The organism is Streptomyces sp. NPDC089424 (assembly GCF_044749345.1).
In the GTDB taxonomy this organism is placed as follows: domain Bacteria; phylum Actinomycetota; class Actinomycetes; order Streptomycetales; family Streptomycetaceae; genus Streptomyces.
Map to the genome: position 1 here is coordinate 56,765 of NZ_JBIVHU010000006.1, position 54,949 is coordinate 111,713.

Annotated in this window: 56 protein-coding genes, 1 other RNA gene and 1 pseudogene (2 of these 58 cut by a window edge); 27 read left to right on the top strand and 31 right to left on the bottom strand. The window is 73.8% G+C overall.

Annotation, left to right across the window (positions count from 1 at the left end; all coding sequences use genetic code 11):
• Positions 1–51, top strand: partial view of a heme oxygenase (biliverdin-producing) gene (locus tag ACIP2X_RS25090; RefSeq protein WP_401676618.1) — the end only. The gene continues 597 nt to the left of window position 1, outside the view; only the last 51 of its 648 coding nucleotides appear in the window; the start codon falls outside the window, past its left edge; its stop codon occupies positions 49–51.
• Positions 52–139: 88 nt separating this feature from the next.
• Here the strand turns inward: ACIP2X_RS25090 and ACIP2X_RS25095 are convergent, their stop codons facing one another.
• From ACIP2X_RS25095 to ACIP2X_RS25110, 4 genes are all read right to left on the bottom strand, one after another.
• Positions 140–343 carry a hypothetical protein gene (locus tag ACIP2X_RS25095; protein ID WP_401676619.1) on the bottom strand — a complete coding sequence of 68 codons (204 nt, stop codon included), beginning with the start codon at positions 341–343 and terminating at the stop codon, positions 140–142.
• Positions 344–441: 98 nt separating this feature from the next.
• On the bottom strand, positions 442–1,086 hold the full coding sequence (locus ACIP2X_RS25100) for a PhzF family phenazine biosynthesis protein (RefSeq protein WP_401676620.1): 645 nt from the start codon (positions 1,084–1,086) through the stop codon (positions 442–444).
• Positions 1,087–1,144: 58 nt separating this feature from the next.
• Positions 1,145–2,620 (bottom strand): HtaA domain-containing protein, encoded by a 1,476-nt coding sequence (locus ACIP2X_RS25105; RefSeq protein ID WP_401676621.1) that lies wholly within the window; start codon positions 2,618–2,620, stop codon positions 1,145–1,147.
• 77 nt (positions 2,621–2,697) lie between these two features.
• Positions 2,698–4,119, bottom strand: a complete 1,422-nt coding sequence (locus tag ACIP2X_RS25110) for an HtaA domain-containing protein (RefSeq protein WP_401676622.1) — start codon at positions 4,117–4,119, stop codon at positions 2,698–2,700.
• A gap of 132 nt (positions 4,120–4,251) precedes the next feature.
• Between ACIP2X_RS25110 and ACIP2X_RS25115 the strand changes: the two genes are divergently transcribed.
• The 4 genes from ACIP2X_RS25115 (at position 4,252) to ACIP2X_RS25130 (ending at position 8,276) form a co-directional block, all read left to right on the top strand.
• Positions 4,252–5,247, top strand: coding sequence for a hemin ABC transporter substrate-binding protein (locus ACIP2X_RS25115; RefSeq protein ID WP_401676623.1), 996 nt, complete (start codon positions 4,252–4,254; stop codon positions 5,245–5,247).
• Positions 5,244–6,335 (top strand): FecCD family ABC transporter permease, encoded by a 1,092-nt coding sequence (locus ACIP2X_RS25120; protein ID WP_401676624.1) that lies wholly within the window; start codon positions 5,244–5,246, stop codon positions 6,333–6,335. Before ACIP2X_RS25115 ends, ACIP2X_RS25120 begins: the two co-directional genes overlap by 4 nt.
• Entirely contained in the window at positions 6,332–7,171 is an 840-nt protein-coding gene (locus ACIP2X_RS25125; RefSeq protein ID WP_401676625.1) for a heme ABC transporter ATP-binding protein, read from the top strand. The genes ACIP2X_RS25120 and ACIP2X_RS25125 overlap by 4 nt, the downstream gene beginning before the upstream one ends.
• Positions 7,172–7,274: 103 nt before the next feature.
• Entirely contained in the window at positions 7,275–8,276 is a 1,002-nt protein-coding gene (locus ACIP2X_RS25130; protein WP_401676626.1) for a hypothetical protein, read from the top strand.
• A gap of 58 nt (positions 8,277–8,334) precedes the next feature.
• Here the strand turns inward: ACIP2X_RS25130 and ACIP2X_RS25135 are convergent, their stop codons facing one another.
• On the bottom strand, positions 8,335–9,072 hold the full coding sequence (locus ACIP2X_RS25135; RefSeq protein WP_401676627.1) for a bifunctional DNA primase/polymerase: 738 nt from the start codon (positions 9,070–9,072) through the stop codon (positions 8,335–8,337).
• Positions 9,073–9,223: 151 nt separating this feature from the next.
• Positions 9,224–9,868: a TetR/AcrR family transcriptional regulator gene (locus tag ACIP2X_RS25140; RefSeq protein WP_401676628.1), complete on the bottom strand. Its 645-nt coding sequence runs from the start codon at positions 9,866–9,868 to the stop codon at positions 9,224–9,226.
• Between the two features lie 151 nt (positions 9,869–10,019).
• Here ACIP2X_RS25140 and ACIP2X_RS25145 point away from each other — a divergent pair, with 151 nt between their 5' ends.
• Positions 10,020–10,166: a DUF6243 family protein gene (locus ACIP2X_RS25145; RefSeq protein ID WP_401676629.1), complete on the top strand. Its 147-nt coding sequence runs from the start codon at positions 10,020–10,022 to the stop codon at positions 10,164–10,166.
• Positions 10,167–10,204: 38 nt separating this feature from the next.
• Here ACIP2X_RS25145 and ACIP2X_RS25150 read toward each other — a convergent pair whose 3' ends face one another.
• The 3 genes from ACIP2X_RS25150 to ACIP2X_RS25160 form a co-directional block, all read right to left on the bottom strand.
• Positions 10,205–11,212, bottom strand: a complete 1,008-nt coding sequence (locus ACIP2X_RS25150) for a small ribosomal subunit Rsm22 family protein (protein ID WP_401676630.1) — start codon at positions 11,210–11,212, stop codon at positions 10,205–10,207.
• Positions 11,213–11,379: 167 nt separating this feature from the next.
• Positions 11,380–12,603, bottom strand: a complete 1,224-nt coding sequence (locus tag ACIP2X_RS25155) for a serine hydrolase domain-containing protein (protein WP_401676631.1) — start codon at positions 12,601–12,603, stop codon at positions 11,380–11,382.
• On the bottom strand, positions 12,507–13,847 hold the full coding sequence (locus ACIP2X_RS25160; protein ID WP_401676632.1) for a multidrug effflux MFS transporter: 1,341 nt from the start codon (positions 13,845–13,847) through the stop codon (positions 12,507–12,509). The genes ACIP2X_RS25155 and ACIP2X_RS25160 overlap by 97 nt, the downstream gene beginning before the upstream one ends.
• Positions 13,848–13,970: 123 nt before the next feature.
• On the opposite strand from ACIP2X_RS25160, the gene ACIP2X_RS25165 reads away from it, so the two are divergent.
• Positions 13,971–15,008, top strand: a complete 1,038-nt coding sequence (locus ACIP2X_RS25165; protein WP_401676633.1) for a Gfo/Idh/MocA family protein — start codon at positions 13,971–13,973, stop codon at positions 15,006–15,008.
• Here the strand turns inward: ACIP2X_RS25165 and ACIP2X_RS25170 are convergent.
• The gene (locus ACIP2X_RS25170; RefSeq protein WP_401676634.1) at positions 14,995–16,635 is read right to left on the bottom strand and encodes an alkaline phosphatase D family protein; all 1,641 of its coding nucleotides are present in this window, start codon (positions 16,633–16,635) and stop codon (positions 14,995–14,997) included. The genes ACIP2X_RS25165 and ACIP2X_RS25170 overlap by 14 nt on opposite strands.
• 142 nt (positions 16,636–16,777) lie before the next feature.
• On the opposite strand from ACIP2X_RS25170, the gene ACIP2X_RS25175 reads away from it, so the two are divergent.
• Complete coding sequence (locus ACIP2X_RS25175; protein ID WP_401676635.1) at positions 16,778–17,551, top strand: SDR family oxidoreductase; 774 nt, start codon at positions 16,778–16,780, stop codon at positions 17,549–17,551.
• Between the two features lie 258 nt (positions 17,552–17,809).
• Here ACIP2X_RS25175 and ACIP2X_RS25180 read toward each other — a convergent pair whose 3' ends face one another.
• Together ACIP2X_RS25180 and ACIP2X_RS25185 are read right to left on the bottom strand one after the other, a co-directional pair.
• A complete protein-coding gene (locus ACIP2X_RS25180) occupies positions 17,810–18,796 on the bottom strand; it encodes an aldo/keto reductase (protein ID WP_401676636.1) in 987 nt (328 codons plus the stop codon).
• A gap of 95 nt (positions 18,797–18,891) precedes the next feature.
• Positions 18,892–19,218 (bottom strand): nuclear transport factor 2 family protein, encoded by a 327-nt coding sequence (locus ACIP2X_RS25185; RefSeq protein ID WP_401676637.1) that lies wholly within the window; start codon positions 19,216–19,218, stop codon positions 18,892–18,894.
• A gap of 117 nt (positions 19,219–19,335) precedes the next feature.
• Here ACIP2X_RS25185 and ACIP2X_RS25190 point away from each other — a divergent pair, with 117 nt between their 5' ends.
• A complete protein-coding gene (locus ACIP2X_RS25190; RefSeq protein ID WP_401676638.1) occupies positions 19,336–19,884 on the top strand; it encodes a DoxX family protein in 549 nt (182 codons plus the stop codon).
• A gap of 33 nt (positions 19,885–19,917) precedes the next feature.
• Here the strand turns inward: ACIP2X_RS25190 and ACIP2X_RS25195 are convergent, their stop codons facing one another.
• Together ACIP2X_RS25195 and ACIP2X_RS25200 are read right to left on the bottom strand one after the other, a co-directional pair.
• The gene (locus ACIP2X_RS25195; protein WP_401677234.1) at positions 19,918–20,568 is read right to left on the bottom strand and encodes a response regulator; all 651 of its coding nucleotides are present in this window, start codon (positions 20,566–20,568) and stop codon (positions 19,918–19,920) included.
• A 29-nt stretch (positions 20,569–20,597) separates the two neighbouring features.
• On the bottom strand, positions 20,598–21,821 hold the full coding sequence (locus ACIP2X_RS25200) for a sensor histidine kinase (protein ID WP_401676639.1): 1,224 nt from the start codon (positions 21,819–21,821) through the stop codon (positions 20,598–20,600).
• Positions 21,822–21,967: 146 nt separating this feature from the next.
• Here ACIP2X_RS25200 and ACIP2X_RS25205 point away from each other — a divergent pair, with 146 nt between their 5' ends.
• Positions 21,968–22,534, top strand: a complete 567-nt coding sequence (locus ACIP2X_RS25205) for a YceI family protein (protein WP_401676640.1) — start codon at positions 21,968–21,970, stop codon at positions 22,532–22,534.
• 159 nt (positions 22,535–22,693) lie between these two features.
• The gene (locus ACIP2X_RS25210; RefSeq protein WP_401676641.1) at positions 22,694–23,161 is read left to right on the top strand and encodes an Asp23/Gls24 family envelope stress response protein; all 468 of its coding nucleotides are present in this window, start codon (positions 22,694–22,696) and stop codon (positions 23,159–23,161) included.
• Positions 23,162–23,181: 20 nt separating this feature from the next.
• On the opposite strand, the gene ACIP2X_RS25215 is transcribed toward ACIP2X_RS25210, so the two are convergent.
• Positions 23,182–23,532, bottom strand: coding sequence for a hypothetical protein (locus ACIP2X_RS25215; RefSeq protein ID WP_401676642.1), 351 nt, complete (start codon positions 23,530–23,532; stop codon positions 23,182–23,184).
• Between the two features lie 184 nt (positions 23,533–23,716).
• Positions 23,717–24,130 (bottom strand): SRPBCC family protein, encoded by a 414-nt coding sequence (locus tag ACIP2X_RS25220; protein WP_401676643.1) that lies wholly within the window; start codon positions 24,128–24,130, stop codon positions 23,717–23,719.
• A 196-nt stretch (positions 24,131–24,326) separates the two neighbouring features.
• On the opposite strand from ACIP2X_RS25220, the gene ACIP2X_RS25225 reads away from it, so the two are divergent.
• Complete coding sequence (locus ACIP2X_RS25225) at positions 24,327–24,818, top strand: NUDIX hydrolase (protein WP_401676644.1); 492 nt, start codon at positions 24,327–24,329, stop codon at positions 24,816–24,818.
• A 70-nt stretch (positions 24,819–24,888) separates the two neighbouring features.
• On the opposite strand, the gene rnpB is transcribed toward ACIP2X_RS25225, so the two are convergent.
• Both rnpB and ACIP2X_RS25235 read right to left on the bottom strand, forming a co-directional pair.
• Positions 24,889–25,288, bottom strand: an RNA gene (gene rnpB, locus ACIP2X_RS25230) — RNase P RNA component class A.
• Between the two features lie 33 nt (positions 25,289–25,321).
• The gene (locus tag ACIP2X_RS25235) at positions 25,322–25,888 is read right to left on the bottom strand and encodes a Uma2 family endonuclease (RefSeq protein ID WP_401676645.1); all 567 of its coding nucleotides are present in this window, start codon (positions 25,886–25,888) and stop codon (positions 25,322–25,324) included.
• A gap of 132 nt (positions 25,889–26,020) precedes the next feature.
• Between ACIP2X_RS25235 and ACIP2X_RS25240 the strand changes: the two genes are divergently transcribed.
• The 4 genes from ACIP2X_RS25240 to eda all read left to right on the top strand — a co-directional run bounded on the left by ACIP2X_RS25240 (position 26,021) and on the right by eda (position 28,887).
• Entirely contained in the window at positions 26,021–26,770 is a 750-nt protein-coding gene (locus tag ACIP2X_RS25240) for a MerR family transcriptional regulator (RefSeq protein WP_401676646.1), read from the top strand.
• Between the two features lie 38 nt (positions 26,771–26,808).
• Positions 26,809–27,384 carry a hypothetical protein gene (locus tag ACIP2X_RS25245; protein WP_401676647.1) on the top strand — a complete coding sequence of 192 codons (576 nt, stop codon included), beginning with the start codon at positions 26,809–26,811 and terminating at the stop codon, positions 27,382–27,384.
• Positions 27,385–27,397: 13 nt separating this feature from the next.
• A complete protein-coding gene (gene yaaA / locus ACIP2X_RS25250) occupies positions 27,398–28,180 on the top strand; it encodes a peroxide stress protein YaaA (RefSeq protein WP_401676648.1) in 783 nt (260 codons plus the stop codon).
• Positions 28,181–28,251: 71 nt separating this feature from the next.
• The gene (gene eda, locus ACIP2X_RS25255; RefSeq protein ID WP_401676649.1) at positions 28,252–28,887 is read left to right on the top strand and encodes a bifunctional 4-hydroxy-2-oxoglutarate aldolase/2-dehydro-3-deoxy-phosphogluconate aldolase; all 636 of its coding nucleotides are present in this window, start codon (positions 28,252–28,254) and stop codon (positions 28,885–28,887) included.
• Here the strand turns inward: eda and ACIP2X_RS25260 are convergent.
• Genes ACIP2X_RS25260 through ACIP2X_RS25270 form a run of 3 tightly spaced genes read right to left on the bottom strand, consistent with a single transcriptional unit; the run spans position 28,862 to position 32,217 of the window.
• Entirely contained in the window at positions 28,862–30,601 is a 1,740-nt protein-coding gene (locus ACIP2X_RS25260) for a bifunctional RNase H/acid phosphatase (RefSeq protein ID WP_401676650.1), read from the bottom strand. The genes eda and ACIP2X_RS25260 overlap by 26 nt on opposite strands.
• A gap of 12 nt (positions 30,602–30,613) precedes the next feature.
• Positions 30,614–31,357 carry a zinc ribbon domain-containing protein gene (locus ACIP2X_RS25265; protein WP_401677236.1) on the bottom strand — a complete coding sequence of 248 codons (744 nt, stop codon included), beginning with the start codon at positions 31,355–31,357 and terminating at the stop codon, positions 30,614–30,616.
• Positions 31,354–32,217, bottom strand: a complete 864-nt coding sequence (locus ACIP2X_RS25270; protein WP_401676651.1) for a Nif3-like dinuclear metal center hexameric protein — start codon at positions 32,215–32,217, stop codon at positions 31,354–31,356. The genes ACIP2X_RS25265 and ACIP2X_RS25270 overlap by 4 nt, the downstream gene beginning before the upstream one ends.
• Before the next feature lie 187 nt (positions 32,218–32,404).
• On the opposite strand from ACIP2X_RS25270, the gene ACIP2X_RS25275 reads away from it, so the two are divergent.
• A complete protein-coding gene (locus ACIP2X_RS25275; protein WP_401676652.1) occupies positions 32,405–33,646 on the top strand; it encodes a hypothetical protein in 1,242 nt (413 codons plus the stop codon).
• A gap of 106 nt (positions 33,647–33,752) precedes the next feature.
• Positions 33,753–33,908, top strand: a complete 156-nt coding sequence (locus tag ACIP2X_RS25280) for a hypothetical protein (RefSeq protein ID WP_401676653.1) — start codon at positions 33,753–33,755, stop codon at positions 33,906–33,908.
• 70 nt (positions 33,909–33,978) lie between these two features.
• Here the strand turns inward: ACIP2X_RS25280 and ACIP2X_RS25285 are convergent, their stop codons facing one another.
• The 3 genes from ACIP2X_RS25285 to ACIP2X_RS25295 are packed head-to-tail and all read right to left on the bottom strand — an operon-like array spanning position 33,979 to position 36,911.
• Positions 33,979–34,911, bottom strand: a complete 933-nt coding sequence (locus tag ACIP2X_RS25285) for a 3-oxoacyl-ACP reductase (RefSeq protein WP_401676654.1) — start codon at positions 34,909–34,911, stop codon at positions 33,979–33,981.
• 41 nt (positions 34,912–34,952) lie between these two features.
• Positions 34,953–36,029: a Zn-dependent alcohol dehydrogenase gene (locus ACIP2X_RS25290; RefSeq protein WP_401676655.1), complete on the bottom strand. Its 1,077-nt coding sequence runs from the start codon at positions 36,027–36,029 to the stop codon at positions 34,953–34,955.
• Positions 36,030–36,053: 24 nt separating this feature from the next.
• Positions 36,054–36,911 carry a MaoC/PaaZ C-terminal domain-containing protein gene (locus tag ACIP2X_RS25295; protein ID WP_401676656.1) on the bottom strand — a complete coding sequence of 286 codons (858 nt, stop codon included), beginning with the start codon at positions 36,909–36,911 and terminating at the stop codon, positions 36,054–36,056.
• A gap of 244 nt (positions 36,912–37,155) precedes the next feature.
• Between ACIP2X_RS25295 and ACIP2X_RS25300 the strand changes: the two are divergent.
• A pseudogene (locus ACIP2X_RS25300) lies at positions 37,156–37,602 on the top strand (response regulator); the annotation flags it as partial.
• A 428-nt stretch (positions 37,603–38,030) separates the two neighbouring features.
• Here the strand turns inward: ACIP2X_RS25300 and ACIP2X_RS25305 are convergent.
• The gene (locus tag ACIP2X_RS25305; RefSeq protein ID WP_401676657.1) at positions 38,031–39,470 is read right to left on the bottom strand and encodes an MFS transporter; all 1,440 of its coding nucleotides are present in this window, start codon (positions 39,468–39,470) and stop codon (positions 38,031–38,033) included.
• Between the two features lie 183 nt (positions 39,471–39,653).
• Here ACIP2X_RS25305 and ACIP2X_RS25310 point away from each other — a divergent pair, with 183 nt between their 5' ends.
• The 7 genes from ACIP2X_RS25310 (at position 39,654) to ACIP2X_RS25340 (ending at position 47,475) form a co-directional block, all read left to right on the top strand.
• Complete coding sequence (locus ACIP2X_RS25310) at positions 39,654–40,223, top strand: TetR/AcrR family transcriptional regulator (protein WP_401676658.1); 570 nt, start codon at positions 39,654–39,656, stop codon at positions 40,221–40,223.
• Between the two features lie 357 nt (positions 40,224–40,580).
• A complete protein-coding gene (locus ACIP2X_RS25315; protein WP_401676659.1) occupies positions 40,581–41,744 on the top strand; it encodes a GDSL-type esterase/lipase family protein in 1,164 nt (387 codons plus the stop codon).
• A 159-nt stretch (positions 41,745–41,903) separates the two neighbouring features.
• Positions 41,904–43,643: an MFS transporter gene (locus tag ACIP2X_RS25320; RefSeq protein ID WP_401676660.1), complete on the top strand. Its 1,740-nt coding sequence runs from the start codon at positions 41,904–41,906 to the stop codon at positions 43,641–43,643.
• A 102-nt stretch (positions 43,644–43,745) separates the two neighbouring features.
• On the top strand, positions 43,746–44,396 hold the full coding sequence (locus tag ACIP2X_RS25325) for a class I SAM-dependent methyltransferase (RefSeq protein ID WP_401676661.1): 651 nt from the start codon (positions 43,746–43,748) through the stop codon (positions 44,394–44,396).
• A gap of 67 nt (positions 44,397–44,463) precedes the next feature.
• Entirely contained in the window at positions 44,464–45,420 is a 957-nt protein-coding gene (locus ACIP2X_RS25330; protein WP_401676662.1) for an N-acetylmuramoyl-L-alanine amidase, read from the top strand.
• Between the two features lie 159 nt (positions 45,421–45,579).
• Positions 45,580–46,365, top strand: coding sequence for a DUF5336 domain-containing protein (locus ACIP2X_RS25335; RefSeq protein ID WP_401676663.1), 786 nt, complete (start codon positions 45,580–45,582; stop codon positions 46,363–46,365).
• A gap of 99 nt (positions 46,366–46,464) precedes the next feature.
• Complete coding sequence (locus tag ACIP2X_RS25340; protein ID WP_401676664.1) at positions 46,465–47,475, top strand: LLM class F420-dependent oxidoreductase; 1,011 nt, start codon at positions 46,465–46,467, stop codon at positions 47,473–47,475.
• Positions 47,476–47,479: 4 nt separating this feature from the next.
• Here ACIP2X_RS25340 and ACIP2X_RS25345 read toward each other — a convergent pair whose 3' ends face one another.
• From ACIP2X_RS25345 to ACIP2X_RS25355, 3 genes are read right to left on the bottom strand one after another with little or no spacing between them, the layout of a single operon-like run.
• Positions 47,480–48,232: a hypothetical protein gene (locus ACIP2X_RS25345; RefSeq protein ID WP_401676665.1), complete on the bottom strand. Its 753-nt coding sequence runs from the start codon at positions 48,230–48,232 to the stop codon at positions 47,480–47,482.
• On the bottom strand, positions 48,219–49,793 hold the full coding sequence (locus ACIP2X_RS25350) for a substrate-binding domain-containing protein (protein ID WP_401676666.1): 1,575 nt from the start codon (positions 49,791–49,793) through the stop codon (positions 48,219–48,221). Before ACIP2X_RS25350 ends, ACIP2X_RS25345 begins: the two co-directional genes overlap by 14 nt.
• A complete protein-coding gene (locus tag ACIP2X_RS25355) occupies positions 49,790–51,076 on the bottom strand; it encodes a hypothetical protein (protein ID WP_401676667.1) in 1,287 nt (428 codons plus the stop codon). Before ACIP2X_RS25355 ends, ACIP2X_RS25350 begins: the two co-directional genes overlap by 4 nt.
• Positions 51,077–51,235: 159 nt before the next feature.
• Here ACIP2X_RS25355 and ACIP2X_RS25360 point away from each other — a divergent pair, with 159 nt between their 5' ends.
• On the top strand, positions 51,236–51,529 hold the full coding sequence (locus ACIP2X_RS25360) for a hypothetical protein (protein ID WP_365445445.1): 294 nt from the start codon (positions 51,236–51,238) through the stop codon (positions 51,527–51,529).
• A gap of 2 nt (positions 51,530–51,531) precedes the next feature.
• Here ACIP2X_RS25360 and ACIP2X_RS25365 read toward each other — a convergent pair whose 3' ends face one another.
• The 3 genes in view from ACIP2X_RS25365 to ACIP2X_RS25375 are tightly spaced (each overlapping or abutting the next) and all read right to left on the bottom strand, a layout consistent with a single transcriptional unit that may run on beyond the window.
• Positions 51,532–52,602 (bottom strand): prenyltransferase, encoded by a 1,071-nt coding sequence (locus ACIP2X_RS25365; RefSeq protein ID WP_401676668.1) that lies wholly within the window; start codon positions 52,600–52,602, stop codon positions 51,532–51,534.
• Positions 52,599–53,333 (bottom strand): class I SAM-dependent methyltransferase, encoded by a 735-nt coding sequence (locus ACIP2X_RS25370; RefSeq protein WP_401676669.1) that lies wholly within the window; start codon positions 53,331–53,333, stop codon positions 52,599–52,601. Before ACIP2X_RS25370 ends, ACIP2X_RS25365 begins: the two co-directional genes overlap by 4 nt.
• Positions 53,327–54,949, bottom strand: partial view of a glycosyltransferase gene (locus ACIP2X_RS25375; RefSeq protein ID WP_401676670.1) — the 3' portion only. It continues 144 nt past the right edge of the window; the window shows 1,623 of its 1,767 coding nt (coding positions 145–1,767); its start codon lies off the right edge, out of view; its stop codon occupies positions 53,327–53,329. The genes ACIP2X_RS25370 and ACIP2X_RS25375 overlap by 7 nt, the downstream gene beginning before the upstream one ends.

Genomic DNA, 54,949 nt, shown 5'->3' on the forward strand with positions numbered 1-54,949 from the left:
AACACGGCCGTGTTCCGGGCCCTGGGCGAGGAGTTCCCGCTGTCCGCGTGAGCGGGGCCCCGGCAACGGAACGGGTCCCCCTCGCACGCTGCGAGGGGGACCCGGGGCCGGCTCGGGCCAGGTGCCCGGCGTGTGCCGCTCAGAAGTCGAAGACCCCGTTGTGGCAGACCGCGCCCGCCCACTCGATGTCGGCGGTCTCCGCGTCGATGGAGCCCGCGTAGGGGCTGCACGGAACGGTCTCGTCGGTCGCTACCCGCTGGTCGAGGGCGGTGGCCGTCGCGGCGCCGGCGGCGGTCAGGGCGGCGGCCAGGACGGTCGCGGCCAGGGCAGATCGGATGCGCATGGGGCTCCTCTCGCGATGCTGAGTGGTCACGCCCATCGGTCCCCGCTCACCTCGCCGCGCACACGCTGTTCCACCCGTACGGGCGCGCTCGGCGGCGCTCAGCGCTCCAGCAGGACCCGGCCGCCGATCTCCACCCACCCCTCCGGCTGAGGCGCCGTCAGGATCTGCGAACCGGCGCCCTGCGCGATGTTCAGCGCCCGTCCCAGCCGGGCCGTCAGCTGGAGGGCGGCGGCGCCCGTCGCCTCGTCCTCCTCGATGCCGTCGCCCCGGCCGGGGAAGCCACGCGCCCGCACCCGGCCCGCCGCCTCGTCCTCCCACGCCCAGGCGTAGACCCATTCCCCCCGTGGCGGTACGGGCAGGTCGTCGACCTCGGCGACGGTGGCGTACCGGCGCAGGGTGCGCGGCTCCGGCCACTCCGGGCGCGCCTCGATCCAGCTGAACTCCCCGTCCTGCCGGGCCCCCACCACCCCGGCGGGCGTGACCAGCTCGGGCACGTCGAGCAGCCAGGCCGCGCCGACGCAGGGGTGCCCGGCGAACGGCAGGCGCGCGCCGGGCGTGTAGATGTCGATGACGCCGCGCTCGGGGTCGTCCACGAACACGGTCTCGCTGAAACCGAGCTTCGCCGCGAACGCCTGCCGTTCGCTCCGCCCGGGGACGACCGAACCGTCGCGGACCACGCCCAGCTCGTTCCCGTATCCGCCGTTCGCCGCGCAGAAGACACGCAGCACGTCGTAGTCAGTCACTCCGGCATTCAAACACCACCGGCGTGACGGGAACGCCGGACTCCCCCGGCCCCGGGCCTCACGCCCCGGAGCGCCGCCTGCGCATCGCCACCACCACGCCCGCGCCGGCCACGACGGTCACGGCGGCCGCCGTGCCCAGCGCGCCCACCGGGGCCTCGGAGCCGGTCGTGGCGAGGGAGCCGCCCGCGCCGCCGGTGGTGGAGCCGGTGACCCCGCCCGAGGTCGTGGCGGCCGAGGTGTCCGAGGGCGACGGCGTGACCGGGTCGTCGCCGTCCGGGAGCTGGGCGTCGTCCGTGAGGGCGATCGCGACGTCCACCGGGTCGAGTTCGGTGCCGGCGGTGTAGAAGCCGCCGAAGGCCTCGGCGCCCGCGGAGGTGAGCCTCGCGGTCACGTCGTCCAGGGTGATGACGTCGTCCTCCGGCGCCAGGGCGGACGAGCGCGCCGTCAGGTCGGCCAGGGGCACGTCCTGGGTCGTCTCGCCGAGGCTCGTGACGTCGGCGGTGAGTTCGCCGGTGCCGCCGTCGAACGTGGTGCGCAGATCCTCGAGGGTGAGGTCGAGGCCGTACTCGTCACCCTCCTTGTGGCCCTTGAAGTTCACCGCGCCCTCGAACGCGGCCGACAGCGTGCCGGCGTCCGCGTCGTAGCCGCCGGTCGCGTCCACGAACGTGAACTCGCCGTTGCCCGGGGCCTGTCCGGCGCCGCCCGACACCGTGATGGCGCCGCGCGCCGGGCCGGTGACGACGTAGGCGCGGAAGGACTCCTTCACGCCCCAGGTCAGCGTGCCGTCGGCGATGTCGCCCCGGGCGGGGGCGGAGGGGCTCGCGCTCGCCGAGGGCGAGGTGGAGGCGGTGGGCGAGGGGGAGGCCGTCGGGGACGAGGAGGGCGAGGCCGTCGCCGTGGGGGACGGGGACGCGGTCGCCGTCGGCGAGCCCGTCGCGGTCGCCGAGGGGGACGGGGACGGCCGGTCCTCGGGGGCGACGGTCAGCGGGTCGCCCGCCGCGCCCTCGTAGCTGGCGCTGCCGAAGACGTCCGCGGCCTCCTTGGTCAGCGTGGTCGCCATCTCGGTCATGGCACGCGTGACGGCGACCTCGGCGAGCGGCACGTCCTGGGTGGTCGTACCGCTCCTGGTGACGTCGGCGGTGATCTCGGCGGCCGCGCTGTCGAAGCGTATGTCGGACAGGCCGAGTTCGAACCGGTGCGCGGTGGACTCGATCTTCAGGGCGCCCCGGAAGGCCAGGTCGACGGTGTGCGTGGTGGGGTCGTAGCCACCGGCGCCGTCCGTGAAGGTGAACGCGCCGTTGTTCGCGGCCTGCGAGGCGCCGTCCGAGGGGGTGAAGGTGCCGGCCGCCATGCCGGTGACGTACGAGCGGTACGACTGCTTGATGCCCCACGTCAACGTGTAGTCGCTGAGCGGCACTTCGGCGGCCGCCGCGGCGGGTGCGCCGACGGTGGCCAGGGCGGTGGCGCCGAGCGTGGCGGCCGTCGCGACGGCGGCGGCGAGGGCGGCGGTACGGCGGCGGGGTCTGGCGGACATGTCGCGTTACTCCTGGGGTCGGTGGAAGGGGTGAGGTCGGACGGGGCCGGACCTGCGGGGGTGAGGGCCGCCGGAGGTCAGTCCTCCGTGCGGCCGGCCGGCGTGCGGGTGCGGCGGGTGCGGACGGCGTAGGCCAGGGCCGCGGCCGCGATCAGCAGCAGGCCGGTGAGGAAGGTGAGGGGCAGCACGGGGAGGCCGTCGTCGTGCGACGCGCCCGCGACGGGTCCGGCGGTGCGCGCCGGCCGCTCGGTCACCCGGGCCCGCTCCGGCGTGGGGCTCGCCGAACTGCCCAGGTCGGGCAGGGCGGGCAGGTCGGCGCCGGCGGTGAGGGCGACGGCGAGGGAGACGGGGTCCATCGCGGTGCCGGTCCGGTACATCCCGCCGAAGGCGCGCGCGCCGGCGGCGGTGAGCCTCGTGGGCGCCTCGGTCAGCCGGACCAGGCCGTCGCTCACCTTCAGTCCCTTGGCGGTGAAGGTGACGAGCGCGACCTTCCGCGCCGCGTACTGCGGGCCGCGCACGTCGGCGTGGAGCGTGCCCCTGCCGTCGGCGACGGTGACGCGTACCGCGCTCAGCCTCAGATCGAGCCCGTGGGCGCCGGTGAACCGCAGCACGCCGGTGAAGGCCGCCGTGAGGTCGCCGTCGGCGTACGTCCCGGAGCCGTCCGGGAACCGGAACAGCGCGCCGCCGTCCTGGGCGCCCGCGGACAGCGTCCACCCGCCCCGGGCGATGTCGCCGGTGACGTACTCCCGGAAGGTCCGGCGGACCCCCCAGTCGACGGCACCGTCCTGGATCCGCCCGGCAGGGCCCGACGTCCGCTGCGGCGTCCCGGACGCCTTCGGTGTGGGCTTCGGCGGCGAACTCGGGGGCACCGCCGCGACGTCGGCCGAGAGGCTCACCGGGTCGAGCGCGGTCCCCGCCGTGTAGTACCCGGCGAAGGACCTGGCGCCCTCGGCGGTCAGCGTCGCGGGCAGATTGTTCAGGACGACGGAGGTGCCGCCGCCCCTCATGTCGATCCCGCCGAGGGAGAGGGAGGCGAAGGGCACCTGACGGGACGTCGTGACCGCCCCCGTGCCCTTCGCCTTGCCGGTGACGTCCGCGTACAGCGTGCCCGTGGAGCCCAGGATGCGCACGCGGGGGTTGGCGACGGTCAGGTCGAGCTGGTACTCGCCGGCGTCGGTGCGGTGCCCCGTGAAGCGCACGCCGCCCGAGAAAGCGGCACCGAACGCGCCGCTGTCCCCGTCGTAGGTGCCGGTCGCCGAGTGGAACCGGAACTGGCTCTCCCCCACCGTCGCCGCGCCGCCGGTCAGCGTGTAACTCCCGCCCGCGATCGGCCCGGTGACGTAACTCTGGAAGGAGGCCTTGATCCCCCAGTCCAGCCGCCCGCCCCGCACGGCGGCGTCGCCGGCCCGTGCGACGCCGGACGGCAGCAGCGCCCCGAGCACGGCGAGGCACAGCACGGCGACCCAGCCGTACCGACGCGGGCGCGGGGGTGGGGACATGACGGACCTCCAGCGGGCACGGGGAGTCGGCCAGGGGATCACCACCACCTGGCAAGGAAGGTAAGGCTAACCTAAGCTGCAAGCCGTGAATCCGGAAGGTCCGGAAGCTGAGAGGAACGGAACGTGCGACGCTTGCGCACTCGACTGGGGGCCGCCGCGCTGGCGCTGCTGGCCCTGACGGCGGCCGGCTGCGGCGCCACCGACGAGCCCGAACGGCCCGGCCGCACACCCTCGGCGGCCGCTCCCGACCGGGTCGAACCCCTGGCGGACACCCCCGAGCCCCGCCTCCCCGTCACGGTCGCCTCCGCCGACGGCCGCACGGTCACCGTCCGCCAGGCGGACCGGATCGTGCCCCTGTCGGGCAGCCTCAGCGAGATCGTCTTCACCCTCGGGCTCGGCGACCGTGTCGTCGCCCGCGACATCTCGGCCACCTTCGCCCAGGCCAGGAAGCTCCCGGTGGTCACCCGCGCCCACGACGTCTCCGCCGAGGGCGTGCTGTCGCTGCGGCCCGACCTCGTCGTCGCCGAGACCACCACCGGCCCGGCGGAGGCCGTACGGCAGATCCGCGACGCCGGGGTCCCGGTGCTCGTGGTCGCCCCGGCACGGGGCCTGGACGACGTCGGCCCGCGCATCCGGGCCGTGGCCGGCGCCCTCGGCGTACCGTCCGCCGGTGAGACGCTCACCCGCCGCTCCGAGCAACGCCTCACCGAGGTGCGCGCGACGGTCCCCGCGAAAGGACCCCGTCCCCGGGTGGCCTTCCTCTACCTGCGCGGCTCCGCCTCCGTCTACCTGCTCGGCGGCAAGGAATCCGGCGCCACCTCGCTGATCGAGGCGGCGGGAGCGGTCGACGCCGGCGCCGCCTCCGGCCTGGACAAGGACTTCACCGCCCTCACCAGCGAGGCGCTGGCCCGAGCGGCGCCCGACGCGATCCTCGTGATGAGCAAGGGACTTGAGTCCGTCGGCGGCGTCGAGGGCCTGGAGAGGATCCCGGGCATCGCCCAGACCCCGGCCGGCATGGACCGCCGGATCGTCTCCGTCGAGGACGGCGTCCTGCTCGGCTACGGACCGCGCACCGACCAGGTGCTCGCCTCGGTCGTCGCGCAGCTCTACGGCGGCGGTGGCGCGTGACGGCCCTCAAGGAGCGGCCCGTCGCGCGCACCGCCCGGCCGGCCGCGGCGCCCGGCGGACGCCGCGGCCCCGCCTGGCTCCTGACGCTCGGCCTGGTCGCCGCGCTCCTCGTCCTCGTCCCGCTCGCCGCCGGCATCGGCGCCTACCCCGTCCCGGTCGGCGACGTGCTCTCCTCCGTGCAGCACAAGGCCGGTCTCGGCGGCACGGAACTGGACCGGGTGGCCGAGTCGGTGCTGTGGAACGTACGTTTCCCCCGGATCGTGCTGGCGCTCCTCGTCGGCGCCTCGCTGGGCTGCGCGGGGGCGCTGATGCAGGGCGTGTTCGGCAACCCGCTCGCCGAACCCGGCACCATCGGCGTCTCGCTGGGCGCGGCCGTCGGCGCGGTCGCCGCCATCGCCCTCGGGCTGGACTTCCTCGGCAACTGGACGCTCCCGGCGATGGCGTTCGTCGCCGGTCTCGCCACCGTCCTGCTGGTGTACGCGATGTCCCGCGCGGGCGGCCGCACGGAGGTCGTGACACTGATCCTCACCGGGATCGCGGTGAACGCCTTCTGCGGCGCCCTCGTCGGCCTGTTCATCTTCCTCGCCGACACCGCGGCCGTGAACCAGATCACCTTCTGGCAGCTCGGCTCCCTCTCCCAGGCCACCTGGCCGAAGGTGCTCGCCGTACTGCCGTGCGCGGCCGCCGGGTTGCTGTTGGCCCCGCTGTACTCCCGCCGGCTGGACCTGCTCGCCCTCGGCGACCGGCCCGCCCGGCATCTGGGCGTGGACGTGGAGCGGCTGCGGATCGTGCTGATCCTGGTGGTGGCGCTGCTGACGGCGGCCGCGGTGAGCGTCTCCGGCGTCATCGGCTTCGTCGGTCTCGTCGTACCGCATCTGCTGCGCATGGCGGCCGGGCCCGGACACCGGTTCCTCGTGCCGGGCAGCGCGCTCGGCGGCGCGGCGGTGCTGCTCGGCGCCGACCTCGCGGCGCGCACGCTGGCCGCGCCCGCGGAGCTGCCGCTCGGTGTGCTGACCGCCCTGGTGGGCAGCCCGTTCTTCTTCTGGCTGCTGCGCCGGACCCGTCGCAAGCAAGGAGGCTGGGCGTGACACCGCCGAGGCGAGGGCTCTTCCGGGCCCGTCCCGCTCCCCCGCCCGCGCCGGCGCCCGGCGACGTCCTCGCCGAGGCCGCCGGCCTGCGCGTCCGCCTGGGTGCCCGGACCGTCCTGGACGGAGTCGACGTCACCGTCCGCGCGGGCGAGGTGCTGGCACTCGTCGGCCCCAACGGGGCCGGCAAGTCGACCCTGTTGAGCGCCCTCGCCGCCGATCTCCCCGCCGCCGACGGCGTCGTACGCCTGCACGGCCGCCGCGCGGCGGACTGGACCGCGCCCGAACTGGCCCTGCGCCGGGCCGTGTTGCCGCAGTCGGCCGCGCTGTCGTTCCCGTTCGCCGTCGAGGAGGTGGTGCGTATGGGGCGGGCGCCGTGGGCCGGGACACCCCTGGAGGAGCAGGACGACGCGGCGGTGGCCGCGGCCATGGCGGCCACCGAGGTCACCGGCTTCGCCGCCCGGCCCTTCGCCGCGCTCAGCGGCGGTGAACGCGCCCGCGTCGCGCTCGCCCGGGTCCTCGCCCAGCGCGCCCCGCTGCTGCTGCTCGACGAGCCGACCGCCGCCCTCGACCTCAAGCACCAGGAACTGGTGCTGCGGCTGTGCCGGGAACGGGCGGGCGCGGGCGACGCCGTGGTGGTCGTGCTGCACGACCTCGGGCTCGCCGCCGCCTACGCGCACCGCGTCGCCGTGCTGCACGGAGGCCGGGTCGCGGCCGACGGGCCCCCGGCGGAGGTGTTCGACGAGCGTCTCCTGTCCGAGGTCTACGACCAGCCTGTCGAGGTGCTCGCGCACCCCCGCACCGGAGCGGTCCTGGTGGCCCCGCGCCGCGACGGATGACGTCCAGGTCACGGTGTGGCCGCTGTACCCGGAACCGGCCACCGGCGCGCCGGGGTGCCCCGGTAGGGTTCGCCTCCGGGAAGGGGAAGGTGGAAAGGACCCGATGACCAGGGATCGCGGCCTTCGCAGGCTTCGCAGGCTGGACCGGAGCGTGCTCCTCGCCGCTTCGCTGACCGCTTTGTCGTTGACGGCGAGCGGATGCGTGGTGGTGCACGGGGAGCGGGAGGTGCTGCCGGGCGCCACCAGGGACGAGGCGGCCGAGGCGCTCCGGGACTTCACGAGCGCGTACAACAAGGCGGACAAGTCGTACGACAGTTCACTCGACGCCGACCATGTCACCGGGCCGCTGGCCGCCATCGACGAGGCGCGCCTGAAGGCGGGCCACGTCGTCAACCCCGGCGGCAACCCCAACCACTCCCCGCTGGAGTTCAGCGACGTCACCTACACGATCCCGAAGAAGGCGGGCTGGCCGCGCTGGTTCCTCGCGGACGCCGAGGCCAACCGGGGCGGGGACGCGCGCTGGCTGCTGGTGTTCACCCGGGACGTGCCGGCCGCCGAGTGGGAGGTGTCCTACCTGACGCTCGTGGCGCCCGGGAAGGTACCGGAGTTCAAGAAGGACAAGGACGGCTGGGCCGAGGCCCTGCCGGTGGACTCCGCCGAATTCGCCGTGCCTCCGGCCCGGTTGAGCAAGGACTACGTCGCCTACCTCCAGGACGGCGGCGAGGGCTTCGCGGACGGTGCGCACACCAGCCGGTGGCGCCAGGAGCGGGAGAAGAACAAGGAGCGGCCGGGCCTGGTCACCCAGTACCTCGACGAACCGCTGACCGAGGGCGACTACGCCCCGGTCGCGCTGCGCACCGCGGACGGTGGGGCGGCGGTGTTCTTCACCACGCACCACTTCGAGAAGCAGACCGCCGCGGCGGGCGCCTCGGTACCGGAGCCCAGCGAGGACGTGGAGGCGCTGACCACCGGCGAGATCAAGCAGTCGCTGACGATGGAGTTCGTCTCCAACCAGGTGGCGCTCAGCCCGCGCAAGGGGTCCGGCGCGGCCCAGGTGAGCGTACTGGGCCGGATCCAGGGACTGACCTCCGCCAAGGGCGAGTGACGCCGCGGTCCGCGACCGGATCCGGTGTCGCGGCCGGTGTCGCGGCCGGGGCCGCGGGTCAGTGGCGGCGCAGGGGCCAGGCCGCGTCCGTGTGGTCGGTTTCCGTGCCCGCGTGCCGGGCGCAGGCGTCCGTGAGCGACTCCAGCAGGGTCAGCGGTTCGGGCAGCGGGTGCTCGGGGCCGCGCAGCCAGCGCACCGACTGGTCGTCACCGGGGAGCCGGGCCGGGGGGACGAGGACGTAGGAGCCGCGGCAGTGCCAGCGCAGGCCGGGGTGCTCGTCCATCGTCTCGGGATGGCAGTCCAGTTCGCAGGGCCACCACTCGTCCTCCTCCTCGGGCGTACCGCGGGTGAGGGTGAAGAACAGCATGCGGCCGTCGTCGCTGGTGGCGACCGGGCCGACCTCGACGTCGGCGGCGAGCAGCCGGTCCAGGGCCTCCTGACCGGCCTCCAGCGGCACGTCGAGGACGTCGTGCGTCATGCCGGTCGCGGTGATGAAGTTGGCCTGCGGCTGGTGGCGGACCCAGCGCTCGATCTGGGCGCGGTCGGTGGTGGACTGCGTCTGCCAGGCGAACGACACCGGGTGCCGGGCGGGGGTGGGGCAGCCGACGCGGTCGCAGGAGCAGCGGTAGTCGGGGGCCGGATACGCGGCGGGCGCCAGGGGCAGTCCCGCGGCGGCGGTGGCGAGCAGCTGGGCCTCCCGGCCGCCGTCGTCGGCGGTCTCCTTGGGGCGCCGTCCGCGCAGCCACTGGGAGAGTTTGCCCTGCCGGCCGGAGCGGCCGCCGAACTCCGCGCTCATCTATCCCCTCGCCTGGTCTGTGGAACCGTCACCGTGCCTCATGGTCCCACCATCCTGCGCCCTGGAGGGCCGTAGTCCCCAACCGGGGCCGGGGGTACGAGACATACTCCACATTCCGTGATCACGCACAGCCACCGTGGATCACGTGCCGTCACCGGGGCACGAGGCCGTACAGCGCGTAGTCGACGAGGGTGTCGGTGTACTCGTAGGAGATCGGCGCCGTGTGCTGCAACCAGCGCTGGGCCAGCGGGGAGACGAAGAGCTCCAGCGCGATGCGCGGGTCGACGCCGGCGCGGACCTGGCCCGCGTCCTGCGCCGCGCGCAGCCGCCGCACGTACAACTGGAGCTGCGGTTCGAGGAGCTTGGCGACGAACTGCCGTCCGAGCGGCTCGTTGACGACCCCCTCGGCGGCCAGGGCGCGGGCCGGTGCCTCGAACGTGGGGTCGAGGAGTTCGTCGACGGTGGCGCGCAGGACGTACTTGAGGTCGGCGGCGAGGTCGCCGGTGTCCGGCAGGGCGTACTCGGCGGCCGGTTGCACGCCGAGCCCGGCGGCCTGCTGCGCCGCCTGCTCCGCCGCCTGCTCGCCGAGGTCGAGGAAGGCCTCCAGGAGTACGTCGGCCTTGGACGGCCACCACCGGTAGATCGTCTGCTTGCCCACGCCGGCGCGGGCGGCGATCCCCTCGATGGTGGTCTTCGCGTATCCGACCTCCGCGACGAGGGCGAGGGCGGCGCCGTAGATCGCGCGGCGGGACCGCTCGCTGCGGCGGGTGGAGTCGGGAGTGGGCTTCTTGACCATGCGACGAATCTATCAGGTTGACAAGACGCTGCGTCTCGTTGCACTCTGAGGGAGCCCGAAGGCGAGACGATACGTATCGTTTCGACGAGGGCGACGGAGATGACGCGACGAACAGGGAGACGGAACCATGACCCGAGGTGGAGCCGGAAACATGCTGGGAGTCGGTGGCACGCGCCAGAAGCTGGGCCGCAAGGCCCTGCGCGGCGGTGACCGGGGAGGCCGCGTCGGCGGCACCGACGCGGCGGACCAGAAACGGGAACTGCTGCGCAGGTTCCAGGAGAAGAACGCGGGACGGTAGGTGTCAGTGCCCCGTCAGGTGCCCCGTCACGTGCCGCGTCACGTCAGTGCCGCGGCACCGGGCCAGGGGTCGCCCCAGCCGGCGTCACGTGCGGCCTTGTAGAGGTCGCCGTGACGCTTGGTGACCGTCGTGCGGCGCAGGGCGGGCCCGCCCCCGTCGGGACCCTCGCACAGGTCCAGCAGCACCTGGCCCTTGCGGATCTGCGGCTTCCGTACGATCCGGGCGGCGGCCGGGGCGGGGCGGAAGCGGGTGGCGGCGACGTAGCTGAACTTCTCGTCCTCGTAGGCCAGGGAGCCGCCCTTGACCTGGCGGTGCAGGGAGGAGCGGCTGACCCGGGCGGAGAAGTGGCACCAGTCCGTGCCGGGCACGATCGGGCAGGCGACGCTGTGCGGGCACGGGGCGGCGATGTGGAAGCCGGCGCCGATCAGCCGGTCGCGGGCCTCGATCACGCGGGCGTAGCCGTCGGGCGTGCCGGGTTCGACGATCAGGACGGCCTGCGCGGCGGAGGCGGCGGCGTCCACGAGGGCGGTGCGGTCGGGGGCGGCGAGTTCGTTGAGGACGTAGGAGACCGTGACGAGGTCGGTGCTCTCCATGGTGAGCGCCGCTCCGATGCGGGAGCGCTGCCAGCGGGTGCCCCGCAGCGCCGGGTTGGCCGCCGCGATCTCCCGGCCCAGCGCCAGCGCGGGCTCGGCCCAGTCGAGCACGGCGACCGGGCGGGTGCCCTCCCAGGTGGCGGCGACGGCCCAGGTCGCCGCGCCCGTGCCGCCCCCGACGTCCACATGGTCGCCCGGCACCCAGTCCGGTGCCGCCTCCGCGAGGGCGTCCAGCGCCGCGGAGACCGCCTCGAAGGTGGCGGGCATCCGGTACGCGGCGTACGCGACCACGTCCGCCCGGTCCCGCAGGATCGGCGCGTCGGTCGGGGTGGCCCCCCGGTAGTTCGCGATCAGCCGCTCCACTGCCTGCGCGGCCTGCCTCGGCGGCAGCCCGTCGAGGAGCCCGGCGAGGGCGGCGCGGAGGGCGTCGGAGGCGGACGAGGGGGCGTTCACCGTGCGATTCTCTCAGGTCTGCGGGGTCCTTCGGTTTCCGGTCCCCGAGGCCCTTCGGCCCCTGCCTTCGAGGTCGTTCGGCTCTGGTCCGCGAGGTCGTTCGGCTCTGGTCCGCGAGGTCTCCTTCGGTTCCTCGAGGTCTCAGGTCCCGCACGTCGCCGGAGCGCTCACACCCCCCGTACCGCCCAGGCCATGCGGGTCCCCGCGCGGGCCCGCGGCCGGCTGTCGGGGGCCCGGCGCCGCGGATGGACCGTGTTGGCCAGCAGCACCAGGAAGGTGTCCGTCGCCCGGTCCACCACCAGGGACGTTCCCGTGAAGCCGGTGTGACCCGCCGCGCCCCGGCCCGCCAGTTCCCCCATGAACCACGACTGGTCCAGCGCGAAGCCCAGCCCGGGCGGCGTCAGCATCAGGTCCACGAAGTCCGGGCCCAGGATGCGCGCCGGCCCGTACGAGCCGCCCGCCAGCAGCGCGCGGCAGAACACCGCCAGGTCCCGGGCCGTGGAGAACAGCCCCGCGTGACCGGCGACCCCGCCCAGCGCCCAGGCGTTCTCGTCGTGGACCTCGCCGCGCAGCATCCCCCGCTCCGCCTTCGCCCACGGGCGCCGCTGGTCCTCCGTGGCCGCCGCGCCCGGGCAGGGGCCGAAACGGGTCGACGTCATGCCCAGGGGCCGGGTGATGCCGTCGCGGATCAGGACGTCCAGGGGGCGGCCGGTGACGCGTTCGAGGACGTACTGGAGCAGCAGCAGGTTCAGGTCGGAGTAGCGGTACTCGCCCGGCGGGCCGTCCGGGGCCTCCGCGCGCAGCATGGCCAGGCGTTCCGCGCCCGTCGCGCAGTCGTGGAGCGGCAGTTCGGGGCGCAGGCCCGAGGTGTGGGTGAGCAGGGACCGGACCGTGATGCCGTGCCGGGCGGCCGCCCCGAACTCGGGCAGGTACGCGCCGATCCGCCCGTCGATGCCCAGCGTGCCGCGCTCGATCTGCTGCACCGCGGCGACGGCCGTGAACAGCTTGGTGAGCGAGGCCAGGTCGAAGACGGTGTCGACGGTCGTCGGCACGCGGGCGGGGCCCGGCAGTTCCAGGCCCGCGTCCGCCCGCGGGTCGTACGCCGCGTAGCGCACCGCGTGGCCCGCCGCCTCGTGCACCGCGAGCACGGGTCCCCGCCCGGCGGCCACGACGACCCCCGGTGCCCAGGGGCGGTCCCCGGTGGTCAGCTGCCGGACCTCGCGGACCAGCAGGCGGAGTTCGCCGGCGTCGAGGCCGGCTCGTTCCGGGGCGCCGGTACGCAGTCTGGGTGCGCTCAGCTCTTCTCCCCCAAGCTCTCGGACGCGCTGGTGCTCGTCGAGTGCGGGGTACCCACACCCTCCGCGCCCGCACGGGTGTTCCAGGGACGGCACATTCCCACGAAAGTGGCGACGGCCACCAGCGCGGCGGCCAGTTGGACGACGGCCATCGGGACGGCCGTGCGCTCACCGGCGATCCCGACCAGCGGGGAGGCGATCGCGCCGATGAGGAAGGACGAGGTGCCGAGCAGCGCCGACGCGGATCCGGCCGCGTGCCGTACCCGCATCAGGGCCAGCGCCTGTGTGTTGGGCAGGGTGATGCCCATCGCGCTCATCAGCACGAACAGGGCGCCGGCCACCGGGGCGAGCCCCACCTCGCCGAAGACGCCCAGCGACATCAGCAGCAGCGCGGTCGCGGCCACCACGACGATGCCGAGGCCGACGGCCAGCACCTTCTCCAGGGCGACGCGGCCGACCAGCACCTTGCCGTTGATCTGCCCGGCGGCGACCAGCCCGACGGAGTTCAGCCCGAACAGCAGGCTGAACGTCTGCGGGGAGGCGCCGTAGATCTCCTGGACGACGAACGGGGAGGCCGCGATGTACGCGAACAACGCGGCGAAGGCGAAGCCGCCGGCGAGCATGAACCCGGTGAAGGGCAGGTCCGCGAGGAGCCGGCGCATCGCGTGCAGGGCCTCGCGGACGCCGCCGCTGTGCCGCTCCTTCGCGGGCAGGGTCTCCGGGAGCCGGAACCACACGACACCCGCCAGCAGCGCCCCCACCACGGCGAGCAGCACGAACACGCCCCGCCAGTCCGTCACCCGCAGCATCTGCCCGCCGATCAGCGGCGCCACGACCGGGGCGACCCCGGAGATCAGCATGAGGGTGGAGAAGAACCGGGCCATCGCCATGCCGTCGTACAGATCCCGTACGACGGCCCGGGCGATCACGATCCCGGCCGCGCCCGCGAGCCCCTGCGCCAGCCGGAAGGCGATCAGCGTCCCGACGGTGGGCGCGAGGGCGCACAGCACGGTGGCGACGACGTAGACGGCGAGTCCTACGAGCAGCGGGCGGCGGCGGCCCCAGCGGTCGCTCATCGGGCCGACGATCAGCTGGCCGAAGGCCATGCCCGCCAGGCAGGCGGTGAGGGTCAGCTGCACGGTCGCGGCGGGGGCGTGCAGCGAGCGGGTGACCTCAGGCAGCGCCGGGAGGTACATGTCCATGGCCAGCGGCGGGGTGGCGGTCAGGCCGCCGAGGACGAGCGTGACGAGCAGGCCCGCGCGGCGCTGCGCGGGGACGGGCGGCCGCGCCCCGGTCGCGGCCGCCTGTGACAGGTCCGGTATCGGTGCCCCCTCGGGCATGTGCCCCTCCCTCTCCGAGCAGTGCGGTCCCTATGCTCTCAGTTCGAACACGATGCCTGCTGACATCGAACTGACATCGAACAAGAACGCGCGAGAACGCACGGGAACGAGGGCGGGGCGGCAATGAGTACGGACGGCGTACGGTGGGGAATCCTGGCGACGGGCGGGATCGCGGCGGCTTTCACGGCGGATCTGGTGGATCTGCCGGACGCCGAGGTGGTGGCGGTGGCGTCACGGACCGCGGAGTCGGCGAAGGGGTTCGCGCAACGGTTCGGGATCGCCCGGGCGTACGGGGACTGGGAGGCGCTGGCGCACGACGCGGACGTGGACGTGGTGTACGTCGCCACTCCGCACGCGGCGCACCGGACGGCCGCCGGACTGTGTCTGGCGGCGGGGCGGAACGTGCTGCTGGAGAAGCCGTTCACGCTGAACGTGCGTGAGGCCCGGGAGCTGGTCGCGCTGGCGCGCGAGCGGAAGCGCTTCCTGATGGAGGCGATGTGGATGTACTGCAGTCCGCTGGTGCGGCGCCTGAAGGCGCTGGTGGACGACGGGGCGATCGGTGAAGTGCGCAGCGTGCAGGCGGACTTCGGGCTGTCCGGGCCGTTCCCGCCCTCGCATCGGCTGCGGGATCCGCGGCAGGGCGGGGGTGCGCTGCTGGACCTCGGGGTGTACCCGGTCTCGTTCGCGCATCTGCTGCTCGGTGAGCCGGCGGACATCGCGGCGAGAGCAGTGCTCTCCGACGACGGCGTCGATCTCCAGACGGGTGCGCTGCTCTCCTGGGAGAGCGGTGCTCTTGCCTCGGTGCACTGCTCCATCGTCGGGGGTACGCCCGTGACGGCCTCGGTGACCGGCAGCCAGGGCCGCATCGACCTGCCGCACGGCTTCTTCAACCCGGACCGCTTCGTCCTGCACCGCGACGGCCGGGACCCCGAGGAGTTCGTCCACGACCCGGCCTCCGGCGCCGCGCACAACAGCCTCAAGCACGAGGCGCGCGAGGTGATGCGGGCCCTGCGGGCCGGCGAGACCGAGTCCCCCCTGGTCCCGCTCGACGGCACCCTCGCCGTGATGCGGACGCTCGACGCGATCCGGGACCGCATCGGCGTCCGCTACCCGGGCGAGGCCCCCGAGACGGACCCCACGGCGGAACTCACACCTGCCTGAGCCCCTGCTCCCCCACCTCCGTGACGAAGGACGCGGCCGTCGTGACCGGCGCCCCCGGCGTGGTCACGTACGGCACCGTCCGGAAGTCGGCCCGCGCCTGCTCGCGGCCCAGGGCGACCGTCACGTAGCCGCGCCGGCCGTTGTAGAACCGCATGTGCGGGTTGGCGGTCATGTACGTGTCCCAGTTGGCCGGCTTGTCGGCGCCGTCCCGGCCGCTGGCTATCGAGGTGGCGACGATCTCGGTGCCCAGCGTGCGCGAGGCCGGGTCGTCGAAGTTCTCCTTGATGTCGAAGGCGTAGCCGACGTGCACGTCACCGGTGAGCACCATCAGGTTGTCGACGCCGGCCGCCCGCGCGCCGTCCAGCACCCGGCGCCGCGAGGCGCGATAGCCGTCCCAGCCGTCCATCGACACCCGCGAGGGTTCGGTCAGGTCGAACTTCCGCTGGGAGAACGTGACCTGCTGCGGCACCACGTTCCACAGCGCCCGCGAGCGGCGCCAGCCGTCGAGCAGCCAGCGCTCCTGGGTGGCGCCGGTCATGGTGCGCGCCGGGTCGTCGACCTCGGGTCCCGGCACGTCGGAGCCGTCGCCGTAGGCCTGGTCGGAGCGGTACTGCCGGGTGTCGAGCACGTCGAACTGGGCGAGCCGGCCCCACTGCAGGCGCCGGTAGAGCTGCATGTCCGGGCCCTCGGGCCGCTGGGGCAGGCGCAGCGGCTGGTTCTCCCAGTAGGCGCGGTAGGCGGAGGCGCGGCGCAGCAGGAACTCCTCCGGCGGGACGGAGTTCTCGGGGGTGTCGCCGGCGTAGTTGTTCTCGGTCTCGTGGTCGTCCCAGGTGACGACGAAGGGGTGCGCGGCGTGGGCGGCGCGCAGGTCGGGGTCGGACTTGTAGAGGGCGTACCGCAGCCGGTAGTCCTCCAGCGTCATGGTCTCCCGGTTGAACAGGTCGGGCAGGGTCCGGTCGGTGTAGTTGCGCTGGCCGCCCACCGCGTTGACGGCGTACTCGTACAGGTAGTCGCCGAGGTGGAAGACCACGTCGACGTCGTCCTGCGCGAGATGGCCGTAGGCCGTGAAGTAGCCGTCGTGGTAGGCCTGGCAGGAGACCGCGGCGAGGGTGAGCCCGGAGACGCGGTCGAAGGGCGCGGGCGCGGTGCGGGTGCGGCCGGCCGGGCTGATCCAGCGGCCGACGCGGAAGCGGTAGTGGTAGAGGCGGCCGGGCTCCAGGTGGCCCACCTCGACGTGCACGGTGTGGTGGAACTCCGGGTGGGCGGTGGCGGTGCCGCGTCTGACGGTGCGCCGGAAGTGCTCGTCGCGGGCGACTTCCCAGTGCACGGTGACGCGTTCGGCGGGCAGACCGCTGTCGGCCTGGAAGGGGACGGGGGCCAGCCGGGTCCACAGCAGGACCGAGGTGGGCTGGGGGTCGCCGGAGGCGACGCCGAGGGTGAACGGGTCGTCCGTGACGCGCGCGGCGTCGAGTTCGGCGGCGCCGGCGACGCCCGCGGTGGGCAGGTTGACCGCGAAGGCCAGCGCGGCGGCCGCGCCGGTGGTGGTGAGGAAGCGCCGGCGGCCGATATGGCGCGCGGCGGCGCGTAGTTCGGGGGCGTGCTGGGGCTGACGAGCTGCGGGTGTCATCCGGTTCTCCCCTGACGATCCTGCGATTGCGTGCAGGTCGCATTCGAGTGGTCCGGGACGACGACCGCTTGGCGCGTACACAACACCCGCATGGCGGACTCATGAGTTCCGGATGGCGGACCGTCTCCTACGCTTCAGGGCTATGAATGCCAAGCAAACTGCCGAACGGCAGTCCAGGATCGCGGTCGTGACCGGTGCGGGCTCCGGGGTCGGCCGCGCGGTAACGGTGGAACTGCTGCGCGCCGGCTGGTCGGTCGCGCTGGCCGGCCGCAGGGAGGAGACCCTCCGGGAGACGGCGGCGCTGGTGCCCGAGGGCGCCTCACTCGTCGTCCGCACCGACGTGGCACAGGAGGAGGACGTGACCGCGCTGTTCGCGGCGACCGTCGCGCACTTCGGGCGGGTGGACCTGCTCTTCAACAACGCGGGGACGTTCGGTCCCGGCGGGGTGCCGGTCGAGGACCTCGCGTACAGCGCGTGGCGGCACGTGGTGGACACCAACCTCAACGGCGCGTTCCTGTGCGCGCGGGCGGCGTACCGGCAGATGAAGGAGCAGGACCCGCAGGGCGGCCGGATCATCAACAACGGCTCGATCTCGGCCCACGCGCCCCGCCCGCGCTCCGCCGCCTACACGGCCACCAAGCACGCGCTGACCGGCCTGACCAAGGCGCTGTCGCTGGACGGGCGGCCGTACCGGATCGCGGTCGGGCAGATCGACATCGGCAACGCGGCGACCGACATGACCAAGGCCATGGAGCACGGCGCCCCGCAGGCCAACGGCGAGGTGGCGCCGGAACCGGTGATGGACGTCGCCGACGTGGCGCGCACGGTGGCGCACATGGCAGAGCTGCCGCTGGAGGCGAACGTGCAGTTCGCGACGGTGCTGGCGACGGCGATGCCGTACATCGGACGTGGCTGAACGGTCAACCTGCACAAGCGGAGTTTTTACTTCCGCCCCATCGTGGCCGGTGGGGGGCTTATGATCGACCCTCCTCCACTGGAACTTCACATCAGGGCTTCACACTTGGAGCGTCAAGCTCCCGCCGGCCACATCTCAGGGGGGGAGGGCGGCAGCCGTTCCACGGCGACCGGAGGGGGGACCCCGCGAGGGACCGCGGGGTACGGACCGGTCGGCCGTGGGACGGCTGCCGCTTTCACGAAGCCCGCGGCCCGGCGCTCACCGGCCCAGGACGGCGTCGATCTCGGCCGTCTCACGTGCGGTGAGCGGCCCCTTGACCAGCGCGCCCGCGTTCTCCTCGGCCTGGGCGACCGTACGGAAGCCGGGGATCGGCACCGTGTGGGAAGCACGGGCCCAGATCCACGCGAGCGCGCCCTGCGTGAGCGTGCGACCGTCGCCGGTCAGGATCTGGCGCAGGGCGTCGACCTGGCGCGTCCACCGCGGATCGGCGCCGCTGCCGGCCGTGAACCCGGGCAGCCAGGCGGGCGGCACGCTGCGGATGTCCCCCGCTTCGAGGGGCTGCCCGGCGGCCCGCTTGCCGGTCAGCAGTCCCATCGCCAGCGGACTGCGGTTGATGCCGGCCAGTCCCGACTCCGCGCACAGCGCGAGCATCTCGGGCGCGTCCTGGAGGACGTTGAGGCGGTGCTGCACGGCGACACAGTGCGCGCCCTCGGCGAAGACCGCGGCGCGGGCGGGGTCGTCGGTGCTCCAGCCGTAGGCCCGGATCAGCCCTTCCCGTACGAACTCCTCGCACGCCTCACGGAGTTCCGCCGCCCGGTCCGGGTCCGCGTCGGACAGGTGCAGCTGGTACAGGTCGATGTGGTCGGTGCCGAGGCGCCGCAGGGAGGCGGTCAGCGCGCGGCGCGCGTACGCCGGGGAGTCGTCGGTGCCGGTGAGGGTACGGGTGTCCGCGTCGAAGACGTTGCCCCACTTGGTGGCGACGACGACATCGGCGCGGCGCTTGCCGAGGGCGCGGCCGAGGACGCGCTCGCTGTGGCCGGCGCCGTAGGTGTCCGCGGTGTCGAAGAAGGTGACGCCGAGGTCGAGGGCGCGGTGGATCGCCCGTACGGACTCCTCGTCGTCGACCTTGCCCCAGCCGAGCGGCTGCCCCGCGCTGTCCTGCCACTCACCGCCGACGGCCCAGCAGCCGAAGCCGAGCGCACTGATCTCGATGCCGCCGCGTCCGAGCGTTCTGGTGTTCTCCATGCCGCAGGAGGCTACGAGCTGAAGCGCACTTCAGCACAAGCGACGCCCTGCGGGCGGGGCCGGGGGTGGGGCGGGTGCGTGGGGTGGAGCTCGGTTCAGGCCTGGCCTGTTTCGAAGCGGGTGATCCTGCCGTCGTCGTCGACGCTGAAGGACCACCGCGTGCGCATCTCGCCCCAGGTGTCGTTGCGGTAGCGGGCGATGAGGGAGCGGCCGCCGTTGGACTCGTTGTCGACGTCCATATGACCGTGGGAGGAGAAGATCTCCCGGTCGATCCAGTCGTCGAGGTCACGGTCCGTGCCGTCGTCGGCCATGGTGGCGCCGGGCGCGAGAAGGGACAGGAAGGCCTGGCGGTCATGGGCGTTGACGGCGGAGACGAACGCACGCACCGCCGGGTCGCTCAACTTGGCCGTCTGAATCGTCATGCCAGCCACCCTCACACCGCCCCCCGCGGCCCGCCACCCGAACGGCTGCCCGGGAGGGCCGGGCGGGTGGCGGCCTGCGACGGTGGACGGGAGTCCACATCTGCACCGGGAGACATCGTGACGTGCTACGACCGACGTGATCTGGGTCTGCTCCTGCTCCGGCTGGGCACCGGCGGTGTCCTGGCCGCCCACGGCGCGCAGAAGCTGTTCGGCTGGTTCGGCGGGGCCGGCATCGAGGGCACCGGGCAGTTCATGGAGTCCGTCGGATACCGTCCCGGCAAGCTGAGCGCCACGGCCTCGGGGCTCGCGGAATGGGGCGGCGGGACCCTGCTGGCGCTGGGACTGGCCACCCCGGCGGCGGGCGCGGCGGCGGCCGGCGGCATGACGGGCGCCTGCGCGGTGCACGGGCCCAACGGCTTCTTCAACGCGGAGGGCGGCTTCGAGTACCCCGCCACCCTCGGCATGACCGCGGCCGGCCTCGCCGTCGCCGGCCCCGGCCGCCTCTCCCTCGACCACCTCCTCGGCGACCGGTTGAACCGCGGCTGGATGGTCCCGGTCGCCCTCGGTGTGGTGGCGGCCGGTGCGGCGGTGGTCGTCGGGACGCGGAACAAGCGGGTGCGGCAGGAGTCCCCACTGGACGGCCAGGAGGTGCTGTTCGAGGAGTAGGCCCTGCCCGGTGCCGGTGGCGGCGTCCACCGGCTACGGCTCGACGATCCCCGCGTCATGGGCGATCAGTCCGGCCTGGGTGCGGTTGACGCAGCCCAGCTTGTCCAGCGTGCGCGAGACATAGCCCTTGACGGTGGCCTCGGAGAGGTGGAGCCGGGCCGCGATCCGCGCGTTGGACAGCCCCTCTCCCAGGCCCGCGAGGACCTGGATCTCGCGCTCGGTGAGGGAGGCGACCACTTCCCGGGCGCGGTCGCGGGCCGAGAGGGAGTCCGTGGAGGCGGCGACGAGCCGGCGGGCGGCGGAGGGCGACAGGACGGTGTGGCCGCGCGCGGCCGTGCGGACGAGGCCGATCAGCTCCTCCGGCGGGGTGGACTTGACCAGGAAGCCGGTCGCCCCGGCCCGCAGCGCGCGCAGCACGTACTGGTCGGCGTCGAAGGTCGTCAGGACGACGATGTGCGGCGGATCCGGCAGCCTGTTGATGTGCTCGATCGCGGTGAGGCCGTCCATGCCGGGCATGCGCAGGTCCATCAGGACGACGTCCGGGCCGCTGCGGCGGACCGCCTCGACGCCCGCGGCCCCGTCGTACGCCTCGCCGACCACCTCGACGTCCGCGGCGGACCCGAGGATGGTCCGCAGGAACCCGCACACCATCGGCTCGTCGTCGACGACCACCACACGCACCACGGGAGCCGGGGGGACGACGGGGACCACTCTCACACCGCCGGTTCCGCGGTCGGGACGTACGAGGGCAGCGTCGCCTCGACGCCGAACCCGCCGTCGGGGCGGGGCCCGGCGCGCAACGTGCCGTGCAACAGCTCGATGCGCTGCCGCAGATGGGCGATGCCGAGGCCCGAGCCGGTGCCGGTCAGCGCGCCGCCGGCCCGGCCGCTCGGCGCCGTGTTGTGGACGGTGAGCCGCACCCGCGTCTCGTCGTACTCCACCCGCACGGTCACCGCGGCCCCGGGCGCGTGCTTGCGCACGTTGGTCAAGGCCTCCCGCAGCACCCGGTAGGCGGTGCGGCCGACGACCGGGGAGGCGAGCGCCGGGTCGCCCGACTCGATCAGCTCGGTCGGCGTCCCGACGGCGACCGACTCGGCGACCAGGTCGGGGAAGCCCGCCACGGAGGGCGTGCGGTCGCCGTCGGGCGCGGCGCGCAGGATGCCGACCAGGTCCCGCAGTTCGTCCAGCGCCTGGCAGCCGGCCGCGCGCAGGTCCTCCGCCGCCCGCCGGGTCGGCTCGTCGGGCGCGGTCACCCGCAGCGCCCCGGCCTGGAGCACCATCAGGCTCACCCGGTGGGTGACCACGTCGTGCATCTCGGCGGCGAGCCGGGCGCGTTCCTCGGCGCGGGCCCGCTCGGCCAGCAGATGGCGTTCCCGTTCGGCCCGTTCGGCGCGTTCGACGAGGGCGCGGACCATCCGGCGCCGGGCGTCGAAGTACAGCGCCAGCAGCGGCCCGAACGCGGTGCGCAGCAGCCCGATCGTCATGACCGTGACGGACGGCTCCCAGGGCCTCGCCACGACGAGTGTGAGGGCGGCCAGTGCCGCGTACGCCGCAGCCCGGCGGTCGCGCCGGTAGAAGAGCGGGCCGTAGGCGGCGAGCACGGTGGTGTGGGGTGCCCACACGTTGCCGTCGTGGGCGGGGGTGAGCAGGTCCGCGGGGGCGATCAGCAGCGTCACGGCCAGGGTGAACGTGCCGAGCACGGCGACGACGGCGAGCGGGGCGGTACGGCGGAAGGCGAGCGAGGCGCAGGCGAGCGCCTGCGCTCCCAGCACCGCCCAGGCGAGCGTGTCCGGCCGCTCCGGCCACCAGCTGCCGCCCGCCAGGGTCACCCCGGTGTCGGTCAGCACGAAGGCGACCGCGATCGCCACGTCCACGGCCACCCGGTGCCGGCGACGCCACGGCCCGAACCTCTTCCCGTCCACGGTGGGGCAGTCCACCGCGGCCCCCTCCCCGTGCCCGCGGCCGCGCAAACGCGTCGTCCCGCGCAACCCTACGAAAGTCGTGTGCGGTCCCGCCGTCCGTCGCCCCCGGAGCCGACCGCCCGCCCTGCCGCTCCCCACGGTCCTTGCCCTGCAATGGAGTTATGGACACGACGGACACGACAGAGACCACGGACGGCGGCGACCTCGCCCCGGTCCCCCGCCTCGGCCGGTACACGATCGACCCCGGCCGTTCCTCCCTCACCTTCCGCACCCGGCATCTCCTCGGCCTCCTACCGGTGCGCGGCAGCTTCGCGATCCGCGGCGGCACGGTCGACGTCGCCGAGCCGCTCGCCGAGTCCCGGGTGCGCGCCGAGATCGACGCGGCGGGCTTCCGCACCGGCAACCCGCTGCGGGACGACGCCGTCCGGTCGGCCCGTTTCCTGGACACGGCACGCCACCCCGTGATCACGTTCGTCTCCGGTCACGTGGACCCCGCCGTGCTCTCCGGGCAGCTCACCGTGGGCGCGGTGACCGGGCCGCTGCGGCTGTCGGTCGTCCGCGTGCGGACCTCCGGCGACGCGTTCACCGTGCGGGCCACCACCACGGTCGACCGCACCGAGTTCGGCGTCACCGGCTCCCGGCTGATGACCGGACGCCTGCTGGAGCTCACGCTGGACGTCACCTGCGTCCGGGCCGGCCCGAACGGCCCGGCGCGCGCCGGGGGTTGACCGGCCGCGCGCCGTCCGCCCGCCCGCGCCGTCGGGCGGCGCCCGCCGCCTGCGGTGGCGAGCCGGGAGGGCCCGGGGCACGCTGGAAAGCAGGTATGAGCGTTGCGGCGGGCCTCCTGTGCAGCGGGTCCGTGCGCGCCCGGAGGAGGCGGGTCGGACATGACGGAGACGACCGGTGCGGCGGTGCGCACCAGCGAAACCGGCGCGAACGCGCGCGGCGGCGGGGCCGTCGCCCCCGGCAGCCGGGGCAGGACCACCATCGCGGACGACGTCGTGGCGAAGATCGCCGGGATGGCGGCGCGCGAGGTGCCCGGCATCCACGCCCTCGGCGGCGGCCTGGCCCGCACCATGGGCGCGGTGCGCGAGCGGGTACCCGGCCGGCGGGCCGGTGTCACCAGCGGCGTGAAGGTCGAGGTCGGTGAGCGGCAGAGCGCCGTCGACCTCGATGTCGTCGTGGAGTACGGCCTGTCCATCACCGAGATCGCCGCCGACGTCCGCGAGAACGTCATCGCCTCGATCGAGCGGATGACGGGCCTGGAGGTCGTCGAGGTCAACATCGCCGTCGACGACGTGCACCTCCCGGACGAGGAGGACGAGGCGGAGCCCGCGGCGGGACGGGTGCGCTAGCCGTCCCTCCCCGCAGGCCCTCAGACGAGCCGGCCCCGCAGTCCGCAGACCCAGGCAAGGGCGCCGTAGACACCGCGGAAGTAGTCGCGGTTGCCCGCCTGGGCGGTGGGGTCCTCCAGCCGTACGACGGTGGCGTCGACCTCGGCCGTCAGCAGCTGGAGGTCCGGCACGTCGCGGACGCCCACACCGGTGATCGGCGAACGTGCCGTACGCCCCAGCGCCCACTCCAGGGCCACCGCCTCACCGGCGGAGAACTGCGCACTGCCGCCGCCCTGCCGGGCCACCAGCCCGCTGAGCGCCGAGTCGACCTCACCGTACGTCCGGATGCCGATCCGCTGCTCCGGCCGCGTCCTTCGGGCCACCCGCTCCATGGCATCCTCCTCATCCGTAGCCGTGCCCGTCACTCGCGTCTTCCCCTGCGTCTTCCCGAAGTCCGGCCGGTCGAACACGTCCGGCCGGTCGAGCACGGGGGTCGGCGGGCTCCTCGGCGGATCAGCCCGCCGGGTGATCGCCCGGCCGGTCGACCACGGGCGTTGACAGGCCTCCTTCGGCGGATCAGCCCGCCGGGTGATCGACGCGCAGCCGCACCTGCTCCTCCAGCCGCCGCAGGCTGGCGTCCAGGGCGTCGCCCACGGCCGCCTCGCCGGGGTCGTGGCTGTCGTCGAAGAACGACAGGTGCACGGTCACCTCGCTGGCCCCGGAACCGATCCCGGCGACCTGGAGCCAGCCGGCGTAGCTCCCCTGCTCACGGGTGCCCCATTCGAGCCGCATCTGCTCCCGCCGGGCCCGCAGCAGGGCGGCGGTGTCCTCGTCGGTGCGGTCCTCGTGCACGGTGACGGCGGGCAGATCCTCGGCCTCCACGTGCAGCTCGGCCGGCATCCAGCCGTCCAGCCGCCCCACGTCGGCGGCTTCCTCGAAGACCTGCTCGGGCTGCGCGGGCATAGTGCGGGAACGTTCGTACTCGCTCATGGCGTACCGCCCCTCGGCGCGTTTCTTGCACGACGGAACTCACCGAGTACCCCACGGCACCGACCGCCAATTCGCATCATGCGCATCATGCGCATCACGCGGGTTCATGCGGTCACCGAAGGCGCACTCACCCGTTAGTCCGGTCAGGACCACCGGGAGGGAAGACCCACATGATCAGCACGACCAGGGGGCGCGAGTGACCGACGTACTCCCCCGCGAGGAATGGATCAGGACCCAGCCGCAGGCGCTCATCGCCGCGTGCGTCCTGCTCTTCGACCACACCGGCCGCATCCTGCTCCTGCGCTACGCCCCCACCCAGCCGGCGGCCGGCGTCTGGTGGCTGCCCGGCGGCATGCTCGACCACGGCGAGGACCCCCTGACCGCCGCACACCGCGAAACCCACGAGGAAACCGGCATCATCCTCCCCGCCCCGCCCACCCTGATCGGCATCGACCACCGCGCGAACGTGGGCGGCACGGGCCCGGTCCTGGACTGCTACTTCCACGGCGGCACGGTCCCCCCGGGCACCCCCATCACCCTGAGCCCCGAACACGACGCCCACACCTTCACACCCCCCGAGTCCCTGCCCCTGCACCTTCCCCCCACCGCCGTACGCACCCTGACGGCCCTCCGCGCTGCCGCCGCGACGGGCGGGGTCGTCTGCCTGAGGGAGAGCGAGCCGATGTGACGCCACCGGCCGGGGAACCGCCGTTCCCCGGCCGCCCGTTGGGCGCAGACACTCGGGAACGACACAACGACAGACGAGTCGGGCTGTACGCCGGGTTCTGTTCCTCGGGTCCCTCGCGGGAGCCGGGGTGACGGCCATCCATCTAGGGCCGGTGTTGCCACCGGCCTCGTGCGGTCTACCCGCGGACTCGGGCGGGCAGCCCTCGAACGTCCGCGCAGGGACACCGGGGTGTCCCCTCTTGACCTTGCTCCGGGTGGGGTTTACCTAGCTGCCTGAGTCACCTCAGGCACTGGTGGTCTCTTACACCACCGTTTCACCCTTACCGAGGACCGAGGTCCCCGGCGGTCTGCTTTCTGTGGCACTGTCCCGCGGGTCACCCCGGGTGGCCGTTAGCCACCACCCTGCCCTGTGGAGCCCGGACGTTCCTCGGGGAGATCCGAAAACCTCCACGCGGCCGCCCGCCCGGCTCGTCTGCCGTGTCGACCATGGTACCGGGCGAGGGGTCACAGGAAGTCCACGGTCTCCAGGTCGAAGGCGAAGGGGGCGGGGAGGGGGAGCGGTTTTCCGAGGGGGCGGGTGAGGTGCTCCCGGTAGTCGCCCCTCTCCGGCGTGCTGAAGAGGGTGATCGCGGAGTCGTCGCGGTCGAGCAGGAGGTAGAGGGGGATGCCGCCGCGGGCGTAGCAGCGGCGCTTGGACTCGCGGTCCGCCTTGGGCCTGGTGGACGTGACCTCCAGGACCATGGCTACGCCGTCGCAGGGCATCCAGGGGTCGGCGCCCCGGAAGAGGCGCCGTTCTCGGGGGGCGATCGTGCCGTCCGGGATCACGTGGTCCTGCGGTGAGCCTTCCGCGTTCCGCAGCTTCAGGCCCTTGTTCCCGGAGAACTGGATCTCCGTCACTGATCGCCGGTGCATCTGGCCCACGATGCCGCTGATGCAGTGTTCGTGGTGCCCGTCGGGCACGGGCGTGATGACCAGCTCCCCCTCGATGAGCTCCGCCCTGAGCCCCTCCGGGGTCTCCAGGTCCACGAACCAGTCCAGCAGGATCTCCTGCGTGATCGGATCCATTGCCACGTGACGACGCCCTTCTCCTTCGGTCGTGCGTCAGCGTGGGGCAGCGGCTGATCACCGCGCCGGAGATCTCCGCCCGTTCCCCCCATCGGGTTCGCTTGACCTTGTCGCAACGTCAACGTCTCTACTGGACCCATGCGGATCGGAGAACTCGCCGCTGCTGTCGGCGTCACCACGCGGACCGTGCGGCACTACCACCATCTGGGGCTGTTGCCCGAGCCCGAGCGGCTGGCGAACGGGTATCGGGACTACACGCTGCGGCACGCCGTCGTGCTGGCGCGGATCCGGCGGCTGACGGAGCTGGGGCTGGGGCTGGCCGAGGTGCGGGACGTGCTCGCCGAGGACGCGGGGCGGGATCTGAGTGAGGTGCTGGAGGAGCTGGACGCGGATCTCGCGCGGCAGGAGGCGGCGCTCCGGGAGCGCCGGGAACGGTTGAAGGCTCTGCTCGACGTGGCGGAGCTGCCCGTCGAGGGGCCGGTCTCGCCCGAGCTGGCGGAGCTGTTCGCGGGGCTGGCGCCCGCCTCCGACTCCCCGATGGCCGCCAAGGACCGGGAGATCTTCGCGCTGCTGGAGACCGCGGCCGGCCCGGAGGAGCGGGAGCGGCTGCTGGCCGCCGTCGGGGGCGCGCTGACCGGGCCCGACGCCGTCGCGCGGGCGCACGAGGCGTACGCCCTGCTCGACGCGCTCGCCGAGGCCGCGACGGACGACCCGCGGGTGGAGGAGGCGGCGCGCGCGCTCGCGGGGCTGATGCCGCCCGAGCTGGTCGTCGCGGAACCCGTCGAACATGAGCACAGCTTTCTGCGCGCCATGTACGCCGACCTCGCGCCCGCCCAGGCGGAGGCCATCCGCCGCGCGCTGCGCCTCGCCTCCGGAGGGCGACGGTGAAGGCGGCGAGAGCGGCATACCGGCTCGTGTGGCATGAGGTGCAGCTGTATGTGTGCCTGGTGTTGTGGGTGGCCCGGCGGCGGCAGGGCGTCGGCGGCGGGCGGGCCTTCGGCTACGCGAGCGGGCAGAGCGCGCTGCTGATGGGGTTCGCGTTCGTGTGCGTGGTCGAGACCGTCGTGATGTCCGTGCTGCTGTCCCGGTGGCCGACCGTGCACCACGTGATGCTGGTCCTGGACGTGTACACCGTGCTGTTCGTCATCGGTCTGCACGCCGCCTCCGTCGTACGGCCGCACGTGCTGGAGTCGGACGTCCTGCGGGTCCGCAAGGCCGCCCATCTCGACCTGCGGATACCGCTGGAGCGGATCGCGGCCGTCCGGCGTGAGCTGCGCCTGACGCACGAGAAGGCCGACGGCGTGCTCGACGTCGCGATCGGCGGGCAGACGACGGTCACGCTGGAGCTCACCGAGCCCGTCCCGTATCTGACCTTCCTCGGCCGGCGGCGTGAGGTGAGCCTGGTGCGGGTGTACACCGACCAGGCGGACGCCCTCGTGGGGGCGGTCACCCGGGCGCTCAGCGGCGAGGACAGCAGGCCGTACCCTGGCGCGGAGGTCTAGAGAAGGAGAATCCGTGCTGGTCCTGCTGCCGCCCTCGGAGGGGAAGGCGTCCTCCGGCCGGGGCGCACCGCTCAAGCTGGCGTCGCTCGCGCTGCCCGAGCTGAACCCCGCCCGGGAGGCCGTCCTCGACGAACTGGTCGAGCTGTGCGCCGGCGACGAGGACAAGGCGCGCGAGGTGCTGGGGCTGAGCGAGGGACTGCGCGGCGAGGTCGCCAAGAACACCGGACTGCGCACCGACGGGGCCCGGCCGGCCGGGGAGATCTACACGGGCGTGCTGTACGACGCCCTGGGCCTGGACTCGCTGGACGCGGCCGCCAAGCGGCGTGCCGCGCGCTCCCTGCTGGTGTTCTCGGGGCTGTGGGGCGCGGTCCGGGTGACGGACCGGATCCCCTCGTACCGCTGCTCGATGGGGGTGAAGCTGCCCGGGCTGGGCGCGCTGGGCACGCACTGGCGTACGGCGATGGCCGCCGCGCTGCCGGAGGCGGCGGGGAACGGGCTGGTGCTGGACCTGCGGTCGTCGGCGTACGCGGCGGCGTGGCGGCCGAAGGGCGAGGTCGCGGGGCGGACGGCGACGGTACGGGTGCTGCACGCGCCGACGCGCAAGGTGGTCAGCCACTTCAACAAGGCGACCAAGGGGCGGATCGTACGCGGTCTGCTGATGGCGGGGACGGCGCCGAAGGGGCCTGCGGAACTGGTGGAGGCGCTGCGGGACCTCGGATACGTCGTGGAGGCCGAGGCGCCTTCGGGGGCGGGGCGGCCCTGGTCGCTGGACGTGCTGGTGGACGAGATCCACTGAGCCGCACCGTGCGGTTGCAGCATGCGCAACGTGCTTTGCGCATGCTGCATGGGCCGGGCACGATGTGGCGCATGACCGACTCCGTGCTCGATCTCGCTCCCGTCGTCCCCGTGGTCGTCCTCCAGGACGCCGCCGACGCCGTACCGCTCGCGCGGGCGCTGGTCGCCGGGGGGCTGCCGGCGATCGAGGTGACCCTGCGGACGCCGGCCGCGCTCGACGCGATCCGGGCGATCGCCGGGGCGGTGCCGGACGCGGTGGTCGGGGCCGGGACGGTGATCACGCCGGGGCAGGTCGAGGACGCCGTGGCCGCCGGGGCGCGCTTTCTGGTGAGCCCGGGCTGGACCGACGTACTGCTGGAGGCGATGCGGCGGTCCGGGGTGCCGTATCTGCCGGGGGTGTCGACCACGTCCGAGGTGGTGGCGTTGCTGGAGCGCGGGGTGCGGGAGATGAAGTTCTTCCCCGCAGCCGCCGCGGGGGGTACGGCGTATCTGAAGTCGCTTGCCGGGCCGTTGCCGCAGGCGCGCTTCTGCCCGACGGGCGGGATCGGTCTGGCGTCCGCGCCGGAGTATCTGGCGCTGCCCAACGTCGGCTGCGTGGGCGGGAGTTGGATGGTCCCGGCGGACGCGGTCGCGGCGCGGGACTGGGCGCGGATCGAGGAACTGGCCCGGGAGGCCGCCGCGCTCAGCGCAGGTGCGACGTGTCGTTGAAGAGGCGGACGCTGGCGTTGCCGTCGGCGTAGTACGCCACGACCGACAGGGACGCCGCCGAGAGTTCCATCCGGAACAGGGACTCGGGCGGGGCGCCGAGGGCGAGGCGTACGAGGGTCTTGATCGGGGTGACGTGCGTGACGAGCAGCACCGTGCGGCCGGCGTACGCCGCGATCAGCTTGTCGCGGGTCGCGGCGATCCGGGTGGCGGTCGCCGCGAAGCTCTCGCCGCCGCCGGTGGGTTCGGCGTCCGGCGAGGCCAGCCAGGCGCTCAGGTCGTCGGGGTGACGTTGGTGCACCTCGGCGAAGGTGAGGCCCTCCCAGGCGCCGAAGTCGGTCTCCCGCAGCCCGTCGTCCACGCCGACCTCCAGGCCGAGGCGGGCGGCGACGATGCCGGCGGTCTCGCGGGTCCGCGTGAGCGGTGAGGCGACGACGGCCTGGATCGTCCCGCGCCGCGCCAGCGCGAGGGCCACGCGCTCGGCCTGCTCCCGGCCGATGCCGGAGAGCGAGGGGTCGCTGCCGCCGCTGCCCGAGAAGCGCTTCTGCGGCGTGAGCGGCGTCTCGCCGTGCCGCAGCAGCACGAACGTCGCGGGCGCACCCATGTCGGGAGCGCCCCAACCGGCCTGCGGCGACGCCACGTTCCGCGCGGCGTTCACCTCGGCGTCGGCCGGAACGGAGGTGGAATCAGGAGACCTGCCGGAGACCGGGTCAACCGCCTCCGAGGCACCGGGACTTGAGGACACGTCGCCGGAAGAGCCCTCGCTCCCCTCGTTGGAGGAGGCGACGGACCGAGGTGCCATAGCCTCCCGCCCCGCCACCGAAGAGGCGACGGGCACCGCCACGGGCCAAGCACCCTGCCCAGCCGTCGAAGAAACCCCGACCTCCTCGGCGGAGGAAGCAACTGCCCCCGTCGGCGCCGCTCCAGCGGCCCGCCCCTCGACGGACGGGACAACGGCCCGAGGCGCCGCAGCCACTGGCTCCGCCACCGCCGCCGGGGGAACCTGCTGCCCAGCCGCCGAGGACTCCCCGGCCCCCTCGACGGAAGAAGCGACCGCCACCGCCGCCGGCGCCGTGTCGCGCCCCGCCACCGCCGCCGGGGGAACCCCCTGCCCAGGCGCCGAGGAAGGCCCGACCCCCTCGACGGTTGAAGTGACCGCCGTCGGCGCAGTGGCGCGTCCCGCCAGTGCCGCCCTGGCCCTGGCCGCGCCCGCCGTCGCGTCCCCGGGCGGCCCCTCGGGCTCGGGGACGGCCGCCGCGGGAGGTGACCCAGGGACGGCCCCCGCCGGGGAAGGCGTCCAGGCCTCCCCCCGCCCGCCCGCGTCCATCGCCTCGTTGGCCAGGCGGTCCGCCTGCTTGTTCCGCTCGCGCGGGATCCACTCGTAGCTCACCCGGCCCGCCGGGAAGACCCGCCCCGCCTCCATGGCCAGCGGCTTCATGTCGGGGTGCTTGATCTTCCAGCGGCCGGACATCTGCTCCACGACCAGCTTGGAGTCCATCCGGACGTGCACCGTCGCGGCCGGGTCGAGGGCGTGGGCGGCGCGCAGGCCGGCCAGCAGCCCCCGGTACTCGGCGACGTTGTTCGTGACGACGCCCAGGTACTCCGCCGTCTCCGCCAGCGTCCGGCCCGTCACCGCGTCGAGCACCACGGCGCCGTAGCCCGCGGGCCCCGGGTTGCCCCGGGAACCGCCGTCCGCCTCGACGATGAACTCCCGCACCGCGACGGCCCCTTACAGCCCCGACTCGGACGTGCGCACCAGGATGCGGCGGCAGTTCTCGCACCGCACCACCGTGTCCGGCGCCGCCTTGCGGATCTCGCTCAGCTCCGTGATGGCGAGCTCCTGGCGGCAGCCCTGGCAGGTCCGCTGGTAGAGCTTGGCCGCGCCGATGCCGCCCTGCTGCGCGCGCAGCTTGTCGTAGAGCCCGAGCAGGTCCGCCGGGACCGAGCCCGAGACGACCTCGCGCTCCTTCGTCGCCGACGCCACCTCGCCGTCGATCTCCTCGAACGCGGCGTCCCGGCGCGCGGTCGCGTCGTCGATCTTCCCCTGCACGGAGCCGACCCGCTCGGTCAGCTCGGCGACCCGCTCCTGCGCGGACTCGCGGCGCTCCATGACCTCCAGCACGACGTCCTCCAGGTCGCCCTGCCGCTTGGCGAGCGAGGCGATCTCGCGCTGGAGGTTCTCCAGGTCCTTCGGGGAGGTCACCGAGCCGGAGTCGAGGCGCTGCTGGTCGCGGACGGCGCGCTGGCGCACCTGGTCGACGTCCTGTTCGGCCTTGGTCTGCTCGCGGCCGCAGTCGCTCTCCTCGGTCTGCGCGGCCACGAGCAGGTCGCGCAGCTGGACGAGGTCCTTGGACAGCGACTCGATCTCGGCGTGCTCGGGCAGCGACTTCCGCCGGTGCGCGAGCTGCTGGAGGCGGACGTCGAGGTCCTGGACGTCGAGGAGTCGGATCTGGTCGGCGGGCGCGGCGTTCAGTTGGGGGCTCCAGGAGTGTGCGTCGGGTTGGACGCCGCGTGGGCGGTCCAGGGGTCGGTGACCGTCTTCGAGACGTGGACCCGCAGGTCCCAGCCGTGGCGGTCGGAGATCTCGTCGAGCTGGGCGGCCGCCAGCTCGCACCAGGGCCACTCGGTGGCCCAGTGCGCCGCGTCGAGCAGCGCGAGGGAACCGTGGGCGCGGTCCGCGACGAACTCGGAGACCGGGTGGTGGCGCAGGTCCGCGGTGAGGAAGGCGTCCGCCCCGGCCGCCCGTACGGCGTCGAAGAGGCCGTCGCCGGAGCCGCCGCTGACGGCGACCGTGCGCACCTGCGCCTCGGGGTCGCCGGCCACCCGGATGCCCTGGGCGGTGGCGGGCAGCCGCTCGGCGGCGAGCGCGGCGAGGGCGCGGACGGTCAGCGGGTGGTCCAGTTCGCAGACGCGGCCGAGACCGCGGCGCCCCTCGGGGTCGCTGCGGTCCGGCACCAGGGGCCGTACGACCCGCAGGTCCAGCGCCCCGGCGAGCGCGTCGCTGACGCCGGGATCGGCGCTGTCGGCGTTGGTGTGGGCGACGTGCAGGGCGATGTCGTTCTTGATGAGGGTGTGCACGACGCGGCCCTTGAAGTGGTCCGCCGCGACCGTGGTCGTGCCGCGCAGGTAGAGCGGGTGGTGGGTGACCAGCAGGTCGGCGCCGAGGTTCACCGCCTCGTCCACGGTCTCCTGCACCGGGTCGACCGCGAACAGCACCCGGGTGACGTCCTGGCCGGGATCGCCCACGACCGTGCCGACCGCGTCCCAGGACTCGGCCCACTCGGCGGGCCACAGGCTCTCCAGCGCGGCGATGACTTCAGACAGACGGGGCACGGGACAAAGGCTACCTGGCCGTTCTGCGCCGTTGAACCTGTGGCGCCGCCCCCGCCACGCTCAGCACACCCGTCCCCGTTCCCTCAGTCGAACCGCCGGACGGCCACCCTTATGTGTGAAGCGCCCGTCGGCCGGTGCCCCGCCTGTGCGTACGAAAACTAGCGTCGTCGCTGGAGGTGACCGAACGATGACTGCCTGTGTTGTCGAGGCCACGGCCGGGAACGAGGACACGCCCTCCCCGCAGCCGGGCTGCGTGATCACGACGGACGGCACGTACGCCGCACGCCTCGCCGTCAGCGGCGACTCCTGGTTCCCGGAGCGCTGGACGCTGGACGGACCCGAGCCCTACGCGGTGCCGCTGCCCGGCAACCAGCCGGAGGAACCCGGCACCGAGGTGCAGCCGATGAGCGACGGCCGGGTGCTGATCCACCGTCTCGCCGCCGGCCGGCACGCCTTCTCGCTGCTCTACCCGACCGGCCCCGGCACCGGAGAGCTCCCGCTCGGGGCCGTGGAGTGCCCCGCCCCGGACACCCGGCTGCGGCTGCTGCCGCCGACGCCGGGCGGCGACATGGCGTACGCCCTCGCCGTCGGCCCGCACTCCAGCACCGTCTGGCTGGTCGCGGGCGGCGCCTTCGGGCCGGAGCACGTCGCCCAGGTCCCCGGGCGCTGCTCCGGCGGCGTGTGGCTGGACGCGACGGGGCGGATGCTGGCCCTGGACCGCGAGTGCGACGGCCGCACCAAGACGGTGGTGGTGGACCTCGGGCGGGGCGGCGAGATGTCGCCGCTGCTCCAGATCGCCGCCGACAGCGACGACCGGCTGCTGCTCGCCGACGCCGACAGCGGACTGCTCCTCATCGGTTCCGACGCGCCCTGCCCCGGTGCGGGGCCCCGGCTGGGCTGGGGGGTGCTGGGCAGCACGCTGCCGGTGCGGTTCCCCGACTGCCTGCGGTCGGCCGAGGAGTGCGCGGTGACACCGTTCGCGATCCAGCCGGGGCAGGTGCTGACGCCGGAGAGCTGCGGCGTGGCACTGCGCATCGACGGCCCGGACGGCAGCTGGGTGGGGGTGTGGCGGCCGGCCGAGCGCCGGGTGCGGCATCTTCCGGCGCCGCAGGGCTGGCTGGCCGGGACCGGCCTGTGGACCAGGGAGGGCGTCCTGCGGCTGCCGTACGCCACCGAGGGGGCGGCGTGCGGGGTCGCCGAGTGGTCGGTGCCCCGCGAGAGCCCGCACGCGGGTGGGGGCGGGCCGGCGGCGGGGGCCGTGGCGGGGGGTTCGGGGGACACGAGCCCGGAGGATTCGGTTCCGGACGGCGCGGCTTCAGCGGCTTACAGCGCCGCGGAGCCGTCGGATCCGGGTCCTCCGGAGCCTGCCGCGCCGCGTCCGGTGCCGCTGCAGCAGGCGCCGTTGGGTGGCCGTATGGCAAGTAGGTAACGAAGTAGTGCCGGTTGGCGTGTGCGCCTGGATCGGTCCCGAGGTGTCCTGGTTACACTCGCCCGGCTGTGAGCAGAAGATCATGTCGACGGGGTGAATTCTTCCGATGAGAGACGCCAGTACGTCCCAGCCGCTGCCCGACGCCGAGGACTCCACCGGCCACGGCCGGCACCGGGGTCCGGTCTCGACGCACGACACCGAGTCGGCCCCTCGCGGCCGGCATCGCAAGCCGGTGGATCAGCAGACCGAGTCGGCGGCCTGACGGTACGTCGATCAACTGGATGTGAGGCCCCGTTCACCGCCACGGTGAGCGGGGCCTCGCCGTTCCCGCGCTATGCGCGCCGCAGTCCCAGCACCTCCACCGCGGCGAACGTCTCCCCCTGTTCCCGCTCGGCGAAGTGCGCGGAGAGCAGCGTGTCCAGTTCGTCGTACGTGAAGGTGTCCTGCTTGCTGTCGAACCTCGCCCCCACGCGGGGCCGTTCGACGACCGCGACCATGCCGCCGTGCACGACGAGGACCTGTCCGGTGATCCGTCCGGCGGCCGGCGCCGACAGATAGCCGACGAGCGGGGCGACGTGCTCGGGGGCCAGCGGGTCGAGGCCGGGGGCGGGCACGTCGGTGAACACGTCCTCGGTCATCCGGGTCCGGGCCCGCGGGCAGATGGCGTTGGCCGTGACGCCGTACTTCGCGAGGGCGTGCGCGGTGGACGTGGTGAGCCCCACGATGCCGCCCTTGGCCGCCGCGTAGTTGGGCTGTCCCGCGGAGCCCGCGAGGAACGCCTCCGAGGAGGTGTTCACGATCCGCCCGTACACGGTCCCGCCCGCCGCCTTGGCGCGCTCCCGCCAGTGCGCGGCGGCGAAGCGGGTGGTGTTGAAGTGGCCCTTGAGGTGGACCCGTATCACCGCGTCCCACTCGTCCTCCGTCATGGAGAAGACCATGCGGTCGCGCAGGATGCCCGCGTTGTTGACCAGGATGTCGAGCTGGCCGAACTCCTCGACGGCCAGCGCGACGAGCGCCGCCGCCCGGTGGTGGTCGGCCACGTCCCCGGTGTGGGCGACGGCCGTGCCGCCCGCCGCGCGGATCTCGGCGACCGTCTCCTCGGCGGGGCCGGCCGAGGCCCGTCCCGTGCCGTCCCGGCCGGGCTGCCCGTAGTCGTTGACGACCACGGCCGCGCCGAGCCGGGCCAGCTCCAGTGCCTCGGCCCGGCCGAGCCCGCGCCCGGCGCCGGTGACGATCGCGGACAGCCCCTCAAGTGGCGTTGCCATAGGTCCCCTTCGGTGAGATACGACCCCTTCGGCGCGGCGCTTCAGATCTCGATGCAGGTGCGCAGGGAGGTGCCCGTGCGCATCTGGTCGAGGGCCTCGTTGATCTCGGCGAGCTGCACCCGGTGGGTGATCAGGCCCGCGAGGTCGATCCGGCCCGCCCGCCACAGCGCGATCGTCCGCTCGTAGGAGCGCAGCACGTCGCCGCCGCCGTACATGGACGGCAGGATCCGCTTCTCGTCGAAGAACAGCTCGAACATGTTGAGCTGGAGGACGTCGTCCATGGCGCCCGCCCCGACGACGACCAGGGTGCCGCCGCGCCGGGTGGTCTCGTAGGCCGTGCGGGCGGTGGCCGACTTCCCGACGACCTCGAAGACGTAGTCGAAGCCCTCGCCGGCCGTGACCTGCTGCTTGGCGTCGGCGAGTTCCTCCGGCGCCACGGCCCGGGTGGCGCCGAACCGCAGCGCGGCCTCCCGGCGTCCGGCGACCGGGTCGACGGCGACGATCTCCGCGGCGCCCTTCAGTCGCGCGCCCTGGATCGCGGAGATGCCCACGCCTCCGCAGCCGATGACGGCGACGGACGCCCCGGCCTCGACGTCGGCGGTGTTGAGGGCGGCCCCGAGGCCGGTGGTGACCCCGCAGCCGATGAGCGCGGCGATGTCGTAGGGCACGTCGTCGGGGATGGGCACCGCGCAGCGGGCGTCGACGACGACCTCCTCGGCGAAGGTGCCGGTCCCGGCGAAGCCGAAGAGGTCCGTGCCGGGACGCCGGTAGTTGGGGGTGCCCGCGTTCATGAAGCCGGCCAGGCACAGATGGGTCTGGCCGCGTCCGCAGGCGGCGCAGGCGCCGCAGGCGGGCAGCCAGCAGACGACGACCCGGTCGCCGGGCTTCAGGGCGGTGACCCCGTCACCGACCTCCGTGATCTCCCCCGCGCCCTCGTGTCCCGGCACGAAGGGCGCCGGCTGCGGCAGCACCCCGCTCATCGCGGACAGGTCCGAGTGGCACAGCCCCGTGGCGCGCACCCGGATCCTCACCTTGCCCGGGCCGAAGCCCACCGTCTCGACGTCGTCGAGTATCTCCAGCTTCTCCTGGCCGATCTCGTGCAGTACGGCTGCGCGCATGGTGCGGCTCCCCTCGAAAGGCGTTCACGTGTGCTCGACGACGGTGTCGGCCAGGACCGGCGCGTCGTCCCGTTCGACCGAGCTGACGGCGACGCGTACGGCGCCCTCCTGCCGCCACATGCGGATGCGCAGGGTCTCGCCCGGGTACACCACGCCCGCGAACCGGGTGGCGTAGGCGCGCACCCGGGTCACGTCGCCGCCGAGCAGCGTGTCCACGACGGCCTTGAGCGTCATGCCGTAGGTGCACAGCCCGTGCAGGATGGGCCGCTCGAAGCCGGCCACCTTGGCGAACTCGGGGTCGGCGTGCAGCGGGTTCCAGTCCCCGCTGAGGCGGTAGAGCAGTGCCTGGTCCTCGCGGACGGTCCGCTCCACGGTCCGCTCGGGCTCTCCGGCGGGCGGGTCGAGGCGGGTGGACGGCCCGCGGTCGCCGCCGAAGCCGCCTTCTGCGCGCAGGAAGATCTGGGCGTCGTTGGTCCACAGCGGGCCCTGCGGGTCGGCGACCTCGGTGCGCAGGACGAGGATGGCGGCCGTGCCCTTGTCGTACACGCCGGCGATGCGGGAGGTGGCGGTCGCGGTGCCGGTCGCCGGGATCGGCCGGTGCACCTGGAGCGTCTGGCCGCCGTGCAGGACACGGGCCAGGTCGACCTCGACGCCCGGCATGGACAGCCCGCTGATCACGCCGGGGGCGCCCGAGCCGGCGACGGTGGCGAAGCTCGGCAGGACGTGCAGGCGGGATTCCAGGGTGTAGCGCAGTTCGTCGGGGTCGGTGGCGGGGAGGCCGGCGCCGATGCCGAGGTGGTAGAGCAGGACGTCCTTCGCGGTCCAGGCGATCTCGCCGGTCCGGGGTTCGGCGGCGAGCGCCTTGGCTGCGTCGATGGGCATGGGGCTCCTGAATGCTCACGGGGCGGGGAACCTCGGTGCGACCGTCCGCACCGTCGGCCGCACCGAGGTCGTCACGGGGCCGTGAAACCCGCCCGTTCTAGAACGCGTTCCAGTACGGCGACCCTCTGTATAGCCGAGCCGGTCGGAGTTGGGAAGGCTCCTGACGGTATGTCAGGTGAGCTTTGTTCACGTCTTCGCGCAGGCGGCGGCCACACCCTGCGCCTACGCTGGGTCCGTGAACGAGATGCCCCGTGACCATCGGCCCGCCAAGTCCGTCAGGGTGCTGCTCGCCGGGGACGGGGCGCTGAGCGGCGGAGGGCTCGCCGCCCTGCTCGGCCTCGTGGACGACATCCAGGTGGTCGCCCAGGTGCCGACCGGGGACGACCTGTTGGACGCGGCCCTCGTGCACCGTCCCGACGTCGCCCTCCTCGACGTCGAGCTCCCCGGCATCACCGGTCCGGACGCCGCGGCGGCCCTGCGCCGGCAGGTGCCCGACTGCCGCGTGCTGCTGCTCACCACCTACGCCCGCCCCGGCCTGCTGGAGCGCACCCTGGCGTCGGGCGCCGCCGGCCTCCTCGTCAAGGACGGCCCCCTGGAGGACCTGACGACGTCCATCCGCCGCGCCCTCACCGGCGAAACAGTCATCGACCCGACGCTCGCCGAGGCCGCGCCCCCACCGGAGCCGAGCCCTCCCGTGGTCTGACCCGCCATGCCCCCCGCCTCATCAGCCACACCGAAGCGGGCGCGGGCGGCGCGGTGCGGCCGTGGGGGCCGGAGGCCGAGACGTCCGCCGCGGTGAGGACCGAGCCCGAGCCGGAGCGGCTCGCTGAGGAGCGGGGCGGCTCGCGGTGGGGCGCGGCGGCCGGTGCCGGGGCGCGGCGGCCGGTGCCGGGGCGCGGCGGCCGGTGCCGGGGCGCGGCGGCCCACACCCCGCCGGAAAAGCCGAGCCCACCCGTCGTCCGACCTTCCGCACCGGCACCGCGCCGCCTCCCGCGAGAGCCGAGCCCACCCGTCGCCTGATCTCCCACGCCGGCACCGAGACGACCAGAAGCCCCGAGGGCACCCGTCAGGCCCCGGAGCCACCAGCCCCCCGCCCCCGGAGCCACCGGCCCCCGGCCCTCACCGCGCCCCCACCCTCCGCGGCAGCCACACCGCCATCAGTACCGCCCCCACCACCAGCACCCCCGCGCTCGCGCGGAACGCGAGGGCGTAGCCCTCCACCAGGGCGGCGGGGTGGGCGGACTCGGTGCCGAGGGGCGAGCTGCTCTCGGTGCGGGCGGCCGCCAGGGTCGACATCACCGCCAGTCCGAGCGAGCCGCCCATCGTGCGGGAGGTGTTGACGAGGCCGGAGACCACCCCCGCCTCCCCCGGTTCCGCCCCCGACGTCGCCAGCGCGGCCAGCGGTGTCGCCGCCAGTCCGGCGCCCAGCATCATCAGGACGCCCGGGATCAGGATGGCCGTCAGGTACCCGCCCTCCACGGTGATCGTCGACTGCCAGCCGAAGCCCACCGCGGCCACCACCGACCCGAGCACCGCCACATGCCGCACGCCCGCGCTCCGCATCAGCCGCGGCGCCAGCTTGGAGCCGACCACCACGGCGAGCGAGCTGGGCACCAGCGCGAGTCCGGCCTCCAGCGGCGTGTAGCCGAGCACGTTCTGCGCGTACAGCGTCATGAAGAACCACATGCAGAACATCGCCGAGCCGCTCAGCAGCATCGCCACGTTCGCCGAGGCCACGGACCGCAGCCGGAACAGCCGCAGCGGTATCAGCGGAGCCGCCGTACGCGCCTCGACCAGCAGGAACAGCCCGATCAGCACCAGCCCGGCGAGCAGCGGCAGCAGGGTCGCCGCCGCCGTCCACCCCTCGGCCTCGGTCTGCGAGATCCCCAGCGCCAGCGTCCCGAGCCCGGCGGTCACCAGCACCGCTCCGGGCAGGTCGAGCCGCCGCCGCTCCCCGGCCCGGCTCTCCGGCAGCCCCCACAGCGCGCCGAGCAGCACGACCGCCCCGACCGGCACGTTGATCAGCAGCACCCACCGCCACGACAGCCCGTCGACGAGCAGTCCGCCCACCAGCCCACCCGCGGCGCCCCCGCCCGCGCCGACCGCGGTCCAGGTCGCTATCGCCCGCGCCCGGGCGGCGCCCTCCGGCACGGCGGACGTCAGGATCGTCAGCGTCGCGGGCGCCAGCACGGCCGCGCCCAGCCCCTGCACCGCCCGTGCGGCCAGCAGTTCCCACCCCTCACGGGCCAGACCGCCGCCCAGCGAGGCCAGGGTGAACAGCGCGAGCCCGACCAGGAACATCCGCTTGCGCCCGTACAGATCCCCGGCCCTCCCGCCGAGCAGCATGAACCCGGCGAAGGCGATCGCGTACGCGTTGACCACCCACTGGAGGCCGGGGCCGCTCAGCCCCAGACCGGCGCGCATCGAGGGCAGCGCCACGTTCACGACGGAGATGTCGAGGACGACGAGGAACTGCCCGGAACAGGCGAGTGCGACGACCAGCCAGGCGGGGACGGCGTCACGACGGGAGGTGCGGGGGTCCGCTGCGGCTCGGAGCATGCGGGTCATGCTCTCAACCGTCGCACTCCCGACGCATCGGAGATTCGCCCCAGAGTTTCTCCGCCCTCCGCCCTAGGGCACACGGCTCGGCGGCCGTGCTCACCGTCCGCCCATCCCTCGCTTGCCTAAAAGCTTTAGGCAGGTGCACACTGGCATTCGGAAAAAGAGAGGAAGTCTTAGCCCATGGCACGCGCAGGACTGACCCCCGCCCGCCTCACGCAGGCCGGCGCCGAGCTGGCCGACGAGGTCGGCTTCGACGAGGTGACCGTCTCCGCGCTGGCCCGTCGCTTCGACGTCAAGGTCGCCAGCCTCTACTCGCATGTGCGCAACTCCGAGGACCTCAGGACGAGGATCGCCCTGCTCGCCCTGGAGGAGATGGCCGACCGCGCCGCCGACGCCCTGGCCGGCCGGGCCGGCAAGGACGCGCTCACGGCCTTCGCCGCCGTCTACCGCGACTACGCCCGCGAGCACCCCGGCCGCTACGCCGCCGCCCAGATGAGGCTCGACCCCGAGACGGCCGCCGCGAGCGCGGGCGTCCGGCACGCCGCCATGACGCGCGCCATCCTGCGCGGCTACGACCTCACGGAACCCGACCAGACCCATGCGGTGCGCATGCTCGGCAGCGTCTTCCACGGGTACGTCAGCCTGGAGCTGGCGGGCGGCTTCAGTCACAGCGCCCCGGACTCCGAGGAGTCCTGGCACCGCATCCTCGACGCCCTCGACGCCCTCCTGCGCAACTGGCCCACGAGCTGACCGCTCCCGGCCCGCGCCCCGTGAGCGCCGCGGGACGAACGCCGGTACCCCGAAGCCCCGAAGCCCCGAAGCCAGGGAAGCCCCGAAGCCAGGGAAGCACCCGCACCCCCGAAGCCCGGAGCGCACCCGCACCCCCGTAGCCCCGAAGCTCGGGAAGCGCCCGATGCCCCGTACTCGGAAAGCACCCACCCCCCAAGCCCGAAGCGCACCCGGAGCCCGCCCCCTCCCCGAAACCCCGAAGCCCCTCCCAGACCCCGAAGCCCCTCCTCGAGACCCCGAAGCCCCTCCCCGAGACCCCGAAGCCCCCCTGAGATCCCCAAGCCCCCCCCCGAGACCACGACACCACAGGCAGAGGCCATGCATTCCTGGATCACCACCCCCCTGACCCCCGCCCACCTCCGCGGCGCCCTGGACGTCGAGCGCACCGCGCACGGCCTGCTCCCGCACCGGCTGCCCGCCGCGGCCCGCGCCCAGAACACCGACGCGCAACTGGAGATGGCCGAGTCCCAGCCGTCCGGCGTCCGCCTGGCCCTGCGCACCCGCGCCACCTCGATCGAGCTGGACACCCTCCCCACCAAGCGGGCCTACACCGGCGCCCCGCCGCGCCCGGACGGCGTGTACGACCTCGTGGTCGACGGCAGGCTGGCAGGCCAGGCCACCGCGCCCGGCGGCAACATCGTCACGACGGACATGACCACCGGCGCCACCGCGCTGCGCGCCGGCGAGCCCGGCACGGTCCGCTTCACCGGCCTGCCCGGCGACGACAAGACCGTCGAGATCTGGCTGCCGCACAACGAGATCACCGAACTCGTCGCCCTGCGCACCGACGCCCCCGTCGAGCCCGCCCCCGACACCGGCCGCCCGGTCTGGCTGCACCACGGCAGCTCCATCAGCCACGGCTCCGACGCCGCGAGCCCCACCACCACCTGGCCCGCGCTCGCCGCCTCCCTCGGCGGTGCCGAGCTGATCAACCTGGGCCTGAGCGGCAACGCCGTGCTGGACCCCTTCACCGCGCGCGCCCTGCGGGACACCCCCGCGGACCTGATCAGCGTCAAGATCGGGATCAATCTGGTCAACCTCGACGTGATGCGGCTGCGCGCCTTCACGCCCGCCGTCCACGGCTTCCTGGACACGATCCGCGAGGGCCACCCCACGACGCCCCTGCTGGTCGTCTCCCCGATCCTGTGCCCTATGCACGAGGACACCCCCGGCCCCTGCCTCTTCGACTTCAGCGAGCTGAGCGCGGGCCGGCTCCGGTTCCGGGCGGCCGGCGACCCCGCGGAGACGGCCGCGGGCAAACTCACCCTGAACGTCATCCGCGCCGAACTGTCCCGCATCGTCGAGCAGCGCGCGGCCGACGATCCCCACCTGCACCACCTCGACGGGCGCGCGCTCTACGGCGAGGCCGACCACGCCGAACTCCCGCTCCCCGACGACCTGCACCCCGACGCCGCCGCCCACCGCCGCATGGGCGAGCGCTTCGCCGAGCTGGCCTTCGGCGCGGACGGGCCCTTCGCCTGACCCGACGGCTCCCGGACGGGGCCGACTGACGAAAGATCAGATCCCCATGAGTCGGTCAAGGATTCGTTAGTGTCCCGAAGCACTGGAATAGTTGCCCGAGCGCACGGGGTTCACACTGAACGTACTCACGATCTTCTTCCGGCCCGGAGGCCCCACCCCATGACGCTCACGACGACCGGCCGGCCCACCGCCACCGCGGGCGGCACCGTCGTCCCCGTGCTCGCCTTCGCGGGCATCGTGGTCGCAGTGATGCAGACCCTGCTCGTCCCTGTCATCAAGGACCTGCCGCAACTGCTCGACACCTCGCCCAGCAACGCCACCTGGGTCCTGACATCCACCCTTCTCTCGGGGGCCGTGGCCACCCCGATCATGGGCCGCCTCGGCGACCTGTACGGCAAGCGGCGCCTGCTCGTGCTGAGCCTGACGGTGATGGTGTTCGGCGCCCTGCTCAGCGCGCTCAGCAGCACCCTGCTCCCCATGATCGTCGGCCGTACGCTCCAGGGCTTCGCGATGGGAGCGATCCCCCTCGGTATCGGCCTGATGCGCGACATGCTGCCGCGCGAGCGGCTCGGCTCGGCGATGGCCCTGATGAGCTCCTCGATCGGCGTCGGCGGCGGCCTGGCGCTGCCCGCCGCGGCCCTGGTCGCCCAGAACTCCGACTGGCACACCCTCTTCTACGGCGCGGCGGGCCTCGGCACGCTCGCCATCGTCCTCACCCTCGTCACCGTCCCGGAGTCCCCGGTCCGCGCGCCGGGCACCTTCGACCTGCTGGGCGCCCTCGGGCTGTCCCTCGGGCTGGTGCTGTTCCTGCTCCCGATCACGAAGGGCAGCGACTGGGGCTGGTCGTCGCCCACCACGCTCGGCCTGTTCGGGGCGGCCGCCGCCGTGCTGCTCCTGTGGGGCGTGCTGGAGCTGCGCTTGTCGTCGCCGCTGGTGGACCTGCGCACCACCGCCCGCCGCGAGGTGCTGCTCACCAACCTCGCGTCGATCATGGTCGGCGTCTCCTTCTTCGTCGTCTCCCTCGTCCTGCCCCAGCTCCTCCAGCTCCCCGCCGCCACCGGCTACGGCCTCGGCCAGTCGATGGTCGTCGCGGGTCTGTGCGTGGCCCCGCTGGGCCTGACGATGATGTTCACCGCACCGGTCTACGCCCGCCTCTCCGCCCGCTACGGCCCGCGCACCACGCTGATCATCGGCCTCCTGGTCATCGGCCTCGGCTACGCCGGCGGCCTCGGCCTGATGAACGCCGCCTGGCAGACCGTCGTCACCTCGGTGATCCTCGGCGCGGGCATCGGCCTCGCCTACTCCTCGCTGCCCGCGCTGATCATCGGCGCGGTCCCGGCCTCGGAGACGGGCGCGGCGAACGGCCTCAACACCCTGATGCGGTCCATCGGCACGTCCGTCTCCAGTGCCGTCATCGGCATGGTGCTGGCCAACACCGCGAACACCGTCGGGGGCGTGGAGATACCCACGATGCAGGGCTTCCGGGTCTCCTTCCTGATCGCGACCGGCGCCGTCGGCATCGGCCTGATCCTGGCCCTCTGCCTGCCCCGCCGCCGCCCCTCGGAGCTGCCTCAGCTGCTGGCGAGCAGCGAGGAGGACGCCAACCTGGAGCGCGCCGTCGCGGCGCTCGGCGGCTTCCGCGGCCGGGTCCTGGCCGCCGACGGCACACCCGTCGCCCGCGCCAAGGTCACGCTGATCGACCGGCGGGGCCGGCACGCGGGCGCGACCCTCTCCGGCGACGACGGCAGCTACGCGCTGGCGGTCCCGGCCGGGGGCCCGTACGTCCTCGCCACCCAGGCGGCCGGGCACGGCCCCCTCGCCTCCGCCGCGACCCACTCCGGCGTCGGCGACCCGATCGACCTGGACCTCGCCCTGCCCGGCGAGACGGTCACGGCCTGAGCCCTTCCCCGCACCCCCCACCCGCACCCCCGGTCACCGCGTCGACCGGGGGTGCGGCAGCATGGGCGCCCGGACACACCCTGCGACCGGAAGGCTCCTGCCATGAGCGCGGCTCCCCCGCCCGAGATCCTGGCCTCGTTCGAGGCGGCGAAGGGGTTCATGCCCGCGGGTGAGGGCCTGGCCCTGTACGCGGCGGCCGTCGAGGCCGGACGGCTCGGGCTGCCGCTGCTGGAGGTCGGCACGTACTGCGGCCGCTCCACGATCCTGCTCGCCGACGCCGCCCGCGCGGCCGGCGTCACCGCGCTCACCGTCGACCACCACCGGGGCAGCGAGGAGCAGCAGCCGGGCTGGGACTACCACGACCCGCGGACGGTCGACCCCGAGCTCGGCCTGATGGACACCCTGCCCGCCTTCCGCCGCACCCTGCACCGGGCCGGCCTCGAGGAGCACGTGGTGGCGCTGGTCGGCCGTTCCCCGCAGGTGGCGCGGATCTGGCGGACCCCCCTCGGTCTGGTCTTCGTCGACGGCGGTCACACCGACGAGCACGCCACCGCCGACTACGAGGGCTGGGCGCCCCATGTCGCGGACGGCGGTCTGCTCGTCATCCACGACGTCTTCCCCGACCCGGCCGACGAGTTCACCGGCCAGGCCCCGTACCGGATCTACCTGCGCGCGCTCGCCTCGGGCGCCTTCACGGAGGTCTCGGCGACGGACTCGCTGCGGGTGCTGCGGCGCACCGGCGCCGGGATCTGACCGGGCGCCACCCGGAGGGACGTACACAAACCGGGGTCGCGGCCCGACGGCCGCTAGGGTGGCAAGCGTGTCGTACACAGGTCCGGAGTTCGATTCGTCCACGCCCCGCCGCTCCCGCCGCCGGGCGGCGACCGTCGCCGTCGCGGCCCTGGTGCCCGGCGCACTGCTCGGGTGGGCGGTGTACGCGGCGGTGGGTGACAGCGGTTCGGGAGCGGAGCGCACGGAGGCCAAGGCGCCCTCGGGCGCCCCGTCGGCCCCCTCCGCCCCCGCCTCCTCCCCCTCGGACTCCCCCTCGGGCGAGAACTCCTCGTCCTCCGACGGGAAGCCCGCTCCCGCGCCCTCGCGCGCGGGCTCGCTCCAGGGCAAGGTCGTCGTCATCGACCCCGGTCACAACCCGCACAACTTCGCGCACCCGGCCGAGATCAACCGCAAGGTCGACATCGGCACGACGCAGAAGGAGTGCGACACCACCGGCACGGCCACCAACGCGGGTTACACGGAGGCCGAGTTCACCCTCGACGTCGCCCGCCGGCTGCGCACGGCCCTCCAGGAGCAGGGCGCCACGGTGCGGTTGACGCAGAACGGCGACCGGGCGTACGGGCCGTGCATCGACGAGCGGGCACGGATCGGCAACGAGGAGAAGGCCGACGCGGTCGTCTCCATCCACGCGGACGGCTCCGGGACCGGCAACCGCGGCTTCCACGTCATCCTCCCGGCGTCCGTGCACGCGGGCGCCGCCGACACCCGGCCGATCGTCGCGCCCTCGCGGGAACTCGGCGCGCGTATCGCGGGCGGTTTCGTCCGCGCCACCGGGAGCGCGCCCTCCAACTACGTGGGCGGCGGCACCGGTCTCGTCACGCGACAGGACCTGGGCGGTCTCAATCTGTCAACGGTTCCGAAGGTGTTCATCGAGTGCGGCAACATGCGCGATAGCAAGGACGCGGCACTGCTGATCAGCGGAGCCTGGCGGCAGAAGGCGGCGCAAGGGATCTCTGAGGGAATCGTGAGTTTCCTGCGCGGGTAGCCACCGGGGCGATCATCCCGGCGGACAGGTCGTTCGTACGGACGATAGTGTCGTCCGTACGATGAGGGGCCACCCCCGCGCTTCGCACCCTGGGCCTTCGGGCAACTCGGTGACAGCGACGCCTCTACCGACGACGAGACGACCTGCGAAGGACCTGAAGTGAATATCCGCTCCCTCACTCGAGGCGACGGCGTGGTGATCGGAGCAGCGGTGTTGCTCTTCATCGCGTCGCTTCTTGATGTAGCCGGCTGTGACGCCCCGGAAGCAGTGTGCGAGGCGGCCGACATCCCGAGCGCCTGGGGTCTCAGCCTCGGTCTCGGTCTCGGTACCTACATGCTCGGTGTGATCGGTGCCGGGCTCATCGTGGCCGCTCGCCTGCTGCCGCAGCCCCGCAAGGTCGTCGGTCTCGACCTGGGCCCGCTGGGCGTGGGGCTGGCCGTCGCGTCCGCGTGGGCGCTGCTGTGGTGGGTGATCGACGCCGACACCCGCGGTGCCGGCCTCATCCTCGGCCTCATCGCCGCCCTCCTGCTCGCCGGGGCCGCCGTGGCCGCGCCGCTCGTGCCGGCGCTGAACGCCGCCCTCCTCCCGGCCCCCCGCCCCGCAGCCCCGCAGCCCTACGGCGGTCCGCCGCAGGGTGGTTACGGCTACCCGGGCGCGCAGCAGCCCGCCGGGTACGGTCAGCCGCAGCCGGGGCAGCCCGGCCAGCCCTACGGTCAGCAGCCGCAGCAGCCGCAGCCGCCCGCCGGGGACTTCTCGCCGTTCTGGTTCGCGGTGCCGGTGCCGCGCCCGCTGTTCGGGGAGGACGGCTCGCCGTCCCCGATCGCCGAACTCGCCCCGGGCACCTGGTACCTGGCCGTCGAGCAGCGCGGTCAGGCGCTGGTCGCGCAGACGCAGGACGGCCGTCGCGGCGTCCTCCAGGACACCAGCGGCATCCAGCGCGGCTGATCCGCCCGCCGTGCGCGCGGCCCCTCGCCCTTCCGGGCGGGGGGCCGTTGTCGTACAGTCACCCCCCGGCACGCTGACACTTCGTCAGGAGGCGGCGGTATGCGGCTCGGTCTCGCGCTCGGCTACTGGGGCCGCGGCCCCTCCCCCGACCACCTCACACTGGCCCGGGAGGCCGAGCGGCTGGGGTACGACTCCGTGTGGACGGCCGAGTCCTGGGGCTCGGACGCCTTCACCTCGCTGACCTGGCTCGCCGCCCACACCTCGACCATCAAGCTGGGCACGGCGGTCGCGCAGATGGCCGCCCGGCCGCCGACCACCACCGCCATGCACGCCCTGACCCTCGACCATCTCTCCGGTGGCCGGATGATGCTGGGTCTCGGCCTGTCCGGGCCACAGGTCGTGGAGGGCTGGTACGGGCGGCCGTTCCCGTCCTCGCCGCTGACCGCGACCCGGGAGTACGTCGACGTCGTACGGCAGGTCCTGAAGCGGCGGGCCCCCGTCGAGCTCGACGGGCGGTTCCACTCCCACCCGTACCGGGGCCCGGACGGCACCGGCCTCGGCAAGGCCCTCAAGCCGATCACGCATCCGCTGCGGCCCGGACTGCCGATCCTGCTCGGCGCGGAGGGCCCGAAGAACATCGCGCAGACCGCGCGGATCGCCGACGGCTGGCTCCCCCTGTACTGGTCGCCGCAGCGCACCGAGGTGTACGAGCCGTCCCTGGCCGATGCCCCCGAGGGCTTCCTGGTCGCGCCGCTGGCCCAGGCGCGGGTCTGCCGGGACGTCGCGCAGGGGCTGCTCCCGGTCAAGGCGATGCTCGGCTTCTACATCGGCGGGATGGGGCACGCGCGGCGCAACTTCCACGCCGAGCTGATGGCCCGCATGGGCTACGAGCAGGAGGCCCGGCGCATCCAGGAGCTGTTCCTCGCCGGACGGCGGGAGGAGGCGGTACGGGCCGTGCCCGACGCGTTCGCGGACGAGATCTCCCTCGTCGGTCCCCGCGAACGCGTGGCGCGGCGGCTGGAGTTGTGGCGCAAGGGCGCGGTGACCGACCTGTTGGTGCTGGCCCCGGACCCGCACACCCTGCGGGTGCTGGCGGAGCTGAACTCCTGAGCGCTCAGCGGAAGATGGCGACCGGGTCGAGAGTGAGCCGGCGCTGCTCCTCGTCCCAGGCCAGCACCTTGCCGAGGCACCGGGCCGTGAACCGGCCGCTGTAGTAGTGCTCCTCGTGGAAGTCGCCCCGCCCCTGGGCCTCGAAGCACATGATCTCCACGCGGGCGCCGTTGCCGTAGGGGGCGCTCAGGCGGACGCCGTTCTCCTCCCGCTTCGCGGTGAAGCCGCCGGTGACCGAGACGTACTCCAGCCCCAGCGCGCTGAGCGGGATGTCCCCGGCGGGGTAGCGGTGGCTCAGGCGGTCGGCGCTCGCCCGGTTGAGGACGAGGTCGCCCTCGATGAGGTCGGCGTCCACCACCCGGTCCTCCTTGCGCATGGCGTCCATGACCACGCCGATGACGTTCATGGGGTTGGCCTCGCGGAGGTAGGTGGTGACCTGCTCCCGGGTGACGCCCCGTTCGGCCTTGCCCAGCCAGAAGAAGAGCTTGCCCCACAGCCCGAAGTGGTTCTGGACCTGGAGCCGGTGGGCGACCTCCTGGCTCAGGGACTGGGCGAAGCCACCGACCTCGTAGATGTCCATGACGCGCTGCTTGTGCAGGTAGAAGCACATGTCGAGGTGGGTGCCGCCGGGTCTGCGGCGGCCGCGCAGCCGCCGCAGGCCGTGTCCGAGCACCACGACGGCGCAGACCGCCGTGCCGGCCCAGACGAGCAGCCACGGCCACCAAAGGCCCCACCACTGAGCATCAATGACACCCACGGATCTCCTTGAACGCGTCGGAGAGGGAGGAGAGGCCCGCGTCGACCATGCGGCCGCCGGTGGCGGTGGCGGCGCGCCGCAGGGCGGCGGCGTCGGCCTCTCCGAAGAGGACGGGGAAGGTGGGCACCGCCTCGGCGTCGGCCCCGAGGGCCTCGTGCCGGCGCAGGAACTCCTCGTAGCCGATGCCCGCGTTGTTCTCGCCGTCGGTCATCAGCACGACGGCGACGGGACGGGCGGGTTCGTCGCGGACGGCGGCGGCGGCGATGCGGTAGCCCCGGTCGAGGGCGGTCCACACGGCGGTGGCGTCGTCGTAGCCGCCGTCGGCGACGAGTCGGTCCAGGGCGCGCAGATCGGCCTCGCCGCGCACGGTCACCGTCGTCTCCTCCAGCACCCGGCCGCCGAACCGGACCACGGAGAGCCGCTCGCCCCGGTAGAAGCGGGCGAACTTGCCGGTGGAGGTGTCGTCGGCGCCGCTCAGTCCCGCGAACGCGGCGCGCAGGCCGGCCATGCGCGCGCCGCGCATCGAGGTGGAGAAGTCGAGGACGAAGACGACCTGGTCGGCGGTGCGGCTACGGGGGTCGCCGTAGTCGCTGATCAGCTGTTCGACGATGGAGAGGCTGTCGGGGAAGGACAGCGCGTTGCCCACGTCCGCGCGCAGCGGGGCGGAGGGCTCGACGTCCGGGTCGACCGGGCGGCGGAAGGTCCGCTCCATGAGCCGGCGCTGGGTGTCGGTGCTCAGCAGCCAGTCCACCACCTTGCCGTACGCCTCGCGCCGTTCCTGGTCGAGCAGGAGCAGCGGGAAGTCGGAGAGCATCATGCCGTCGGCGGGGTGCACGATCCGCAGCGGGTCGGCCCGCCGGTCCCCGGCGTTGAGCGCGAGGAGTTCGGCCTCGTGCGCGATGAGCGCGTTGGCCTTGCCCGGTGCGCCGAGATAGGCGTCGATCAGGGCCCGCGAGCCAGGCGCGGTCAGGGTCTGGCCGGAGCGGAAGCCGCGCAGCCGGTCGCAGGAGACGTCCTGCTCGCGCAGCGCGCGTCCGGTGCCGGCGGCGGCGGTGGCGACCCCCACGAGAGCGGCGCGGCCGGTGTCGCTGTGCCGCGGGTCGGCCATCCCGAACCGTACGGTGCCCTCGGCGGCCGCGTCGGCCACGTCCGCCCAGGAGATCCGGCCTCCGGGAGCGGCCGCGCGCAGCGTGTCGGCGACCTCGCGCTCCAGGCCGACGACGACGGGCGAGCGCATGATCGGGGTGGACTCGGGGCGGGTCAGGCGGCCCTTGGAGTCCTGGACGCGGAGTTGGAAGGAGCGGTCGGAGGCGAGCCACGCCAGGTCGTAGGACCGGCCGCCGGGGTACTGCCCCGCGAGGTCGGCGCCGGCCTCGTACTCCATCTCCAGCTCGACGCCGGTGTCCTCCTCCAGGTCGTCCAGGAGCGGGGCGAGGTCGGCGAGTTCGGGGCTGGCGAGGACGCGCAGCGTGACCGGTTCCTCGTCCCGTGTGCAGGAGGTGGGGCCGGCGAGCAGTGCCAGGGCGAGCGAGGCGGTCAGGGCGCGGCCGAGGCGGGTCACGAGACGTCGTCCAGGTCGGGCGGCGGGCAGTCGCCGACGTAGTCGATGATGTCGTCCAGGATCTGCAGACCGGGTTCGAGCGCCTTCGTCCGGTCGGGGTTCGGGACCGGCACCTGGATGCCGTGCTCGCGCAGGTAGTCGTCGAGCTGGCGGCTGGCGCCGTCCTCGCCGGAGAAGCGGATCCGGAAGCCCAGCTCGAGGGCGCGGCGGCGCAGTTCCGCGTCCTTCTCGATCAGCTCGACGAGCCGGTCGCCGTCCGGGCTCAGGGAGATGAGCTGCGGTTCGGTGAGGGCGTAGGGCTTGGGGTAGAGCAGGACGCGGCTGCTGTCCTGCGTCCCCTCCTTGGCCTCGTGGGCTATCTGGTGGGCCAGGAACTGGTGCTCGTAGATCAGGGCGATGGGCGCGAGGGACTCGCCGAGGGCGGAGAAGTAGCTGTCGGCCTGCTCGTCGGCCCACATGCCCTGGAGGGTGACGAGCGGCTTGATCTCGGCGGATATCCGGTCGACCTCCGCCTGGGCCCGCCGGGGGTCGTTGGGGTGGCTGGAGCCGGGCGTCTTCTCGCCGCCGGCGACGAAGGCGAGCATGCTCAGATAGGTGCCGGCCGAGTTGGACTCGCAGACGTTGGACGTGCGCACCAGCACGCTGCCGCTGTTGCGGTCGCCGGCGGCCACGTCATCGTAGCCGATGCCGTCCCAGGTGTCGGCCTCCTTGCCCTTGCCGTCCCTGGGGCCGTCGACGGGGTCGTCGCGGTCGTCCACGCCGTTGAGCAGGGTCATGAACTTGGCCATGTCGAGGTCGTAGTAGAGCGTCTCCGTCCCGTTCGTGGGGCGCTGCGGGGTGGCCACGCCGGCCTGCACCAGGGCCTGCGCGTAGTCGCGGAAGCTGCCGAGGGTCAGCGGGGAGACGAAGGGGCGCACGGACCTGCCGGTGTCGTCCGGCCGGTCCAGGATCTGCTTCGCCGCGGGCTGGCCGGACGGGAAGACGACGTCCAGGCCCTCGAGCGAGCGGGTGGCGATGCCGCGGGATCCGAGGCGGCGGATGTCGACGCGGATGCCGTGCCGGAGCAGCAGGCGCTGCACCTCGGGGTCCCTGAAGTAGTCGGACTTGGAGGCCATCCGGGAGTCGATGACCGTGATGCGTTCGAAGGGCCTCAGGGTGTTGCCGGAGATCAGCAGGGACAGCAGTCCGGCCAGGGCGAGGGGCAGCGCGGCGACGACGAGGCGTGGGACGCGGCGGTGCGTGGTTCTGCGGATGGTGAGTCTGGGTTCCACGGTCGCGGACAACGGCCCTCCTGCCGCTCAAGGGGCCAGGATCATCAGTGACCCCGTGGAACATCATCCCCCGGAGTGGTCAACTCCGCCCGAACGAAGGGGGAACGGGTGCCCTGTCGAGGACGCGGACCTTTCTGGTTTCAGCCAGGAACGAGCGGCAATCCGTAGGGCATGTCCCCCAGATATCGCGGTGCGAACCAGGCCGGCACGGTCATAGCGATCGTCGCCGACATCATGGCCCTCATCCTGGGCCTGTGGATCCTCATGTACCTGCTGGACGCCAACCCCGGCAACGACTTCGTGCAGTTCGTGCACGACGCCGCGCGCTGGCTGGCCGGCTGGTCCTACGACCTCTTCACCTTCGACGCGGCATGGGCACGCGTCGTCGCGGGCTACGGTCTCGCGGCGGTCGTGTACCTCTTCGTCGGCCACGCGATCGCGGGCCGCATGCACCGTCAGCACTGACCTCAGGCGCAGCAGTCGGGATCCAGCCCCACCGGCAGCAGATCCCCACCGAACACCGCACACGTGGCCTCGTGCCCACCCAGCGCCGCGACGGCGAGCAGCAGTGAGCCCGCGGTCCACGTGGTCAGTTCACGTGGCCAGATCGCGTCGTCCTCGAACACGTAACCCGTCCAGTACAGCCCGGTCTCCTGATCGCGCAGGTGCTGGATGGACTGAAGGATCTCCAGCGCGCGGTCGGACTCGCCCGTCGCCCACAGTGCCAGGGCGAGTTCGGCCGACTCGCCGCCGGTGACCCACGGGTTGGGCACCACGCACCGGACCCCGAGTCCGGGCACGACGAACCGCTCCCAGCCCTCCTCCACACGGGACTTGGCCTCCGCGCCGGTCAGGGCGCCGCCCAGTACCGGGTAGTACCAGTCCATCGAGTAGCGGTCCTTGTCCAGGAACCGCTCCGGGTGCCGGCGTATCGCGTGCCGCAGCATGCCGAGCGCCAGTTCCCAGTCGGGCTGCGGCTCCTCACGCTGTTCGGCGACGGCGAGCGCGCAGCGCAGTGCGTGGTGGATGGAGGAGGACCCCGTGAGCAGCGCGTCGGTGACGGGCGTGCCGTCGTCCTCGCGTTTCCAGCCGATCTCCCCGCCGGGCTGCTGGAGGGAGAGCACGCACTCGACGGCCGCGTGGACGACCGGCCACATGCGGTCGAGGAAGGTGTCGTCGCCGGTGGAGAGGTAGTGGTGCCAGACGCCGACGGCGACGTAGGCGACGAAGTTGGTCTCGCGCCCCCGGTCGGTGACGTCGTCGTGCGCCCCGTCGGCGTACGCCGCGTACCAGGAGCCGTCCTGGTTCTGATGGGCCGCCAGCCACAGGTAGGCCCGCTCGGCGGCCTCGTGCTCGCCCGCCGCGTCCAGCGCCATGGCGGCCTCGGTGTGGTCCCACGGGTCGAGGTGATGCCCGCGGAACCACGGGATCGCCCCGTCCTCCCGCTGCACGGCGAGGATGCCGCGTACGGTCGCGGCGGCCTGCTCGGCGGTGAGGACCCCGGGCAGGACGAGGTGTTCCGTCCGGGGAGTGGTCACCGGGCGTCCACCGAGGGCAGGTGGGGCTTGGTCGCGTAGGCCACGAAGCTCTTGCCGATCAGCGGGTTCAGCGCCTGCTCGGCGACGCGGGTGGCCAGCGGCTTCTTCATGATGTCCCAGACCAGCAGCTTGTGGTACGCCCGTACCGGCAGCGCCTTGTCGTTGTCGACGCCGAAGGCGCACTTCAGCCACCAGTACGGGGAGTGCAGGGCGTGCGCGTGGTGCGTGCCGTACGGCCTGAGGCCGGCCTCCCGGATCTTCGCGAGGAGTTCGTCCGCCTTGTAGATGCGGATGTGGCCGCCCTCGACCTCGTGGTAGGCGTCGGAGAGGGTCCAGCAGACCTTCTCGGGGCCGTAGCGCGGGACGGTGATCGCGATCCGGCCGCCGGGCCGCAGGACCCGGACCATCTCGGCGAGCACGCCCTTGTCGTCCGGGATGTGCTCCATCACCTCGGAGATGATGACGACGTCGAAGGAGTCGTCGGGGAAGGGCAGGGCGAGGGCGTCGCCCTCCATGGCGGTCGCGGTGGCGCCCTCGGGCGCCTCGCCCGCCTCCTTCATCGCCGCGAACCACTTGGCGACCTCGCGGATCTCCTCGCCGTTCTGGTCCAGCGCGACGACCTGCGCGCCGCGCCGGTAGCACTCGAACGCGTGCCGGCCGGCACCGCATCCGAGGTCCAGGACGCGGTCGCCCGGGGCGAGCGGGAACCGGGAGAAGTCGACGGTCAGCACGTGGTCCTGCTTTCGCGGTAGACGCCGTTGGTACTCGTGGGGGTCGCCCCGGGAGGCGTGGGGGCGGGGCTGGTGGGGACAGCGCCGGGGACGTCGCCCGGAGGGTTCCCGGGGCCGCCCGCGCCGCCGGTGACCGCCTCCGCGTCCGCCTCCTCGACGGCCCCGCCGAGGCCGGAGGGGCCGCTCGCGACCAGCGTGCCGGGGCGCTCCGTGGCGCCGGAGGTCCGGGGCGAGCGGGCCGGGTCGGGCGACACCGCGGGGCCAGGCCGACCGCGCTCGCCGGTACGGGCGGCCGAGCCGGCCGGGCCGGGCGACACCGCGGAACCGGGCCGCCGGTCCTCGCCGGTACGGGCGGCCGGGCCGGGCGACACCGCGGAACCGGGCCGCCGGTCCTCGCCGGCACGGGCAGCCGAGCCGGCCGGGCCGGGCGACACCGCGGAACCGGGCCGCCGGTCCTCGCCGGTACGGGCGATCGCCTCCCGGTAGCGGGCCACCGTGCCCTCCGCGGCGCGCGCCCAGGTGAAGTGGCGCAGGACGCGCTCGCGTCCGGCCGCGCCGAGCCGTGCGCGCAGTGCGGCGTCGCCCAGGAGCCGGCTCAGTCCGCCGGCCAGCGCGCCCGCGTCGCCCGGCGGCACCGCGAGGCACGTCTCCCCGTCCCGCCCGGCCACTTCGGGGATCGCCCCGCCGGTCGTGGCGAGCAGCGGCGTCCCGGTGGCCATCGCCTCGGCCGCCGGCAGCGAGAAGCCCTCGTAGAGCGACGGCACGCAGGCGACCTGTGCCGAGCGCACCAGGTCGACCAGTTCGGCGTCGGAGATGCCCTTGACGAACTCGACGGCGCCTTCGAGCCCGTAGCGCCGCACGGCCTGCGCGACCGGGCCCTCGGTGGGCCGCTTACCGACGACGACGAGATGGGCCTCGGGACGCTCGGTGCGCACCTTGGCCAGCGCCTCGACGAGGAAGACCAGCCCCTTCAGCGGCACGTCGGCGCTGGACGTGGTGACGATGCGTCCCGGCACCTGCGGCACCGAGGGGTCGGGCGAGAAGAGGTCGGTGTCGGCGCCGATGTGCACGACGTGGATGCGGTCCGCCCGGACGCCGAGGTGGTCGACGATCTCCTGACGCGAGGTGCCGGAGACGGTCAGCACGGACGGCAGCCGCCGCGCCACCCGCTTCTGCATGCGGGTGAAGCCGTACCACCGCTTCACGGAGAACCGGCGCTTCCAGCCGTCGGCCGCGTCCAGCTCCAACTGCCGGTCCACGGTGATGGGGTGATGGATCGTCGTCACCAGGGGCGCGCCGACGTCACCCAGCAGCCCGTACCCGAGCGTCTGGTTGTCGTGCACGACGTCGAAGTCGCCGCGGCGGGCGCGCAGATGACGGCGGGCCCGCAGGGAGAACGTGACCGGCTCGGGGAAGCCGCCGGTCCACATGGTCGCGACCTCAAGGGCGTCGATCCAGTCCCGGTACTCGTCCCGTCCCGGGGTGCGGAAGGGGTCGGGCTGGCGGTAGAGGTCGAGGCTGGGCAGCTCGGTGAGGCGCAGGCCGTCGTAGCCCTCGTCGAGGACGGGGTAGGGCTGGGCGCCGATGACCTCGACGTGGTGGCCGAGGCGGGCGAG

Coding starts and splice junctions, on each gene's coding strand:
- ACIP2X_RS25140 (WP_401676628.1), bottom strand. CDS start 9,868: ATGGTCAAGAAGCCCACTCCCGACTCCACCCGCCGCAGCGAGCGGTCC.
- ACIP2X_RS25170 (WP_401676634.1), bottom strand. CDS start 16,635: ATGACACCCGCAGCTCGTCAGCCCCAGCACGCCCCCGAACTACGCGCC.
- ACIP2X_RS25205 (WP_401676640.1), top strand. CDS start 21,968: ATGGACACGACGGACACGACAGAGACCACGGACGGCGGCGACCTCGCC.
- ACIP2X_RS25240 (WP_401676646.1), top strand. CDS start 26,021: ATGCGGATCGGAGAACTCGCCGCTGCTGTCGGCGTCACCACGCGGACC.
- ACIP2X_RS25145 (WP_401676629.1), top strand. CDS start 10,020: ATGCTGGGAGTCGGTGGCACGCGCCAGAAGCTGGGCCGCAAGGCCCTG.
- ACIP2X_RS25135 (WP_401676627.1), bottom strand. CDS start 9,072: ATGAGCGCGGAGTTCGGCGGCCGCTCCGGCCGGCAGGGCAAACTCTCC.
- ACIP2X_RS25310 (WP_401676658.1), top strand. CDS start 39,654: ATGGCACGCGCAGGACTGACCCCCGCCCGCCTCACGCAGGCCGGCGCC.
- ACIP2X_RS25280 (WP_401676653.1), top strand. CDS start 33,753: ATGAGAGACGCCAGTACGTCCCAGCCGCTGCCCGACGCCGAGGACTCC.
- ACIP2X_RS25275 (WP_401676652.1), top strand. CDS start 32,405: ATGACTGCCTGTGTTGTCGAGGCCACGGCCGGGAACGAGGACACGCCC.
- ACIP2X_RS25285 (WP_401676654.1), bottom strand. CDS start 34,911: ATGGCAACGCCACTTGAGGGGCTGTCCGCGATCGTCACCGGCGCCGGG.
- ACIP2X_RS25160 (WP_401676632.1), bottom strand. CDS start 13,847: ATGCCCGAGGGGGCACCGATACCGGACCTGTCACAGGCGGCCGCGACC.
- ACIP2X_RS25295 (WP_401676656.1), bottom strand. CDS start 36,911: ATGCCCATCGACGCAGCCAAGGCGCTCGCCGCCGAACCCCGGACCGGC.
- ACIP2X_RS25165 (WP_401676633.1), top strand. CDS start 13,971: ATGAGTACGGACGGCGTACGGTGGGGAATCCTGGCGACGGGCGGGATC.
- ACIP2X_RS25215 (WP_401676642.1), bottom strand. CDS start 23,532: ATGGAGCGGGTGGCCCGAAGGACGCGGCCGGAGCAGCGGATCGGCATC.
- ACIP2X_RS25175 (WP_401676635.1), top strand. CDS start 16,778: ATGAATGCCAAGCAAACTGCCGAACGGCAGTCCAGGATCGCGGTCGTG.
- ACIP2X_RS25210 (WP_401676641.1), top strand. CDS start 22,694: ATGACGGAGACGACCGGTGCGGCGGTGCGCACCAGCGAAACCGGCGCG.
- ACIP2X_RS25320 (WP_401676660.1), top strand. CDS start 41,904: ATGACGCTCACGACGACCGGCCGGCCCACCGCCACCGCGGGCGGCACC.
- ACIP2X_RS25130 (WP_401676626.1), top strand. CDS start 7,275: ATGACCAGGGATCGCGGCCTTCGCAGGCTTCGCAGGCTGGACCGGAGC.
- ACIP2X_RS25110 (WP_401676622.1), bottom strand. CDS start 4,119: ATGTCCCCACCCCCGCGCCCGCGTCGGTACGGCTGGGTCGCCGTGCTG.
- ACIP2X_RS25360 (WP_365445445.1), top strand. CDS start 51,236: ATGTCCCCCAGATATCGCGGTGCGAACCAGGCCGGCACGGTCATAGCG.
- ACIP2X_RS25290 (WP_401676655.1), bottom strand. CDS start 36,029: ATGCGCGCAGCCGTACTGCACGAGATCGGCCAGGAGAAGCTGGAGATA.
- ACIP2X_RS25180 (WP_401676636.1), bottom strand. CDS start 18,796: ATGGAGAACACCAGAACGCTCGGACGCGGCGGCATCGAGATCAGTGCG.
- ACIP2X_RS25105 (WP_401676621.1), bottom strand. CDS start 2,620: ATGTCCGCCAGACCCCGCCGCCGTACCGCCGCCCTCGCCGCCGCCGTC.
- ACIP2X_RS25325 (WP_401676661.1), top strand. CDS start 43,746: ATGAGCGCGGCTCCCCCGCCCGAGATCCTGGCCTCGTTCGAGGCGGCG.
- ACIP2X_RS25185 (WP_401676637.1), bottom strand. CDS start 19,218: ATGACGATTCAGACGGCCAAGTTGAGCGACCCGGCGGTGCGTGCGTTC.
- ACIP2X_RS25315 (WP_401676659.1), top strand. CDS start 40,581: ATGCATTCCTGGATCACCACCCCCCTGACCCCCGCCCACCTCCGCGGC.
- ACIP2X_RS25095 (WP_401676619.1), bottom strand. CDS start 343: ATGCGCATCCGATCTGCCCTGGCCGCGACCGTCCTGGCCGCCGCCCTG.
- ACIP2X_RS25305 (WP_401676657.1), bottom strand. CDS start 39,470: ATGCTCCGAGCCGCAGCGGACCCCCGCACCTCCCGTCGTGACGCCGTC.
- ACIP2X_RS25220 (WP_401676643.1), bottom strand. CDS start 24,130: ATGAGCGAGTACGAACGTTCCCGCACTATGCCCGCGCAGCCCGAGCAG.
- ACIP2X_RS25340 (WP_401676664.1), top strand. CDS start 46,465: ATGCGGCTCGGTCTCGCGCTCGGCTACTGGGGCCGCGGCCCCTCCCCC.
- eda (WP_401676649.1), top strand. CDS start 28,252: ATGACCGACTCCGTGCTCGATCTCGCTCCCGTCGTCCCCGTGGTCGTC.